We start from the raw sequence: 52,099 nt of genomic DNA on the forward strand, positions 1-52,099 counted from the left end.
GGCGCGCTCTGGCGCGGCCATCCGCGCCGCCGGGCGCGCGGCCTCGCGCGGCGACCACCGCGCCGTTGGGCGCGCGCCACCCCACCCGCGCGCGCGTGGTCGACGACGTCCTGGAGGCCGCGCCCGTTGTGGCGCGCGGGGGCCAGGCGCGCGGCGCGCTCCAGAAAAGAGCAGGTCAAAGGAGCGCGCCATGGCGCGCCTTCCTGAGCGCGCCTGAGCGCGGAGGTCTGGGCGCGGGCGCGCGGGCCGACCGATCCGGGCGCGCGCGCGATCTTGGGCAGGCGCGCGCGGTGTGGCGCGGGCATGGCGCGCGCCTGCCCGATCGGCGCGCCTGAGCGCGCGCGTGGTGGCGCGCCCGGTCGGCGCGCGGCGCGGTCGGGATCGGCGCGCGCAGTCTCGAGGCGCGCCTGGGCGCGCGCGACGAGGCGCGCGACGAGGACGGCGCGGGCGCGGATCGGCGCGGGGCGGTCGGCGCGCGATCACCCGGGCGCGCCTGCGGTGGGGCTGAGGCGCGCGGGCGCGCCGTGCTGAGGTGACGTGAGGTGATGAGATCGCAGAGGGCGCGGCGCGCCGGAGGAGCGCGCCCGAGGGGGTCGGGCGCGCATCACCTCACGTCACTTCACTGCCCTGCGGGCGCGCCCGCGAAGTACGGGGCGAACTTCTGCTGAATCTGCGGATCGACGGTCGGAGCGCTCCGGTAGTAGGCGGCGAGCTCCGTGTGCCCCTCCTTTTCGAGCTGGTCGATGATCGAGGGCCGGTGCTGCTGGAGGTAGTCCCGGAGCACGGTCATGGGCGGTTCCCCCTCCTCGGAGATCGGTCCGAGGTGCTCACCCACGGTCATCATCTTGATCCGGGCCTGGACGTCCGCCTCGGCGTTCAGTGCCTTGAGCGCGAGGCCCTCGTTCCGGCTCCGGCGAGGCGGCCGGGGTGCGGCCGCGGGCCGGGTGGGGGGCGTGTCCTGGGGCTCCTCGGCCGCGCTGGTGTCCTCGGGGGACTCGTCCAGGGGCGGCTCCTCGAACTCTGGGTCCGGCGGCGGGGGCGTCTCGTCCTCGGCCGGCGGCTCGGGCTCCTCGTGCGCCTGGTGCTCTCGAGCACCGTCCGACTGCCCGGTGCCCTGCCCCTCGCCCGGCGGGGGCGTGCTGGGGGCGGACTGTTCCTGGTGCCCGGCGGAGGTCTGCTGTCCCTGCTGCCCGGCGGGGGCCTGCTGCCGCTTCCATTCAGCCCGGCCCTTGGCGTACGCGAGGGAGCGCGTGATCAGGGCGTCCGCGCTCATCTCGCCCCACTGCTCCGTGCGCGTCTGGATCTGCTGCAGGGTGACGATGCCCCACTGCTCCCGGATGTTCTGCAGCGCGGACTCCGGGTCGTTCGCGTCGGAGAGCGCCTTTCGGATCAGCGCGACGGCCTGGTCGCCCGTCAGCTTCGGTCGCTGGTTCCCCTGCTGGACAGGCGCCTGTCCCTGTCGCGGTGCCTGGTCCTGGAGTTGCTGCGGGGGACGCTGCTGACGCTGCTGCTGCGGGCGCTGCTGGGGCTGCTGCCGCTGCTGTGCCTGCTGCTGCTCGTCCAGGTACGCCTCCGGCCGGGTCTCGGTGACCTGGCGCGCGGGGGCAGCCTCCTGGAAGCCGAGCCGGCGCAGAAGGGTGTCGATGCTGAAGTTCTCGAACCGCTCGGTCTGGCCGGGGGTGACGTCCCAGTGCAGGGTGCGGACGCCGGTGAGGTACGCCTCCCCCAGGGCGTGGAGCTCGACGATGGCGTCGACCGCGGACGGGAGGTTCTTCTCCGCCTTGGTCTTGCGGGTCTTGTCCCGGGTGGGCTTGTCGTTCTCGAACGCGGTGACGAGTTCCTGGCGGGCAAGCAGAAGTGTCGGGCCGGTGTGCCGTCGCAGGTGCCACAGGATCTCACCCCACCGGTCCTTCGCCCGGTTCCACAGGTCGGGGTCCACGGTGACAGGGAGGTCCGGGTTCGGGCCGCGGCGGCGCTGCTCCTGCGCCTTCCTCTCCGCGCGCCACCGGGCGAACAGGGCCTGCTCATCGCTGAGCATGTCCCACAGCACCGTGACGTTGTCGACCACGATCATGTTCCGCTTGCCCTCGACGGCGGGGGGCTGGTGCACGGCCCACCGGACGGCGTCGAGGATGTCCTGGTAGGTGCCATCGTGCGGGACGATCTCGTACCGGGCTCCGGGGATGCGGCCGTAGTAGTCGGCCGTGCCTTCCGACCCGCCGATCTCGATCCAGTACGTCATGCCGATCAGATCGGAGCTGGTGCCCTCGGCCGCGACACGGCTCTTGCCCGTCTTCTCCGGGCCCGCGAGGAGAATCATCGGCGGGTTGGGAAGACCGGTCGGCTTACGGGATCTGCGCTCGCGCTGAGGCGTGGTGATACCAGGCATCTGGGTGTTCCTTCACTTCGTTGGTTCCCCGGGTTGCTCGCCCGCGGAGGATGCAACGGCAGAGGCCTTAACCTCTCGCCGTTGCCATCGGCTTACTATTCTACCCGCTCGGATGGGTAGCTCAATGCCGGTTGAGCAGATCATCGACGGGAGTTGAGGCCTCGGGGTCCAGATCCTCCCGATGCCGGGCGTACCACTCGTCAATGGCCTCGTGCCCTGCGGCCCCGCGCTCCAGCTCCTCCTCCGACTTGCCGCCCCACTCGGCGATGTCGTCGGCGAACTCTCGCTTCACGGTGCCCGGGTCCTGCCGGCCGAGTGCGGCCGTGACGTCTTCCCACGGCGCACCACCGAAGGCTTCGGCGAGCACGGTCAGGTCGACGAGCTGGTTGACCAACTCGCGCAGCTCGCGGGCCTTGCGGATGCGCTCCGTCGGGTTGGTGGGCTGTGCGGTGGTCGCGACGAACTGCCGGGCGAGGTCGGACAGGTCGCGGGCGGCGCGGGCGGTGGCGATCCGGGCCAGGATCTCCGGTGTCATGAGTGGGTCCGATCATGCAGGCGGCGGGCACCCCAGGTCGGGGGCCCGCCGCTTCGGTACGGGTAGGTGCAGGATGCCTTACGAGCCGGTTGCCGTCAGCGCCTGGTCGAATGCGGCGAAGACGTCGTCGACGGTGGCGCGCGGCGGGATCTGGACACCCTTCTGTGCGGCGTACTCCTTGATGATGCGGCCCCGGACCTTGCGGCCGTTGCCCTCGCTCTGGTTGAGGACCTCCGCAATCGCGGCGCCGGTCAGGGGGCCGTCGAAGACGTCACGGTGACCGCCGTCGATGACCTGCACGAGGATCTTGCGCAGCTCCTCCTCGGTGCTCCAAGACGGGACGACGAACGGCTGGGGCTCGCCCTGGTCCTCCGCGGTCGGGGCGATCGGCTCCGGCATGGGCGCCGGCTCCAGGGCCGCGGGCGGCTGCGGGGGGACGGTGGCCGTGACCCGGCGCGGCTTCGGGGCGGCGGCCGCGGGCACTCCAGGCAGCGCCGCGGGCACGGTCGGCGCCGGAGCGGGGAGCGCCTGCACCTCGACGGTCTCGACGGGCCGGGCGAAGATGCCCGGCTCGAGTCCCGCCGCGAGCAGACCGTCCGCGGCCGTTTGCTGCAGCGGGATTCCGGTACGGGCGAGACGGAGCGGCATGAGGGCCTCGACGGGTGCCTTCCTGCGCCAGGCCCGACCGAACCGGGCGTGGAGCTTCGCCTGGTAGACGAGGCGTTCCTGCTCGAGCTCGAGGACCTTGTCGTACGAGGTGAGCTCCCACAGCTTCATGCGGCGCCAGAGCAGGAAGGTGGGGAGCGGCGCCAGGAACCAGCGGGACCACCGGACCTTGTCCATGCGGCGGCGGCGGCCGGTGGCCGCGCCGATCCGGACCGCGTAGGTGTGTGCGGCGACCTCGGAGACGGCGACCCAGAGAAGGGACATGGCGCCGTGCGCGACCTTGGACCACAGGGAGTCGCCGGCCGCGACGTTCAGGGCGCAGGTGATCAGGCTCAGCGCCCAGGGGACGAGCCGCGCCCACCACAGCCGCATGTCCATGCGGATGAGGAACAGGTACGCACCCGTGAAAACGGGGATGGCCGAGTCGATGGCGGTGGGAAGCACCCACGGCTCGTCAAAGCCCCACTCCAGGGCCTTGGCAGACACGGAGTCGAACGATGCGTAGAAACCGAGGCCTCCGACGCCGGCACCGCCAAGGGCGGTCAGTTTGACGCCGCGGAGCTCCCACTTGCTGAGCGGGGGGACGTCGGAGTCGGTGGGGGGCTGCGGCTCGGGGTCGATGGGGGCCTTCAACTCGTCGCCCTTGCGGGCACGGGTGAACAGCTTCAAGACGCCTTTCCTCTCGTTCGGGTCTCCCCGGTCGGCTTATGCTCATGGCCTTCCAGGTCGACCAAACGATATAGCGTCTTCCGACTCCTGTGCCTTTATCGACGCTCACTCCTCGTCAGTAACGCGCGCATACGGGGCGATTCGGTGCAGCGAAATCACCAGTCGAGGGGCTGCGCCGGCTTCCGCCGGTCCGGGCCCACGATCTTCGCCAAGTGCGCCGAGGACTCGAGGCGGGACAGCAGCCGCTCCCCCAGGATGTCGACCACGCCCATCGCCTGGCTTCCCGGCTGGCGACGGCTGCGCAGGTTCGTGGTGTACGCCGTGGGCCGCCCGGCCGAGATACGGGCGTCGATCAAGTCGATGGTCTCCCGTCGCGCGAACTCGGTCGCGGTGACGTCCATCTCGCCGCACAGCTCGTCGAGGATCAGCAGATCGCACTCGACGAACCGCTTGCGCACCTCCCAGGCCTTCATGTTGTGCGGCGCGGAGTCGGGGCGGCGCCACGTCAGGTACGTCGCGTGCTTCACGTACAGGGTCCACAGCCCGCGCTCCGCGGCCTCGTTGCCGAGCGCGCACGCCGCGGCACTCTTCCCGCTGCCGATGGGTCCCGGCATGAGCATGTTGAGGACGGTCGGTCGAGCGTCCAACTTCTTCGCCTCGACCAGGGAGTCGAGCCATCCCCGCAGAGTGTTCGGTTTCTGGTTGTCGTCGAGGTGGCTGAATCGGAACGCCAGGTACTCGTTCTGGGCGGCGTCTTCGATGCTGTTCCTCCACATGTTCAACCGTGCGCGGGCCTGGGGCACCGACACGTCCTCCCAGAGCCCGTCCGTAGGTTCGGGCTGGGGCGGAACGCCGAGTTTCGATATGTCCGCGCCGTTGTTCTGCAGCACCCTGACGATGTGCGCGCTCAGGTCGCCGAAGGCGTTCATGCCGCGCGCGGGGGCGGCGTGAGTGGTGTCCGTGGTGACCGACATCGGGGGCGCTCCTTAAGGCCGTGCGATGACGCCGAACGTGGCGTCGTCAGAGTCGTCAGCGGTCGAGCTGGGGGTGTTGCTGGGCGTGGACGTCGGGGCGTCGCTCTGCTCGCCCCATGTGGCCTTGTCGCTGTACGGGATCCGCCCGGTGGGCTGGCTCGGGATGATGTGGTTCGTGACGACGCCGAGGGCGGTCTGCCACTGCTGCGCGCTGGGCAGGTGCTTACGCGCGTGCCGGAGGGCATCGGCGCACTGTCGTTGGGTGTAGCCCGCCTCGAGGGCCTTCCTCACCATGCCGCGCATGGCCACGTAGCCGTTGGTCTTCCCGACGTACTTGCCGAGGTGCTTCTCGGCGTCCTCCCACCACCACTTCGCAACCGCCTCGACGGCCGTCTCCAGGGCGGCCTTCTCCTCGTCCTTCCGCTTCTTCTCGGCGGCCTTCTCCTCGTCGTCGGCGGCCTTCTGCGCCGGGGTGCGGCGGGTACGCCGCGGGCGGGCCGCGGGGTTCTCCGGCGCGGCCGGCGGCTCCTCCGCGGCGGCCGCGGCCTCCTCCTCGTCGTCCTCCGGCTCGGGGTCGGCGGGCGGCTCCTCCTCGTCGAACGGGTCCGGCGCGAACCCGTCGCTGCCGAAGGTGCCGTCGGGGTACTCCACGAGGAACGTGCCGTCCTCCTGTTCGACCACGGGAACGGCCGGGTCGGACACGGTGCTGAAAATGTCGTGGTCCTGGATCCACTGCTCGACGGGGTACTCCGAGACGGCCGTGCCCATCACGCACTTGCCGGTGCGCAGCCGACGGCGCTCGAGCCGGTAGTAGCCGTGCTCGGCGAGTTCGCGCAGCGCCGTACGGACAGCGCCGCGCCCCTCACGCCCCTCGCCCTTGGAGAGCTGGTCGGATCGGACCTGCCACCCTTCCTTCTGGTCCAGGAGGTACCCCAGCAGCCCCAGCGCGCGGTAGCTGATGGTGGTGTCCCGAACCGTCTTGGAGTCGATGGAGACGAACCGGGGGCGCCGGTTGACTCGAACCCCGGTGGGACTGGACAGGCGGCTCATGCGGAGGCCTCGCTCGGGGTTTCGTCGGTCAGACGGAAATAGGTTCGGTGCGTACGTCGGCAACCGGACTCGGAGGCCACCGGGCGCCGCTTCCTCTCGGCCATCTCCGCGGAGATCAGTTCGTTGAGGGCGCTGCGCACCTGGTGTGAGGTCAGCCCGAGGCGGGTGTAGACGTCGGTGACGTCGACCCACCTGCCGTCATGCAGAGCGAGTTCAAAAACGATGCGGTGCGCGCGGTCGGAGAGCTTCCGGGTGGCGGTCGCGGCGGCGGTCATGGTGCTGGTCCCCAGGGAGAGGGGCCCGGCCGCAGGGGGCCGGGCCCAAACGGTCGGTGTCACTCAGCGCTCGCGCCGGGCTGCGACTTGGGCAGCAACTCCGGCGTCTCCTTGAGGTCTTCGTAGAGGCGACCGCTTCGGAGCGCGGCCATGAGCACGTCCTTGCCGGTGTCCTGTCCCCGGAACGTCTTCCACGTCCAGCGGACGCTGCCGTTGGGCTTGCCGCCCGGCACGAACGTGACCCCCGGGATCTCCTCGCCGGTCTGCGAGTCAAAGATGGCGCCCGTCTCCGGGTTCCTGCGGGCGCGCGCGAGCATCGCTTTCACGAACGAGGGCTTCGGCGCGATGACGATGTCGAGCTCGCCGTTCTGCTCCGCGAACTTCTCGAACGCGGCCGGGTCGCCGATCTGAAACGTGTCCTTCGTGACGCCGACGGTGTACTTGCCGACCTCCTCGCCGTCGATGTCCACCACGAGCGTCGGCTGCTTCGAGGTCTCGAAGGCTTTGGTGAGGGCCTCGCGCGGGGCGTCCTCTCGAGGCTGGATCTTGGCCTTCTGGTGCTCCACCATGGCGCGCGCGACCGCGCCGATCACGGCCAGCTTGCGAAGGGACGGCGCGCTGGACTGCTGGCCCTCGGCGGGGTCTTCGGCGACGTCGTTCGACATCTGGGTGTTCCTCTCTTCCCCGGACGCCGTGGCCCAGGATTCGGGTTCTCCCGGGCGGGGTGTCTTCGGGGCGTCGCATGGAGGTACGTCACCGGCCGAAATTTGTTACACCTAGGCCCAGGTAGCTGGGTTGCTCTCCCAGCCGCTCCGAATAGTACACCTAGGGAAATGCCTTGTGGAGCACGCGACGTTAACGGCGCGCCGACCTACGTTCCTCGCGGCTCTGCAGCATTCGGCGACGTCACCGAAAGCGGCCGGGCCCCGGCTCCACCCCAACCGGAACGAGGGTGGAACCGGCCCGGCGGCGGGTGAGGGTCGGCCATGACGGCATCGCCCTGCTTGCGAGGCAGGGCGCCGCGGTTGAAGTCCGCGGGCTCGCAGCTCTCTCCCGCTGCCGGGACACCGACACCTGGGAGAGGACCGCACCAGCCGTGACCGAGACGATCGCCAGGCCGCCGCGCTTTATCGCCTACGTGCCGCTCACCGACCTGACACCGGCGGCCCGTAACCCGAAGCGGCACGAGCTCGAACTCATCATCGCGTCGATCGACATGCACGGCCTGGTGGAGATTCCGGTCGTCGACGAACGCACCCAGCAGACCCTCCACGGCCACGGTCGCCGGGAGTCCCTGATCGAGATGCAATCCCGCGGCATGCGCACACCGAGCGGCATCGTCACCGACGAGGACGGCGGCTGGCTCGTCCCCATCCTGCGCGGCTGGTCGTCGAGGAGCGACGCCGAGGCCGAGGCCCTGGCCATCAAGCTGAACCGCCTTCCAGGCGAGGGCGGATGGGACCCGCGCGAGCTCGCCGAGGTCCTCGAGGACCTGGCCACGAACGAGCAGGAGCTGTTCGACTCCCTGGCCATCCGCGCCGACGAGATGGACAAGCTGTTCGGCCAGGTCGACCCCGAGACCCTGCCCGGCGGCGGCCGCGAGGATGAGACGCCCCTGCTGCACCTGCCCGACGACGGCGAGCGCGGCGACGAACTCAGTCCCGACGACGAGGGCCGCGCACCGCATACGACCTGCCCGGCCTGTGGGCACATGTTCACGTCCAGCCGCTAATCCGCCCTTTCGAGGAACACCATGTCCACCCGACGCAAGGCACGCCGGCCACAGGCCCGCAGCGGTCGCCCACGCCTGCTCTCCGACGAGGTCGAGGCGCGCCTCGTCGGCGCGTCGCGCACGGGCGTGGCCGTCGAGTTGGCCGCCGAGATGGCCGGGGTATCCCGCTCGAGCTTCCTGGCGTGGATGGCCCGCGGCCGCGCCGAGCTCGAGGCCCGCGAGGCAGGCGAGAAACCGAACCCGGACGAGGAGGAGTACGCGGCCCTGTACGAGAAGGTCCGCACCGCCCGCGCCACCGCGGCCGCGCGCGCCATGATGAACATCCGACGGGTCGCCGACGGCGGCATCGTCACCAAGGTCACCACCCGCCGGTTCCGCGACTCAGTGACCGGCGACATCGTCGAGGAGACCGTGGAGGACCGCACGTCGCCCGACTGGCGCGCCGATGCCTGGTACCTCGAGCGGCAGCACCGCGAGCACTACGGCAAGGACGCGATCGTCGCGGTCGAGATCACCGGCCTGGGCGACATCGGCGCCGGCCCGGAGGACGGGCCCGTCGACCTGTCCGCGCTCGCCGAGCGCCTGGACCGAAGCCTGTTCTCGGTCGAGTACCCACCGGAGCTCGAGGACGGCAGCGTCGTCGACGCCGAGGTCGTCGACTGACCGCTACGATCGGCGCATCGCAGGACGTGCACGCGCGGCCGCTGAACGCGCGCAGCGGCCCCAGGCAGCAATACGGGCCCACGTAGACGGCTCTGGCACCTTCGCCGGGGCCGTCGCCATTTCCAGGACGCGACGTTAGCCACCAGCGCCCTGCACGGTGCCCCCTCCTGATCTCAGCACCGGAGGGCACAGCACCCATGACCACGATCATCTCTCGCGCCACCTGGGGCGCGAAGCCCTGGAACGGCACCCCGGCGTCCGTCTCGCTGTCCCAGCGAACCGAGTTCTTCGTCCACTACGACGGCGGCGCGCACATCACCCGCACCGGCTACGCGATCATGCGCGCGATCGAGGCGGAGCACCTGGGCAACGGCTGGAGCGGAGTCGGCTACCACTTCGTCGTCGACCAGGCCGGCAACATCTACGAGGGCCGCGGCTGGGGCCTGCAGGGCGCCCACTGCCCCAACCACAACGTCAGCGGTATCGGTGTCCAGATCGCCATCGGCGGCGACCAGGAGCCCAGCGCGAAGGCCCTGGCCGCGTGCCGCGCGCTGTACGAGGAGGCGTGCAAGAAGACCGGCCGCACCCTGGCCAAGCGCGGTCACCGGGACGGCTTCGCGACCGCCTGCCCCGGCACCAAGCTGTACGCCTGGGTGAAGGCGGGCATGCCGGCCGGCGACTACGCGCCCGCCCCGAACCCGGGCGGCTCCCTCCCCGGCGGCGGCTCGAGCTCCGAGGTATCCCGCGCGCAGGTCACCATCAACGGCCTGGTCTACGGCTACGGCGCCAAGGGCGACCACGTCACCAAGGTCGGCCAGGCCCTGGTGAAGAAGGGGTTCGGCAAGCACTACACCTCGGGCCCCGGCCCCACCTGGACCGACGCCGACACCAAGAACTACCAGGATTTCCAGGAGTCCCTCGGGTACAGCGGCGCGGCCGCGGACGGCGTCCCCGGCGAAACCTCCCTCAAGGAGCTGCTGGGCACCCTGCCCGGCAAGGTCACGGCGAAGCCCGCCCCGCCGTTCCCCGGCGCCGACAAGTTCGGCCCCGGCAAGAACAACGCGTCCATCACCCTGCTTGGGCAGCAGCTCGTCCGGAAGGGCTACGGCAAGCACTACACCTCGGGCCCGGGTCCCAAGTGGTCCGACGCCGACCGGCAGAACGTCCGCGACTTCCAGCTCGCGCACGCCTCCCTCAAGGGCGACGCCGACGGCATCCCCGGCCCGCAGACGTGGAAGCTCCTGTTCTCCTGACCTGACCCTTCCCGGCCGGCCCGCACCCCGCGGGCCGGCCCCGACCCTCGAAAGGCCCGTCCGTGGCAGGCGAGACCGTCATCACCGTCGTAGGCAACCTGGTCGACGACCCCGAACTCCGCTTCACCCCGTCCGGCGCCGCGGTGGCCAAGTTCCGCGTCGCCTCGACTCCGCGCACCTTCGACCGGCAGACCAACGAGTGGAAGGACGGCGAGAGCCTGTTCCTGACCTGCGCCGTGTGGCGCCAGGCGGCCGAGAACGCCGCCGAGTCCCTCCAGCGGGGCATGCGCGTCATCGTCCAAGGGCGCCTCAAGCAGCGGTCCTACGAGGACCGTGAGGGCGTCAAGCGCACGGTCTACGAGCTGGACGTCGAGGAAGTCGGGGCGAGCCTGCGCAACGCCACGGCCCGGGTCACCAAGACCACCGGAGGCGGGGCGCATCGTCCGGCCGCGGCGCAGGGCCCGGTCTCTGACGACCCGTGGGCGACGCAGGAACCGCCGTTCTGACCTTGGGCATGCAGAAGGGCCCCGGACCGACGTCCGGGGCCCTTCTGGCTGTTCAGGCGGCGGCCGCGACCGTCCAGGCCGAGTCCAGGATCAGCAGGTCGTCGCCGACCTGGCCCGTGGACTGTGCCGGCGGGGCCTGCTCCTGCTCCTCCACCGGAGCAGCGCCCTCGGCGGGCGTCTGTACCGGTGCCGGGGTCTCCTCGACCGGGGCCGGGTCTTCCTCCACGGGCGCGGGCGTCTCCTCGACGGGCGCCGGATCGTCGTCCGGTGCCGGGGTCTCGGCGGCCTGCGGCGTGGACGGCTCGGGATCGCTAGGCGCAGGGTCGGCGACCGGCGGCGTCGAGGGCTCGCTCGGCGTCTCGGGCGGAGGCGTCGTAGCGGGCGGAGTCGGTGCCGTGGGCGTGGTGGGAGTCGTCGGCGTGGACGGCTTCGTGTCCGTCGACGGCGTGGTCGTGGGCGTCGACCCCCCGCCCGTGGGCGTCGACGGGCTCGTGGTGGGCGCGCTCGGCTCCGAGACCGGCACCACCACGGGCGTACTGCCCTCCGTCGTGCCCGTCGTCGGAGGATGCGGCTCGATCCCGGCCGCGAGCGCCACGATGTCGTCGGCGCCCGACTCGAACCAAACGGGCGCGGTGACCAGGCCCAGCACCAGGCGGGCGGCGAGCATGGTGGGTGCGTCGCTCGTCACCGGGCGGGCGAGGATCTGGTTCACCTCGTGGTTGTTCAGGCCCAGCGTGCCCAACGTGAGCGCGGCCAGCCGCGGGGGCAGGGGGGTGGCTCCGCCCATCGCAGTCGGCGCCGCGGACTTGTGCTTGTCCGCGTCCACCAGGAGGTCCGCGTACTCCTTGATGCGTCCGGGGTCGGTGCCCCACAGGACGTACCGGTCGTGGACCTTCATGTGCGGGTACAGCTCCTTGGACCCGTCCTGTCGCGCCCAGGTGTCCGCATACTCGGCGTCGTAGAAGATCCGCAGGCCGATGCGCTCACTGCCGTACGAGAACGTGAAGATCGTCGAGTCCGGGCCGGTGGCGGCCTTGGTCGACATCACCATGCCGTCGGCGTCGGTGCACTCGGCCTCGAGCGTGTTTATCGGGTCGCAATCGATTTCGCTCGAGCCGGAAAACCACTCGAATTTCGGGTCGGTGAACGGGGCCTTCCCCGCCCCCGCTCCGAACTCGGCCGTGTTCGGTGTCGCGTCCGGCGCGCTGGCCTTGGTCGAGGGGCTGGTGTCAGCGACGTTCGTGTACCGGCCCAGGGCCCAGCTCGCCGCGAGCGCGGGCAGCAGCGCGGCGACGAGGACCACCTTCCGGCGGCGCTTGCTGCGCGGGAGCTGCGCCTTCGCGACGTCGACCGCCCAGGCGGTCGACGGGCCTTCCACGCTCGGCGGGACGGGGTCGGTCCGCCCGAGCAGCTCGTCGAGGTCCCGGAACTCCGGACACTGCTCCCGGATCATCCGCTCCGCGGCCTCGATCGTGATGCCGGGCAGCACGTTGCGCACGTTCTCCACAGCGTTGGTGAACGTCTGCGACTCACGCATGAACAGCGTGCGCACGCCCTTGATGTTGCAGAGCATGGCATCGGTGGGGAACTTCCCCACGACGATGTCGAGCTTCTCGGTGGGGCTGCTGCTCAACTGTGGTGGTCCTTCGCACGGCGCGCGAGTATCTCGGCCATCATCTGGGCGGCCTCTTCCAGGCGCTCAGGAGTGATCTCCTCGAGGTCGGACAGCACAAGCTGGCCACCGTTGGGGAGCGCGACCTCCGTGCGGTGGAGCTCCATCTGGTCCAGGCCGTCGTCGGTGCCGGCGTCGTCGCGGGACTCACGCGGGTTCAAGGTCCGCATGAAAGCCGACATCATCGCGTCGTGCGTCTGCTGAACCCGGGCAGGGTTCCGACCGTGGCCCGAGGTCAGGCCGCCGGCGGCCGCCAACGAGCGACGGGTCTCCGAGTCGTGGGGGACCGGGCCGCCCTCCAGAGCACGCTCGAGGCGCTCCGCTCCCCTGTCAGCGCGTCGCCACATGAGGCGCCCTCTCCTGTGAAGTCTGGACCCGAACACCGACAACGTTCCCTTTGCCCACTGCGAGCTTCAGTAGCTCCTCCACCAGTTCGGCGGAAGAGTCACCCTCCGGAAGTACCTGGGCCAGCCGGCGCAACGACCGTACCGTCAAGGTGCGTACCGCGCCTTCCGTCTTGCCCATGAGCTCAGCAGTATGCGCCGGGCTCAGTCCGTCGAAGAAACGCAGCCGCAGGCAGGTGCGCTGATCCGGCTTGAGTTCGTTCATTCGTACGGCCATGGCCTCGGCCAACTGCCGTCGCTCGGCCTGCTGGTGAACGGAAAGTCCCGGCCGCGGCCGGTCGAGCTGCAGGTGATCGGCGTGCAGAACTTCGGTGGGCCGGCGCTGCTCCTTGCGCAGGTGGTCGACCGCGGTGTTCCGCGTGATGGTCATCAGCCAGCCGAGAAGATTCGTTCCTGGACGATAACGGCCCACGTTTTGCGCCACTTTGATCCAGACCTCTTGCGCGAGGTCCTCGGCCTTGTGCGGGTCCCGGATGTACTGACGGACCCAGTTGTAGACGGTCCCGTTGAGACGCGCGTAGAACGCGCTCATGGCCTCCGGCGCGTCCGGCCCCCCGGCGGCTGCGCATGCGATGAGCTGGTCAATAGTTGCGGTGCTGTCCGTCACGGCGTGATGTCCCCCCATGTGCCGGCTTGGCGCCCGACTCGCGGTTCGGACTGCCAGAACACCCAACCGGGGTAAAGGAGGATCGTCTTCCGCGTGGCGCGAAGGAAGCATAACCGGCCATCTTGCGCCAGTCACCGGCCGGATGACCAATGGCCGATTTCCCTGGGCTTACTGTAATCTGCCCTTGCAGGCGAGCGTCGAGAGAGCAACTCGGCGGGCGCCCAACCCGAAGAGAAGGAGCACCCCCGCGATGTCCTCGCACGCCTCGCCCGCGCACGCCCCGATTTCGCCGGCGCAGATCGACGCGGCCCTGATGCGACTCCCCTACGACCAGTGGATCGTCATGCCGGCCGCGGCCGCGCATGTGCAGGAGCTGGGCCTACCCCGTGAAAGCCTGACCACAGTCATCCGTACGGGCCGGCGCCGTGGTGTCCTGCGTACGAAGAAGGAACCTGACCTGCATCTCTTCTACGTGATGCGAGTCGCCGAAACGCCCTATCGCGGGGCTGTCGCCTCGGCCTGACTGATCTTTTGGATAACGGGCGTGGGCGCCCCTCCCTCCTTGCCAGCCGCGCCGCGAGGCGCCCTGCCTGGCGCGCGAAAAGCACCTAGGAGAGGGGGGCGCCCACGCCCGTTATCCGAGACCATAGGGGCGGGTAGTAGCGTGGCACGCCCCGACCTTCCGACGTGGGTAGGAGCCACTCCGTGTCTGACTCGTTCGCCGCGACGTCCGGCCCCCTGATCGAGCAGATTCGCATAGCCCGCTCCAGAGGCGATGAACGCACCGCGGCCGCGGCCCTCGAGGAGTTGGTCGCCCTGTACGTGCGCCTGGGGAACCGGGAGCTCGGGACGGTCCAGGAGCAGAACGACTACATCGTCGCCCGGCACCTGGGCTACGTCCCCGACATCCTGCAGGAGCTGGACGTCAAGCCCAGCGATCTGCCGGAACCTCCCGGCCGCCGGCGCCCGACCCCCACTCCCCCGGCAGGCGTGGACACCTCCCTCATCGCCGAGCGTCTCGCCCACATCGGCGGCCCGGACGACGAACCCCCTGAGCGCTTCGGCGTCGAGTACCGGCCGCAGGACAACGTTGTACTCCACGGGCGCCTGCAGCCGTTCGCCGTCGTCGACACCGAGGAACGGCGCCTGCCGGTGTCCTGGTACGACAACCGCGGCGACGCCGAGGAGATCGCAGGAGTCGTCAACCGCATGCGCCGCCCCGACTGACCGCCCGCCCCGAACACTTCGGAGGCGGGCGTCGCCGTTCCCGGCGCCCCTCACCACGCCGGTTGCGGCTCGCGCGCGTGGGCCGGGCACTGGTCGCCCTCGGCCTCGACAGGCCGCCCGCACAGGCCGTGGTCCCCGTCGCACTCGTACCGGCGGCGGACCACCGGATCGGTGCCCCCGGTGAACTGCCGGGGCGTCGGCGTCTCCTGGTCCTCCCACGTCCGGCGCGGGCCGGGCAGCGGCGAGTCCAGGGCGTCCCGCAGCCGCTTGGCGATGATCGCGCTGACGTCCTTGCGCAGGGGCTGCGGGAGCGGCCGTGTCAGCAGCTCCCACAGGACTTCGTCCTTCCAGCCGCGGGAGAACAGCTCGTCGACGACCAGGCCCTGATCCTGCAGAGGCTTGCCGGTGATCCTCAGCTTCGGGTGCGTCTCGCCAAGCTGTGTCAGGAACCGCACGCCCTCAGTCAGGGGAATCTCTCGCTGGGGGGACTTCTGGCCGTCCGTCCATCCCTCCGTCAAGGGGTGCTCCGTGGAACCTACGGAGGGATGGACGGTTCCCTGATGGTTCTGTGGTGGATCACTGACGGTTAGGGGCTCAACCTGACCCGACCCCGGGCTCAACTTGGGGGGGAGGTCGGTCTCATCTTGACCCGAGGTCGGGCTCATCTTGAGCTCAGGGTCGGGCTCATCTTGATCCCTCAGCACGTCAGAGGGGGTGTCGGGGTTGTCCACAGGGTCGGGCTCATCTTGAGCCATCACCTGGTCAGCGCCCTGTCCGGCCCCCTTCTGGGCCTTCCGCTTCTTCTGCGGGAGCGGCGCGTCGGCGGCGAAGGTGATCCTCTCGATGACGTTGTCGTCGTAGTCCGTGGGCTTGCGCTTCATGGCGGCCAGGAGCTCGAGGTTCACGCGCGTGAGGTTGGTGATGGGCTCGCCCGTCTTCGGGTCGAGGCGCCGCTGCGAGGCGATCAGCTTCTTCTCGATCAGCTTCTTCTTGACGCGCTTGACCGTGGCCGGGGACGTCCCGCAGTCGTCGGCGAGGCGCTGCTGGCCGGGCCAGCAGTACCCGTGATCGTCGGTCCTGTTGCAGTAGGCGATCATGAGCAGCTTCTCGGGCCCGTCTAGCCCTTCGGCCTCAAGCACCATCGCGATGTGCTTGATGGTCACGCCAGGCCCTCCTCGGTGCCGTCGCCCGCCTGGACGTCGACGATCACGCGGTACGCCGTGGGCGCGGCCGCACCGCTGGCGGTGAAGGAGCCGGCACGCTCGAGCAGGCCGAGGGCCACCAGCCGGCGCAGCACGCGCGAGACGGTCGAGGTACTGATGTTCGCCGCCGTGGCGAGTCGGCCGACGGTCGGGAAGGCGACGCCGTCCGGGCCGGCGTCCCGGGCGAGCAGGACGAGCACCAGGCGCTCGGTGGGCGTGATGTCGGCGGGAACGTTGAGTACGGCGCCGATCTGGGTAGTGCTCATGTGGACTCTCTCTGTTGTTCAGAGAGCAGGAACTGCGCATCGCGAATATCACAGGCGGGCGCGGAAACGAGTGGTCCGCGCCGAGCAGCCTGTATGCTCGTTGCTAAGCAGTCCCTACCCCCTTTGGCGAGGACCGGGTAGGAAGTCGGGGCGTCGACCGGGCCAGGTTGACGCCCCTTCTGCATGTCTGCCGCTACCGTTTCCGGTGTTGGCGATCACACCTTACACCGGTGTATGTCGAGCGGTAGGATGGATCGTATGACGACACGGAACACGGCGGGTGGAGACACCCGAGAGCGCACCAGCATCACCCTGCCGAAGGATCTGATGCGCCGCGCCAGGGTCGCCGGCGGGAACAATCTGTCCGCGTACCTCGAGGAGGCGCTGCGGGAGAAGTTCCTGGTCGACGCCATGGTTGAGGTGACGCGGATCAAGTCCATCGACCCTGCGGACGATCTGTTCGAGGCCGCCGAAGCGGATGCTGAGGCCGCCGCGTGACCGAGGTTCTGAGGGGGGCGGTGTGGCGCGTGCCCACCGTGGGCCGGGATCGCACGGTCCTGGTTGTCCAGCACAACGCCGTGATCCGGCACCACGCGGGCGGCATCGCCTGCGTTCTCGTCCAGGAAGTCGAGGACGCCCTCGACACGCTGCTCACGGTCCCGATCGAGGCTCCGGTGCGCGGCGTGGTCATGGCATCTGACATCCACCAGTTCCGGCCCCTGCGGTTCGAACAGGGCAAGTGCCTCGGCTACCTGTCGGCCGAGGACATGGAGCGTGTGGCCCAGGCGCTCCGGGCAGCTCTCGACTTGTAGGTCGTCGTCGTCTTTCGTTTGCCCTCTGCCGGACTCCGGCCGGGGGCAACGTCATGCCGGGACCGAGGCCCATGTGACCCGGCCGCCGTGGTCGCCCACATACTGCCCTACGTCGGAGGCGACGCCGTGGACCAGGTATAGGCCCGGCTCCTCCTCCGGCGCAGGCAGCGCGCGGTCAATGTCCCCCACCGACACCGTGACGTGCGCCCCGTCATACGCGATTCGTGCGACCAGGCTGTCGCCTGCCTGGTGTCGGGCGGTGACGTCCACCAGTTCCGTAAGGACGGCCTGCACGTCAGCGCAGGTTCTGCCGGCGTCGGGCGCGCCCTCGAGTATTCGTGGCAACGCCAACGTAGCCAGCGCGCCGGCTCGCTCCAACGCCTCGGTGGCGTTGGTCTCGGGCCCGATGGCGAAGGTGATGCTGTTCTCCTCGGCGAAAGGCCACAGAGATGCGTTTGCCCGTTGGGTCAGCGGCTCACGTTCCGGCGGCGAGATTGTCACGTCTGTCCGTCCCGTTTGGTGATCGATCGGTGCACGGCGACAGCACGGGCCGTACTCACTCGCACCGGCTGGTCGAGTGTGTCATTGAGTTAACAGTGACGTAGAGTGTTTACGCAAGCCGGATTCGGATTCGAACTAGTCCAGCAACCGGAAGGTGAACGGGAAGCGACATCCCGCACTGTGGCCTGGGCTGTAGCGGCAAGAACCTGCCGACATGGAATCGAACAAACCGGGACGTAGGCAGGCTGCTGTGGGAGAGATGATGGGCGATGGCGATGACCTCAGAGATGAGCCACGCACCCTTCAAGAGAAGATCATTTACCTGCTAGAGCACGCCTTCCCTGATGGCACCCCAAGCGACCGCGAGTTCTGCAGGATGGTCGAAAGCCAGGGAGGCGCCCTCTCACACAGCTACTTCGGCAAGCTACGCAAGGGGCAGATCACCGAAGTTCGTGACGAGACACTGCAGGCGCTTGCGCTCGGCTTCGGCATCTCCAACTGGCGCTTCTTCAAGGACGAATCCGAAGTGGTCGAGGAGGTCATGGCGGGGCTCGCACTCCTCGCCGGGACCCGCACGGGCGACATCGCGGGCCTCGCAGGCCGCGGCGTCGGGGACGCCGGCCTGTCGCCCGATCTCCTCGAGTTCGTCCTCAACCAGGTCCGCGCATACCAACATGGAGACGTCGGCCCAGAGGGGGAAGCGTGACGAACGTATGTTCGTATTCGCTAGGTAGACTCAGCCACCCCGAGAACCAGCTCGAGCCCGCATCCAACGACCGAGGCGCGAATGTCCCTGCGGAAGCTGCGTGAAGCCTGCGAGGACGGGCTGGCTGACCTTCCCATTCCAGCGAAGTTCAGCATCCCGGCCCTCGTACGCAACATGGAGCAGGAGCGGGGGCGCCGCATCCTGCTCGTCCCCCTGCCTGACCAGGTGGTTAACCCGAACACCGCGTGCGGCCTACGCGTCAAGGCCCCGGACTTCAGCATGATCCTGTTCCGCAGGCGGCCAACGATCAACCAGACCGACCACGTCGTGCTGCACGAACTCACCCACGAGTGGCTCGATCATGGCGGCACGCTGGGGATGGACGACTTGCAGCAAATGCTGCCGGTCTTCAACCCGACTCTGCTCAAGCGCTTCGTGGCGGACCGCCCCATCCAGGCCCGCGCCAACTACGACAGCGACGACGAGAAAGTCGCCGAACTCGGCGCGCACCTGATCCCTCGCCTGGCGCGGGCCGTACCGAGTGACGACATGCTCGGCCGCCTCGGCGACACCCTCGCCCACCCAGTCGGCGGCCGCCGACTGCAGGGCCGGTTCCGCAACCCGTTCAATCGCCGTTCCTAGCTCCAAGGACCCCTGTGCTTGAGATAGCCGGCTACGCCGTAGCCGCCCTGATGACCGCTGTCGCCATCTGGCGCGCCCTCGGCGGGGCCGACGCCCGCCGCCGCTCCCTGTGGGGGTGCTTCCTCGGCTTCTCCATCGCCCTGTGGACCAAGACGGAGATCGTCCGCCGCGGGCTCAACAACAGCGCGATCACAGACGCGTCGATCCTCGTCAAGCACTATTCGGCCGGCATGGCGATCCTGGCGATCCTGTACTACATCGTCGCCGTCTACGGGCACTACCCGCCCGAGGGCGACATGGCGCGAGCCGTGCGGGTGTCCCGCTTCATCCAACGCGTTGCCTCGAAGACGGCCCTGTTCGCGTTCCTGCTCATGACGATCATGTTCTTCACGATCGTGGACCGCTCCCACCCCAGCGACCGGTTCCTGTCGGAGCACGCCGGGCAGTGGGGCGCCACCGCCTACATGACCGTCTTCTACACCTACCTCGGCTCCGCCTCCGCAATCTGCCTCTACCAGTGGGCTGGAGCGTTCCGCCACGAGAACCGCAAGCTGCTGCGCGTCGGCCTCGGCATGATGGCGTTCGCCATGGTTCTCGGCGTCGTCTACTCCTTCGGCCGGATGCTGTTCATGTGGTACTGGCTCGTCGAGCAGCCCAGCTACCACACCGCCTTCGACGTCGACGCCGGCACGGAGGCGATGCAACAGCTCCTCTTCGTGTTCTTCGCGCTCGGCGTCTCGGTCCCCGCAACGGAGAACGGACTGCGCCGTGCACGCGCCTGGAGGGCACTCGCCCGCATCTACCCGATGTGGCACGAGCTGATGACTGCCTTCCCCAACATGCCCATGGAGCCCCCGCGTTCCCGGTTCGAGGAACTCACCCGCCGCGACGTCGACGCCGACCTGCAGCTCAACCGTTGGGTCCACGACATGGCCGATGCGATCGAGAAGCTACGCCACCACGTCCCCGACAGCCTGATGGCCGCGGCCCAGGACCTGGCCGACCGAGGAGACGCCGCCGCAGCACAGGCGTACTGGATCAAGGCGGCACTCGCCGCCAAGCAGCAAGGAACCCCGGCCGGCCCGGTTGCGGCATTCGAACAGCAGCAGGCCGCCGACCAGGACGATGAAGCCGCATGGCTTCGCCGCGTCGCCAAGGCCTACAAGAAGACCACTCCCACCCAAGCGCAGAACTTGCTCGCCGACGCCGGAGCCCCCGCATGACCACGCCTGAGACCACCGCCCGCACGGTCACCGACGTATTCCAGCCCCGCAACATCCTCCTCGTCGGCATGACCGGGATCGGTGCTGCCGCCGGTGGCTGGAGCGGCATCCCGTGGGGACTGCTCGCCGCCCTGTGCGCGGGCATCATCCCCGCCACCTACATCGAGTGGGAGCGCAAGCGCGGCACCTGGGGCGACCGGCACGTCGTCGACCGCGCCAAGCGAACCCCGATCTTCTTCGTCATCCTCGCGTCCATCGGCATCGGATCGGCCGTCATGGTCGTGGGCCACGCCCCGACCGGCATCCTCATTGCGATGCTCGCCCTGTGGCTCATGACCATCGGCCTCCTGGCCGTCAACAACGCCGGGAAGTGGAAGATCAGTGTGGACAGTGCCGTCGCCTCCGCGGTGCCCGCGATCCTCTCGTGCGTGCACTCCCCGTGGTGGCTGCTCGCCTACGCCCTCACCGCCGCCGTGTGCTGGTCCCGCGTCGCGTTGAACTACCACACCATCGCTCAGACCGCGGCCGGAGCCGTCCTCGGCGCTGCAACCGCGGTGCCGTTCCTGCTGGCATAACCAAATCTGTGCCAGTCGCCCAGCACCGGCCACGCGACACAAGCCACTACCAGGCTCTACACCCCGGAGCCATGACCGCAGATGAACGCCTCGCCCTCCTCCCGCCCGTGGTGCTGGACACGCTGCCCCGGCACATCGCCTTCATCGCCGACGGGAACCGCCGATGGGCCACCCGACAGGGGCTGAGCGTCGAAACCGGATACGAGGCAGGAACCGCGGCCGTCCACCGCGCCCTGGCGCAGTGCCGCGCTCTCGGCGTCCAGGTGGCGTCCGTGTTCATCATCTCGGAACGCAACTTCGACCGCGCAGAGGAGCACCTGCAGCCCCTGGTGAAGGTCACATGCCAGCTTGTCCGGCAGGCCGCAGCCGATGCCGACGGACCCGTACGGATCATCGGCCGACTCGACCGAGCGCCCCACGCCCTCGTCGACACCATCCGCGTAGCCGAAGCCCAGACCCGGCGCCTGCCAGGCATGACCGTCAACCTGGGCATCGGCTACGACGGCCGTGGCGACATCGAACAGGCCGCCCGCGCCGCGGCACACCTCAACGCCGGCGACGACACGGCCGCCCTCGGCATCGGCCAGCACTTGGCCACCGCCCAACAGCCCGACCCCGACCTGGTGGTCCGAACCTCCGGTGAACGCCGCCTCTCCGGCTTCCTCCTGTGGCAGTCCGCCGACGCCACACTTCACTTCGACGACCGCCTGTGGCCCGAATGGAACGACGCCGCCCTCCTGGAGGCCCTCGCCGTCCACGCCGCGCAGACCCGAACCTTCGGCCGCTGACCAACCCGAGACGTACCAGAGCCCGGCCAGTCGTCCGACCGGCCGGGCTCTGCTCTTGCCAGACGTCAACGCCGGGGCAGGCGCACGTCCATCGTGTAGAGGCGCGTCGTCTGCGTCGCGCTTTCACCGTCGTCAGTGACCATCAAAACTCGCAGCCGGTCACCGCACTGCTCAGTGACGGCCAGGCCCTCGATGTTGTCGATCAGCGGGTTGGCCTGGTTCGACGCAGGCGCCACCGCGCTGCCGGCCGGGCAGTTGTCCAGATCCGCGAGCAGCTTTCGGCCCATGAAACGCACGCCTTGCTGCCCACTGGCGAGCGACGCGACGCTGGTCACGTCGCTTGCACCCCGAGGGTCGGCCAAGTAGAGCTTTGCCGTCCAGCCGACAGTCGCAGCGAACGACCGCTCGAGCACCAGATACCGGCCGTCGCCTGTCGCGGCGATCTCGGAGATGCCGTAACCGGTCTCGGCGACATAGGCGTACTGCGGTCCGACGGTGAACTCGCCGTTCCCGTGACGCTGCCAGGTCTGGAAGCGTCGGGTGTCAATGCCGTCGCTGCGCAGCCATCCCTCCATGGATGCGGTGAGCGTCCGGCCGGTGTGATCGAGCGTCAGGCCCTCGAAGGTGCGGTTGCGGATCCCGCCGGTCGGCGTGATGGCCAGGTTCGCCGGCACGGGCAGCCGTGCAAGCAATTTGCCGTTTGCGGAGTATCGGCGCACCGACGGCTCTGTCTCGGACGACACCAGACGTGTGCCGTCGCGGTCAATGACGAGTCCTTCCGAGTCAAGGAGCTGGCCGGCCTCGTCAGCCAGAGGCACCACCGACGTCGGCTTCAGTTCACGGTTCAGGCCAAACATGATCGAGCGGTCCGACAGGGCCGAGATGCGCCCGCGGTTGTCCACGGCCAGTGAGGACAGGTTGCCGACGTAGGCGCCTTGGAAATGCGTCTTGTCCAGCGCGTCGGAGAATCCTCGTACAGCCACCTGCGCCGAGCAGGAGGAGCCTCCCGGAGCGGCATGTGCCGGAGCACTCAGCCCTGTTATCGAGGCGGCTACAACTGCCGCGGCGAGGAAGGGTCCCCCCATAGTGCGTATCTGCATGGCTGGAACCTATCGGAGGGCTGAGGCCACGTTTCACCGGATACCCCCGCCAAGATCATTCTTGCCCAATTGGGCAGCCCCGCCCGGCCCCGTACGGGTGACGTGTGGGGCTCTATCACGCGCCGTGCCCGGTACCGATAGGGGCTCGCTGCCCGAAACGTGGCGACGGTCTGACTATCGTCCCTCCCATGACGACACCAACAGGCGACATCGAGAGGCTCCGGTACGGGCCCTTTACAGGCCCCGCCGATGAGATGCGAATCATCGCGATGTGCAACCAGAAGGGCGGCGTCGGCAAGACGACCACCACCATGAACCTCGCCGGCGCGCTCGCCTCCTTCGGGAAGCGCGTCTTGATCGTCGACGGCGACCCCTCGGGGAACCTCACCGACGGGTTCAGGCTCGAGGGACTCGACGAGGACGAGGGCGACACTCAGGTCGACTGCCTGCTCAAGGGCGCAGACCCGCACCCCCTGGTGGCCAAGCCGTTCGAGAACATCCACGTCCTTCCGGCCAGCCCGGACATGGTGTTCCTCCCCGCCCGCCTTCGCGAGCGCGGCAACGCGCTGCACGCCCACAAGAAGATGCTCGCCAAGTTCGAGGGGGAGTACGACTACGTCCTGCTCGACACCCGCCCGGCCATCGACACGGACACCAACTCGATGACCGCGGCCGCGCACGGCGCCCTCATGATGGCCAACACCCACAAGTGGGCCATGAAGGCCATCGGGTCTCAGCTCGACCAGCACGAATCCATCATGGAAGAACTCGGGCGTACCGACTTCCTTGAAATCGGCATGGTGATCAGCCTCGCTCTCTACGGACGCGGTGACTTCAACAAGCTGATCCTCAAGCAGCTTCGCCAGCACCCCGACCTGGCGCCCCTGGTGGAGATCCCGTTCCGTGGTGCCGACCTGGGCGAGGCGGAAGTCGAGGGCAAGCCCGTGCAGATGTACCGGCCGAAGTCCGACACGGCCGGGTACTTCCGTGACATCGCCGTCAAGGGCGGACTGGTGGAGGCCGCGTGAGCAAGAACTGGGAAGAAGCGACGAGCTGGGAGACCACCACCAAGCGCCGCGGCGGCGACAAGCTGGCCAAGAACAACCGCGTTGCCGAAGACGAACGACAGGCCGCCATCGCGGCCGCCGTCGAGGAGGCACGGCCTGGTCTGCACAAGATTCCGGATCCGGTCGAGCCCGCCGGGGAGGGCGAGCTCACCCCCGAGGAGGAGCGGCGGTTCCAGGAGTGCAACGAGGGCGTCGACCTGGGCAACGCGGCTTGGTTCATCCAGGGCAAGTCCCTCGACACCATCGCCGTCGGCCGTCTCTTTCGGAACACCCCGCACAAGCTCGAGCCGGAGCGCTGCTACGCGACGATCGAGGAGTGGGTGTTCCTTGAGAAAGGCATCTCGGTCGGCCAGTGCAGCAAGCTGCGCGCCGGCTGGGAGATCGGGGAGGTCCTCGCGGCCCGCGGCTACAACTCCAACCCGGGCCAGGTCCGCGAGATCGTGCCGGTCAGGAACGCCTTCAACCTGAACGCCGCCATCGCCGTGTACGTCCTGGTCGCCGACACCGTTGGGACGGACAAGGTCACGGCCGATCAGCTCCGCAAGACCGTCAAGATGCTGCCGGGCGACCTCGAGCTCGACCAGGACGAGGACGTCGACGTCCTGGCGAAGACCATCAAGGGTGTGCTCGTCGAGGAGCTGCAGCCAGCAGCCTCCCCCGCAATCCCGCCCGCGGTGACCCGGGCCGTCGACAAGACGGCCATCAAGATCGCCGACGCCCTCAACCGACCCCGGATCCCTCGCTCGGAGGTCCAGCTTCGCCTCATGGAGGCGTTCGCCGACCCGGAGGACACCACGGTCTTCGACGTCGTCCTTGACCGGATGAAGAAGGCGGAGCAGGAAGCCAAGAAGGCCGGCCGGAAGGCCCTCGAGTAGGCGCACCTCGCCCGAACGCACGGAGGCCCGGTCATAGGTGGTGACCGGGCCTCCGTGCGTGAACTTCCAGGGCAGGATACGGCAGTTACTGCGGCCGCCGTGAGCCGGTCACACAGCTCGCAGTCCGGCCCGCGGAGCTGCCAGGCTCACCCGCCACCGGGTCGGCTCAGCCGCCGGTTCCCAGCGCGGCCCGTCGCTGCCCTTCACCGGCTGGGCGCGCTCCGGCCGCTCGCCGGGCATGTCCCATCGGCTGATCACGACGTCCGGGTCGGCGACCGCCTCGACGACGGGCCACACCTGGAACGGGACGGTCTTCCCGAACTCGGCGAGCAGCTCCTCGGAGTCGCCGACGTCACCCAGGCCCGGGAAGCTCTGCAGCAGGGTGCCCATGGCCCCGTGCGCCAGTTCGCGGCTGGACGCGAGAAGCGTCGGGCGGTCGAGCAGTACGGGGTGCGGCTCGAGGCCTTCCCAGGTGCCGTCCGTGTCCACCACGATCCGCAGCTCCGGCCGCCCGTTGTTCGCGTCGTGCTCCAGGTGGATGAACACCCCCAACGGCCACCGCAGCGGGCCCGCCTTCATCGGCCGGTCCGCCTGGGGCAGGGCAACGTACACGCAGTGCTGCGGCAGGTTGTCGACGAACCGTTCGGCGCCCAGCGTCGGGTCGACGGGCACGTTCGGGGCCTGCCACGCCCGAGTGACGTGGACGTCCTGGGCGTCCGGCTCGAGCCAGTACACGCCCTTGGTCAGGCGCCATGCCGCCAGTGCCCCGAGTCGGCCCATGTCTGCCGTACGGGAGTCGGTGGCGGTGAGCCGGTTGGGGCCTCCCCCGGAGACCACCGCGTACGACGCGCCCAGCGGGAGCCAGCACCAGTCCGGCCAGTCCGGCATTCCGGGGGCGCCCTTCTGCCGCACCATGCGGTTGAGTTGGGCGAATCCCTCCGGGTACCGCTTGCGCACCTCGGAGAGGTACCGCGTGGTGCGTTTCTTGGCCAAGGTGAGCACCGTATCGGCGTCGTCACCGGCCTGGGGAATCAGGCCACGGCCCGACGTACCCATCCCGTTCCTCGTCTCTGTAGATACTGGTGCGGGGCGGAGCCGCTATCACCGGGTCCGCCCCGCTCACTCTTCCGCACCGCACTGACAGGCGCGGTGCCTTCACGTCACGCCAGGGCGGCCGCGACGTCTTCCACGGTCTGCTCGAGCTCGGACAGGTACTCGTCCACGTCGTCGTCGTCCGGGGCGTCGCCGATCGCGTCGACGACTTCGTGCCGATGGACGAGGACCCTCGCGTGGGAGACGTACGCGGACACCCACACGTCGACCTCCAGCGGCCCGCCCTCGTTGTCGGGGCCGGCCTTGAGGTACAGGACCGGGTCCTCTCCGGTGCTGGCCAGGAGCTGCTGGATGTCGGCGCGGGTGACGGTGGGTGCACTCATGGCAGGGGCCTTTCAGGCTGCGGAGGTTCAGGTGACGCCGCGGCGCGGCGCATCCCCGCACGCGCGGGGCGAAACGGGCCCTGGCCCGTCGAGAACCCCGCCAGAGCGGGGACGAGCGGCCGCGAAGGTGAACGCGCGCCGTGGTGCTCAAGATAGCCGGTCAGGCGCCCGGCCGATCGGTTACGCGATCTCCATCCCGGCGCTGCACGCCGAGTGGTCCCAGTCCTCGGCAACGGGGTAGCCGCAGAAGCACGTCCCCTCTTCCGCGGGCCACCCGCGCATGCGGCGCTGCAGGGCGGCCATCAGGTCGGTGCGGTGGATCCACCCGCGCTCGCCGACCATGTCTAGGAGCTGCGCCTGTCCGCGGTCGTACGCGTCCCATGCCACGTCTCCGCTGGGCTCCGGTCCGTGGGTCGCCTCCCACGCCAGGTGCGTACCGGTCTCCTCCTCGAGCCGGGCGATGAAGTCGTAGATCCGGCTGCACCGCATCCCATCGAGCTCGTCCAGGCGCCAGATGTTCCGCTCGGCGTCCTGCCACCAAGTCGGCTGAAACAGCAGGTCCGACCAGTGGCCAACGGGCTGCCGACGGCCGCGGAGGATCTCGAAGTCGCCGTCGAACCACTGCTCCTCGAGCCGGGCCCGGCGCTCGGCGAGGCCGCGGATCAGGCTGGAGCTACCCACGGCGGGCCCTCCTGCCGTACCGACAGGCTCGGGAGCTCGAGCGGCCATGGCCGGCGGCGGGCGTACTCGGTGCGGTCGGCCCTCCAGCGGCCGGAGTTCGGCTTGCGGCGGCGGGGCGTGACGTTCCAGCGCATGGCAGTGCCTCTCTGGGCGTGTGTTGGTCAAGCGGCTGCGGTGCCCGGACGTTGGTCCTGGGCCGGGGGCGGGACGAGCCGGAGACGTCGCGCGCTGCGGATCTGCTTGCCGTGCTGGCGCCCGTACTCGCGGCTGTACTCGCGCCTGCGGTCGGCGGCCTCGGTCTTGTCCTGCCAGCCCTCCAGGGCGGCGAGGAGGTCGGCGCGGTGCTGCGCCTGCTCCTCCGGCGTCCACGGGCGTATCGGGCGGCGCTCCGGCGGGCGTTCGGGCAGGGGCGGCAGAGGTCCGCGCCGTACGAGCTCAGCGCGGCCGAACTTGCCGGTCGGCCACAGCTCGGCCATGCGGGGGTCGTCCTGGATCATCTGACGTCTCCTGCCGGGGGTCTGATGGGTCGGGAGCGGGCAGGGCGCGCGGGGCGCCCGGCCGGGGCGGGCTACGGGGCGGGGATGCCGCCGGTGCCGCACTCGCACTTGTGGGCGCATTCGCCGCAGTCCTCGCAGACCTGATGCGGGCAGCAGCCGCACGGCAGGAAGCGGTTCGGCGGCAGCGTGCAGCGGTGCGCCTCCTCGTCGGCGGCCGCGGCGTCCTGCTTCCGGACGAGCGCCTTGATGCACGCCCCGCACGAGACGGCGGTGTCCGGGTCCTCGAGGCTGCTCTCGGTGTCCGTCCCGAAGAACAGGCCGCACGCGGCGGTGTCGCCGATCCCGTCCTCACACGCCTTGGTGGCGTGCACGCCGCGGCCGCGGGACACCTTCTTGCGGCCCGGGTAGCCGTCGGGGTCGGTCTCCTGGTCCAGGAGGGCCAGGGCCTTGCGCACCGCGGCGGCGTCGGCCTCGGTGTGGATCCCCACGGAGCGGAGCGTCTTGCACGGCCACGCCACGCCACCGAGGGGGTGTTCGCTGCTCCGGCACTCGGGCCGGTGGCCGCCGCAGAGCTTCGGCGCGGCGCAGCACCCGTGCCGGGGGTTGCCGGTGCGGGGGTGCAGGGCGAGCAACGCGCCCTTGAGTCGGAGCACGCCCTCCTCGGCGGCGCCGCGCACCGCGTCCTCGTGGGCGTCGAGCATCGCCTTCGCCTCGGCGTGGAAGACGGGGCCGCCGGCGGCCGGGGCGACGAGCTGGTTGAAGATCGGGCGGCGCGTCTCCTGCGTCTTGGGGACGGGCGCCGTGCCCAGCTTGTCGGCCTGGTCGTCGAGCCACAGGGCGGAGACGAGCACGCCCTCGTGGACCTTCTTGTGCGCGGCGGTCGGCAGGCCCGGCTCCATACGGCGCAGGAACCGCGCGGCCCGGCGCAGTGCGGGGATGTCCAGTCGGGTGAAGTCGACGGCGTCCATCGGTGTCCTTTCAGGGACGTGGGTTGCGGAAGTGCCGGGCGCATGGGGGAACGTCGCGCCGCGGCGGGCTGTGTCAGAACGGGGCCCGGGGCGCGCGCGAGGGGCGCCCCGGGGGCTGCCGGGATCAGGCGGCGAGCAGGAGCTGCGGGTCGTCCGGCAGGGAGTTGAGGAGCTGGTTACGCCAGGCCATGGCGTACTTCGGGCAGTTGCCGCAGTGGACGTGTGTGCCCTCGCACTCCGGCATCGGGGCCCGGTTCACGGCGTTGTACGACCAGGCCATGGAGTCGCTGCTGTAGAGCTGGTGGGCGACGCGTCGCAGGCCGGTCTTCTTGAAGCCGAACCCGTGCAGGCGGATCCCCATCCCCCAGATCGTTTCGATGATCCGGGCGGCCTCGTCGGTCTTCTGCAGGCGGCACACGGAGCCGATGCCGACGACGGGTTCGAGCGTGAGGTCGACGCCGACCTGGTCGTATAGGTCGATGCACCGCAGGTAGTCGTCGAGCGTGCGGCCCTGGATGATCGGCATCCACGGGAGCTCGGCGTCGAGGGTCATGAGGTTGAGGAACGACGCGACCGTCTTGATCTGGTGGTCGTCGATCGTGAGACGGGTCTTCGCGAGGATCTCGTCCTCACACATCCAGTCCTGAATCGCACATACGTCCATCAGGCCGATCTCGTCGTAGTACCGGCGCGCGGCGGCGGCGTACTCGTACGGGGACAGGGTCCAGACGCCGAACTTCTCCAGGTGCTTGTAGCCGCCGAAGTCGAGCATCCACGGGGTCACGGCGCGCGGCATGGTCTTGCGGCCGTCGAGCCGCTGGTGCGCGATGCAGAGCGGGACACAGTCGTTGGCGAACTCTTCGCGCTCGAGCCAAGCGGGCTGGTGCGTGCCCAGGTACGTCACCCGGTCGACGTCGGCGAACCACCGACGCTCGGCGTACACCGGAGCGGGACGCTTTTCCTTGGGCTTAGCGTTCGCCGCAGGGGCGGGGACGTCGAAGAGGACGGCAGCGGACATGGTGTTCCTCGCTTCGTTGGTTCGTCGGTGGTTGCTCTCCACCAACACCAGGAATAGTACACCAAGGGAAATCCGCCGGGGTAGGGAACGGCAGAAAGAAGCGGGGGCCGCCCACCAGGACGACCCCCGCGGTGCGGGCCGGCTCAGCCCTCCGGGGTCAGGAGCATCGGGGGCCGCCCGTCCGCGTAGCGCAGCCTCAGCGTCCGCCCGCCCGTGTGCCGGTCCAGTCGCATCCCGTCCTCGGCGAGCGCCTCGGCCACCTGGTGCGCCACCTCGTCCCCGGGCACGGCCTGGTCCTCGACGTCGTCCCCGACCGTGACCCGGTAGGCCGCGCCCTGGTCGACGATCAGGGCCGCGATACCGGCGCGCTGGCTCTCCGAGTACACCCGCGTGCCCGCGGCTGCCTGTACCCACTCCCTCGGCGGCAGGGCGGGCAGGCCCAGGATCTCCGTCCAGCCGTCCAGCAGCCACACGGTGGTCTTCTCGACGGGACCGCGCTTGCGGATGGCGGGCCGGCCGTCCATGCGGAGCCGGGCCCCCGTCACGTGCACCGTGTGGGACGCCGGGTCGGACGCCATCTCGGCCGCGGTCACGCGGAGCTGGTACGGGCGGGCGTTCGGGATCCCCGACAGGGCCTCCGTCACCGTGATGGTCCGGCCCACCAGGGCGCGTACCGCCTCCGGCTGCTCGTCGACGTCGTCGGGCTGTTCGGGCATCGTCGTCTCTCCATCGTCGATCGGTCCGGGAAGCCTGTCACCAGTCACTGACAGGCAGGCGCCGGGGCGCAGCGGGGCGCCCCGGCACCGTGCGGTGCACTCAGCCCTCGTCGACCAGGACGACGCGCACCGACGACGTCAGGACCGCGGTCGCCCCGGTGCGGTCGCACAGCACCGCCGTGTCCGGGCCGCTCGGCCACGGGACACGGTCCACCTGGACTCGCACGGTGTGCGCGGGCCCGTTGCCCGCCACGATCCCTTCGACGATGTCTCCCGGCTCGATCTCGGGCAGCTCCCGGACTCCCTGCACCTGGCGCACCAGGGCGGCCATCTGTGGCGGCGTCAGCCCCACGGCGGCCAACGACTGCACCCACGTCGTCCCGAGCGCCTCGGCCGTGCCCGGGTACTCCTCGAGCCAGGCCGGGACCATCTCGTGCGACACGTCCTGTCCGCGCCGCCATGCCCGGGGTGCGTCCCGGCCGGCCGTCGCCGCGGCGTCGAACTGGGCGAACCGCCCCGCGAACTCCTCGCCCGCGGCGGCGCGTGCCTCGAGGGCCTTCACCTGGTCCGACGTCGTGCCGGTCAGCTCGAGGGGGCCGCGCAGCGCGGCGGCGTCGTGCCGCAGCCACTCCAGCTCGTCGTCGAGGTCCCGCGGCTCCATCGGCGTGTTCTCGGACATGCTCGTCTCTCCATCACTGGTAGGGCAGTTGGTCAGTCTGCCCGCGCCGGGATCGGCCCGGCGCGGGGTTGTGCAGATCAGGCCGCCAGGCCGTACAACGCGACCTGACGGGCGCGGTACTTGGTGGCCTCGGCCCGTCCGACTTGTCCGGCCATCGCGGTACCGATCGGCGGCCGTGCGGCGGGGCCCTCGGCCGCCTCCAGGGCCTGGGCGCGCCGGATGATCTCCCGCATCGACAGGCCCTTCTTGAAGTCGGCCCCGACCTTGGCTTCGGTCCGGGCGAACGCCGCGGCAAGCTGCGGCACGCGCCGCGCGCCGTTCACGAGGTCGTTGTTGCACCCGAGGACACAGAAAACGCAGCTCAGGCGCCGGTTTCCCCAGTCGTACGCCGGGTGGTACGGGAGGCGGGAACGGGCGATCTCGCGCCACACCTTCCGGTCGCTCCACGCGTGGATGGGCCGCCAAGTGGTGACGTGGCGCTTGCCGTTGCTCGCCCCGCGGTCGATCTCCACCCCAGCGAGCTTCGCCCGCTGGTCGCTCTCGGCCGCGCGCTGCCCGATGCACGCCAGGATCCGCACGGGGCGCCCCAGGTGCGCGAGCTCGTCGGTGAGCCGCGTGTAGAGGGTCCGGATCGGGCCCCGCTTCATGTCCGACGTGCACCAGCGCGCTGAACTCGACGGCCAGGCCGGCGGGACTGTCACCGCGGACGGGTCCTCGCCCGCGTCCCGGGCCTCCTTCTCCGCCTTCGCCTTGAGCTTGCCGTACCGGATCTCGACGCGCTCGAGGAAGTCGGCGTTCGCCGCCTGGACCACCTCGAACCGGCGGACCCCGGCAAGGCGCGCCTGGAGCTCGGCGAGCTCGCGGGTGCCGTCCCACTCCGCCCGGCCCAGGTCCGCGTGGACGACGACGACCTTGTGCAGCATCCCCAGGGCCTTCGCGCGGCGGACGACGTACGAGAGCATCGCCTGCGAGTCCTTCCCGCCCGAGCTCGATATGACGATCCAGTCGGCGTCCCGGATCAGCTCGTCCGGCACGGTCGTCGGCGGCTCGAACGGCACCGACGCGTGCACGGTCCGCGCCTTCCGCTTCGGCTTCGCCGGCGCGGCGGCCGCGGGGGCTGCCTGGAGGGTCTGGATGTCGGGGAGGTCGAACAGGGTCGCGGTCTGCATGGCGGGGGTCCTCGAGGGCGCGGAGCGGGCGAAGAGGGGCAACGGGGCCGGGGCGCAGCGTGGGAGCCGCGCCCCGGGACCGAAGGGGCGGCTACTGGTCGGTGTCCGACAACTGCCAGGACGTGAGCCGCCGGTAGTAGAGCCCGCCGTCACGCTTCAGCGCCTGCTGGGCGGCCGGAACCTGCGCGGCGGCCGCTACCGCGCCGTCGAAGGTCTCGGCGTGGACCCTGACGATGAACTGGCCCTCCTTGTCGAGGACGCGCCACCAGTCGGTCGGCTCGCCCCGCAAGGGCTCCACCTCGGGGAGCGGCTGCAACTTGTCCAAGGGGACCCGGATGATCTTGCGGTGTCGGGCGCTGAGGGCTTCCACGGTGGCGCCCTCGGGGAGCGACTTGATGATGACCACGTCCCGGTAGTCCTCGGACGGGTCCGGCACGTACGCGGCGACTGCGTCCACGGGCCACTGCGCGGGGGGCGGCGTGAGGATGAGGCGGGCGAGCCGCTCGGTACCGGCCTGGTCGTTCTCCCGGTACTCGTTGACGCTCCACCCGGCGGTGCGGAACAGGTCCGCGTACTCCCTGGTGGTCAGCTCCCGTTCGTGCCGCTCGTGCTCGTCCGTGGTCTTGCCGTCCTCGCCGCAGTAGGCCAAGACGACTTCGCCAGTGGCTTGGCGCGGGTCGAGGTATGCGCCGCCGCTGACACACACTCCGCCAGGGGCGAACACTGCGAGCGGCTGTCCGTCATGGGTGAGCAGGCGCAGCGCCGCCTTCACCTGGGGGACGTCCGCGCTGGCGGGGAGGTAACCGGAAGTGCTGTCAGAGGCAGGGACGGTGTTGGTCATGACGGAGTTCTCCTCGGTGGAGTTGGCGAGCTGGGGGAGGGTGCCGGGGCGCGGCGCGTACGGTCGCGCCCCGGCGGGGCAGGGACCGATCAGGCGGCGTCGACGACGTCCGTGACGTCGTAGAAGCGGGCCAGGCCGCCCAGGCGGCGCTCCGGGGAGAGCGTCAGCGTGGGTTCGGCGAACTCGGCCCGCACGGCGTCCTCGTACGCGGCCTCGGCCACGGCACGGTGCACGTGGTCGGTGGCCCAGTAGCTGTTGATCGACCAGTAGTCGACGGCGTACCGGGTCCACCCGGATACCGGGTCGATGTACTCGACGAACCGGATGTTCAGGTCCGCGTGACCGTTGGCGTCCGTGATGAGCGACTCCCGCAGCTTCTGCCCGCCCAGGATGTTGAACGTGTAGGTGGGCTGCTGCTGCCGCGGAACGGCGGTCGGCGCCTCGCAGTGCAGCACGGTGCGCATCGGCCCGTACTGCTCGGTGAGCTCCTCCAGGGGCTTCACTGCCATCAGGGCAAGAGTCATGGGGGTGTTCCTCCTTCGTGGTTTCGGCGGGTTGCTCTCCCGCCAACACGAAGAATAGTACACCCAGGGCAATCAGGGGAAGTGGTAGCCCAGTAAATCCCACTGATCGGCACCCCGAAATTCCCCACGGCTTACTGTTCGGGAGAGTCTCGGGGTGCCGCTCGGCAGGGAGCTGTCAGGCTGCGGGCACGTACCGCCGGCGGTCGGCACTCACCGGAGCCTCGTGCGTCGGGTCCAACCAGAGACGTTCCACGGCCTCCCTGGGGATGACGCGGACCGCCCCGTTGAGCGCGGCCCGCGTCTCCGGCCGGAGGCGACCGCGACGCCGGGGGGCACGGCGCGGCTTCACCGGCATGGGCGGGGGCACCACCAGCGGCGGCCGGGCGTCCCCGACAGGGAACAGCGCCGCCTGCCCGTCCCGCGCGTACCGCTCGGCGTCCGCCTCGTCCTGCGCCCGGGTCACCCTCTCCTCGGCCCCACGGAACAGCTCCACCCGCTCCTCCTCCAGGCGCTGCGCCTCGAGCCGGGCCGCCTCGGCGGCAACCAGACGTTCCGCCTCGGCGACGGCCGCCGGAACCATGCGCGCCTCCTGGACGCGCACGGCCTCCTCGTCGGCCCGCTCGAGGTCGACACCGCCCGCGGCGGCCCGCACCTCCTCGGCAACGGCCCCGTACTGCTCCCACAGCGGCCGGGAGCTGTCCCGCTCCCCCACGGGCCGCGTACGGGCGTTCAGACCCTGCACCAGGGCCCGCAGGACGTCCGCCCGGAACTCCCGGGCCCGCACGCGCATGGTGGACGCGTCCTCGTACTCCAGGAACGGCTCAGCGGCCACGGAGCGCTTCCACGTACCGAACGCGCGGACCGCCCGGGTCGCCAGTGCCTCCACCTCGTCGAGGACCCGCTCGAGGGCGACCAGGTATCGGGCGACCGCTCGAGCTCCGCCCTGGACCGTCAGGCGCCGGTCGTCGAGCCCGCCGTACTTCTCATCGGTCCCGCACATCTCCTTGTAGTACGACCACCGGGGGTTCAGGGCGAACGGGGTGGACGCCTCGACGCCGTGGACGTCGGCCAGGGTCCACGCCACGTCGTGGTGCCGCTTCGCCCGGCGTTTCGACTGGGCGGGGAACACCAGGTCGACGGTGAACCGGCCGGGGGCCGACTCGTACGGGCGGGGGATCTCTACGTACGCGCTCACGCGCTGTTCCTCTCCTTCGGGTTACGGCGGTTGCTCTCCGCCGCAGGGGGACCGGCCCACGGGATGCGGGCCGGGAACACGGGGGCCGGCTCAGCGACCGCGCAGCACGCGGACGAGCCAGCACGGGCGGCGCTGCTCACGACGTCCTCGGCGCACGTACGCCCGGATCATCGCGGCCACCGTCTCCGGGTTTGGCGACTGGTGCCACTGGACGAGCACCCACATGCCATCGCGCAGCTCCCCGTAAGGGCGCTCGAGGAACAGGGACGCTCCGCCGTCCTTGTACCGCCACACCATCCAGACACGGGCCGTCTGGTACGTCCGCTGGTACACCTCCGACCGGGGAGCAGACGGCAGATCCAACAGGCGGGCCACCTCGTCCGTGAACGCCACGAACGAGGCGAACGGCTCGGGGGCGAGCTGAGACCGAAGCCAGGGGGGAAGCATGAAGCGTTGAGCCTTTCTGGGAGCGCCTCGCAGCGCCCCAACGCACACGGCGCCGGGGAGCTGCTGGCAGGGCGGGAGAAACGGGCCTGGGGGCGTCAGGAGACGGCCGGGGACTCCGTGGCGGCGAGCGGCGTTGCGAGGGCGCGCGCACGACTGGCCGTGAGTGGCCGACTGTGCGCCCCTTCCGGGATCAGCACGGCGCATGCCCGGTGGTAAAGGTCCTCGTTGACGCGAGACCAGGCGGCGGCCGCCTCACGGCCACTTTCGCGGAGGACGCGCACCCACACGGTGTCGACGCTGCCCCGCACCACCTCGACGGCTTGCCCGACCAGGTAATCGACCATGGAGACCGGTACGCCTGTCTGGGCCTGGACGTCCTGGGCCATGAGATCGACGGTGGTTCGAAGTACGACGCGCAACTCATCACGGGTCACGGGATGCTCCTCGTTTCGTGGTTCGGTCCGGCGTGCTCTCGCCGGGCAGTGGGCCGCGCTCACGCGGCTTGCGTCGCCCCAGGGAGACAGGGCAGGTGACGCGGCTTTCTGGACTTTCTGGACCGTCCACACGCGCGCGGGCGCGTATGGGGCCTCGAGGGCGCCGCCCGACCCGATCCGGCCGGGCGGCGCCGGGCGGGTCAGCGGCGGGCGTCGTCCTTGTACTTGACGGGCACGTCCACGCGGAGCATGGAGCCGATCACCTTGCGCGCGTTGTCAGCGGGGCTCTGGCGGCCGTCGACCCTGCGGAACTTGACGACGATGGGCGGGTGCGCGGGGAGGAACCAGCCGACGTCCCGGATGCCGGCGGTGACGCGGGCGGTGACCATCCACCCGGTCCCCGTGTCGGGGCGGCAGTCGACGCGTACCTCGGGGGTGCCGCTCTCGATGGCGTCGGTCTCGTCAGGGGTGGCCCCGACGTGCATGTAGGCGAGCGCGGCGGCGCGGATGCTGTCGGCGGTGTGCGGCATGTCGGTGCCGTGCATCCGGCTGGCGTGCGGCTGGACGGCCAGGATGGCGGCGCGTGCCCGCACGATGGCGTCCTTTGCGGCACTGCGGGCGGCGTTCTTGGCGGGCAGGCTGTGAGCGACCCGCAGGGACTCCCACGCGCCCTCGGCGGTGTCCCGGGCCGCGCGCAGCCTCTCGTGCAGCGCGGGGGGCGCGGCGAGCGGCATGGTCTCCATGTGGTTGATGAGCCGGTGAAGGCTGGACGGCGTCAGGTCGGCGGCCTCGTCGGCGGCCTCGCGGGCGGCGAGAGCGGCGAACAGGGGTGCGGCGGCCGCCGGGGGCGTGAGGGCGGTGATGGCCTCGCGAATGAGCGGGTACGCCTCACGCTTCGGCGGCTTCACCGTGTGGGCGAACACGGCGGCCAGGGCGGCGTCGGTGGGCTCCCCGGTGTGCTGCTCGGCCCACCACTTCGCGGCGAACCCCTCGGCCCAACGACGGGTCTTCTCGTCGACCGGAGCGGCAGGGGCGGCGTCCTCGGCGGGGGCGGGGCCGAATACGGCGTCCAGGGAGGCGCGGGTAACCATCAGGTGCATCTCCGGCGGGTAGGTGCTGCCGGTGGTGCTCTCGTCGTGGCTGCGGAACGTCCAGGTGGGGCGGACCCACGGCGCGCCGGGGCCGACGAACGCCGTGACGGCGGAGACGGTGCGGGCCTCGTCCAGGTGGGCCGCGATCACCTCCATGCCGGGCCGGATCATGTCGGCGCGAACGGGGAGCGCGGAACCGTCGGCGACGGCCGGGAAGGTCTCGGCGTAGTAGTCGGCGAGTCCGGCGTCGATATCGCCGGTCAGTTCGGCGTCCGTGGGGCGCTCCGGGGCCTGGAAGGTGTCGCCGGGGGTAGCGGGGCGCAGGTACACGGTCCGGCCGTCGCGGTAGACGATGTGGGCGGTCGACTGGCTCGCGGACATCCGCTTGACGGTGCGCTTCACCTCCGGCTGCATCATCGCGGCGTTGATCTCGTCCAGGGCCTGGCGGGTCGGGATGATCTCGGCGGGGCCGTCGTTGACGATCCGGACGTGCTGGCGCTCGTCGGCGGCCGGGGCGGGCGTCTCGTCGGCGGGGGCCGGCTGCAAGGGGACGTAGCGGCGATCGTCGGAGCAGATGGCTTTCTCGGCGTCCTGGTGGACGAGCCAGCCCCGGAAGCGTCGGTTGGCGACGATGGTGCGGACGTGCGCGGCCGGGATGCCTGCGTGGACCTGGCGGCCGTCGACGAACACGGCGTGCGGGGCGTCGACGACGTCTTCCGGGAGGGGCGCAGCGTCGCGGGCGTACTTGTTCGAGCTGTGGCCCAGGGTCTCGACTGCGGCGGTGACGTCCCGCAGGGTGCGCACCTTGCGTGAGTCGGTGGCGCTCCCCACGGTGGCGTCTTCGAGGCGGCCCCGGGCACCCTTCCGGTTCGCCTTGGTCCAGAGCAGCGTGAGGGTGTCGCCCGCGATGGCGCGGCCCAGCTCGGTATCGGCGTACGCGGCGGGAACGGGGATCGCGACGCGCACCACGTAACTGGTGAGGTTCTCGCGGTCCTTCTTCTCGACCGTCACGGTCAGGCCGTACGCGGTTGCGAGGGTGATGGGTTCGTCCGCGTTCTTGATGCCGGTCTTCTGGGGCTCAGCAGCCATCGGGTGCTCCTCGGTTTGTTGGTTCGGCCGGGGATGCTCGCCCCGACCCCGCCTTAGTGGCGTGCCCTGAACGTACAGCCGTCCCGAGGAATAGTCAACCAAGGGAAATCTAGAGAGGGGGGCCGCGCGACTTTCCAGCTCCTCACCTGCATTTCCTCGCGTTTCTTGTCGATGCGGTGGTGCGCTGGATTTCCCTTGGTGTACTGTTCTTCTCGTCGCCCCGGAGAGCAACCGGGGCCAACCAACGAAGCGAGGAACACACCATGCTGCTGACCCTGGACAAGACGCCCCGCAAGTTCACCGTCGTCTACACCGACCGCGAGACCGCCGGCTTCGAGATCCGCGACGTCCTCTCCGACGTCGTCCGTGTCGGCGACAGCTCCAACGCCCCGTGGGTGTCGCTGCGTGACTCCGGTCTCGACTGGTTCTCCGTCGTGGCCGTGAGCGTCGGCGACGCCCTGCTCAAGGGCCGTGCGGAACTCGCAAAGGACATCGCCGCCGACTGGGCCTTCCAGGGAATCGACATCGGCGACGCGCACACCCCCGACACGTACTTCGCGGCCGTCCTGGTGAGCGTCGCCCTGGTGTAACCCCGACCCGCACCGCCCGCCGCCACCCCCCCCCCGGCGGGCGGTGCGCCCCGCCCCTGGGCCGGCTGTCTGCCGGAACGGGCGCAGGGCGCACCGCCCACGGTCCCGGAGAGCAACCGGGGCCCGAACCAGCGAACGAAGGAACACCCCATGCAGCGCTTCCCGCGTCTCGGCCGCATCCTGGCCCGTCGCCCCCGCCCGGCATCCCTGCTCGCCGCCGGTACCGCCGTGCTCATCCTGGGCGGCCTGGGCACGATCACGGCGTCCGACGCGACCCCGGACGACTTCCGGCCCCACACGGACCGCAGCGCGGACGCGGTGACCGCGTACAACGCCGGATGGGTGGCAGGTGTGCGCGACCTCGGCGACGGGACCACGCCGACGCACCCGAACGTCACCGGCGACGCGAACGACCCGGGCACCGTCGCGTGGGCTGACGGCTGGATCGACGGGCAGGCCGACGCGCTCGGCGACGACAACCGAGACGGTCGGATCGAAGAGGACGAGTCCGGGTGGGACTGCCACCGCATGGGCAACCGCGTGTGCGGCGCGCAGCGCGACGCAAGCCACACCAGCCGCTGACCTACCCACCGCCCCCGCCGGGGCGCGCCCCCGCGCCCCGGCCCCTTCGTCCCGAAAGGCTCAACACGCCATGCCCAGCGCACCCCTCACTGCCGCCCAGGTCGAGCAGCTCGCCGACGCTGTCGGCCGGATCGCCGGGGTCACCGCCCGCGCGCTGCACGACGAGTTCCCGCATCTGGACCTCGAGCAGCTTGTCGAGACGTTCACCCGTCCCGTGGCCGCCGAGGGGATCGCCCGCCGCTACATGGCCGCGCTGGAGTCCGGCGCGACGCCGGGCGAAGCCGCTGGGAAGGCCAGTACCGCACTCGTCCACGCGTGGGCCGACGCCCGCCTTGCCGCGAAGGCCGCCGCCCAGGCCGCCCGCACCGCCTGACACACCCGCCCGTCCCCGCCGGGGCGCAGCACCGCGCCCCGGCCCCCGTACAGCACACGAGAGGACCCACCCCATGGCCCGGAAGATGAGCACCACCGAGCGAGCCGCCCGCGACGTCGTGAACAAGTACGTGCGCGAGGGCCTGATGGAGCGCGGGCAGGCCAACCGCGCGATCCGCGACGGGCTGCACATCGCCGAGACGACCGTGCGCACGGAGTACGTCAAGAACGGGTGGGGCTCCGCCCTGTACTACGGCCAGAAGGTCGCAGCGGCCCGCGAGGAGTTCGACGCCGCCCGGCCCGGCTCCGTCGCCCAGCGCGTGAAGGGAACGCGCCTCCTGGCCGCCGAGATATTCGCCGCCGTGTTCGCCGTCGTCGAGGCCGAGGAGGGCCCGCGCGAGGGGGCCGAGAGGCTCACCCCGGGCCAGGCCGAGGAGGTCATGGCCACGGTGCGCGACACCGCCCGCGAGATGCGCGAGGAGGCCGCCAACCCGCGCGCCCGCCTCACCATCGCCGCCTGACAGCTCCCCCGCCCGCCGGGGCGCACCCCGCGCCCCGGCCCGTCCCTGATCGGATGCTCATGTTCACGCTCGACCGCGCCTGTCACATCCTCGCCGTGCCCACCGACGAGTACAGCCGGCCGCCCGCCCCGAAGCCGGTACGGGCCTTGGACCAGTTCGTTGACGCGCACTTCCTACCCAACGGGTTCGACGCAGCCGCCATGCGGTTCGTGCGCGCCCGCGACGTGCAGACCGGGGACCTGATCGTCGGCGCTCTCCCGAACCCCTTCCTGGCCGTCGGTGAGGCCGTCCCGCACGCTCTGCCGTACCCGTTCACCGCCACCCCGGCGGCGCTCGCCGACCGGCCGTGCGGCTGCCCGCGCTGCTCCACCTTCGACGAGCGGGTGAGCGACTACCGGGGATGGCACGAGATCGTGCACATGGGCTACTTCACGGTGCCTTACGCCGACGGGTTCCGCCGTTGCTGCGCGGTCTGGCAGGGCCCGAGCTTCGTGTGCGTGATCCCTGCCCAGTGGCGCACCGACGCCGGGACGGGGGAGGCCCTGTGAGCGCCGCAGGCGTCGAGGGCGTCGACTGGTCCACCATGCGCCGCGCCGACTTCGACCCGGCTGCGCCGCTCGCCCTGGTGGACGCCCGTGCCGTCACCCGCCGCGTGGACGCCGTGGCGCACTCGAACGGCACCGACGCCCTGTTCGGGGAGGAGCCGCCCGCCCCGCGCGCCACCCGCACCCGTAGGCCGGCTGTCGCGTCCACCCCGCAGGACGACGCCCTGTTCTGAGCGCGCAAAACAGTAAGCCAGAGGCAACACACCCGACCCCAGGCGACGGGTCGGGTGTGGTCTCATCTGCGGAAACTCAGATCCGATCGGATCATGTGTTCCCCTCACGGTTTCCCTTGGTGTACTATTTCCTTGTTGGCGGAGAGCAACCGCCGACGAACCAACGAAGGAACCGAGGAACACACCACATGGCCAGTGCCCGCAGCCACCGCGCAGCTTCCGCCCTCCGGACCCGCATCCGCGCCCAGCGCGAGATCCGCAACGCCATCAAGGCAGTTGCCGCCGGTCCCGCCCCCGCCTCCGCCCACCTGATGGCCGGTGGCGTCGCCCCGCTCGTCGCCCACACCTACGCGGGCACCATCACGAAGAAGGCGAACGGCCTCGACCGCGAGGCGGGCAAGGGCACCACCACGAAGAAGCGCCCCGGCAAGAAGGGCCTGACCGTCTCCCGCTCCGGTGACCTCGCCCGGAAGAAGCGCCACCGCGTCATCGCGGTCGCCCTGTGGACCCGCGAGGACATCCGCGCCGTCGCCCTCTCCGGCTTCACCCCGAAGAACGAGCAGGTGGCCGACTTCCTCGCCGCGCTCCGCCTCGGCCGCCCGGCCGCCGCACGCGCCGCCGCCTGACCCCTCCCCCTGACCGCCGGGGCGCGGCCCTCCCCCGCCGCGCCCCGGCCCCCACTCGACACCCCGAAGACGGAGACACCCATGACCACCACCGCCGCCCCGTTCGTCGGCCAGTACGCCCAGGCCGCCCAGCGCGCCCGCGTCGTCGCCGAGATCGCCCGCGACCGCTTCACCACCGACCCCGCCATCCGCGCCGCCCTGCTGGGCATCGCTGAGCGCCTGGACGCCGCCGCCCGCGAGTTCGAGGCGGTCCCGCCCGGCGCGTACGAGGAGCTGCCGACGGAGGCCACGGAGGAACTGTTCATGGCCGAGCAGATCGCCGTGGACCACCCGGCCGCCCGGTTCCCCGCCGAACTCGGGGAGTACGTCCTGGTGCCGCTCGTCGACCGCGAGCTCCCGTTCCCTCGCCCCCTGAACTCGGCCCGCCCGAAGTTCGCGCAGTTCGCCCAGCGGGAGGCCGAGCAGGCGCACGCGCTGCACCTCCTGCACGCCGACGGCCCGCACCAGTGGGAGCGCACGGAGGACTGGCTGCGCCAGGTCTTCAAGGTCTGGGAGAAGCGCCTCCGCCTTGAGGACGAAGTCCGCGTCGACAACGGCCGCCCCGACAACCAGCGCTGACCTGCCAAGCCGGGCGGGCGCGACACAAGCCCCGCCCGCCCGGCCCAATCCCCGGCGAGAGCACGCCGGACACCACGAACTGGAGGAACACCCCATGCGCTTCGACGTCCGCATGCCCGCGACCGTCATGATCCAGACCGAAGCCGCCGACGTTGCGGAGGTCGTCACCAACCTCGGATGCGTCGTTGACGACGAGATCGACATCGAGTTCCGGGTAGAGCGCCACGGCCTCACCATCGGCACCATCGCACTCGACGGGTTGGGCCACCTCGACAAGGTCGACGGTGCGCTGCTCGAAGAACTGGAGGGCTACGGCGACGGCCGGCTCATCCCCCCGGACGTCGAGGACGACGAGGACGACGAGGACGACGAGCTGTGCCGTAACGAGGAGTGCCGGGAGCCCCTCGACGGCGACGGCTACGACGGAGAGTGCGGGAGCTGCGCTGACCGCACGTACGCCGCCGAGCAGGGCGACGACGACGAGACCGACGAGGCCGCACAGGACACCCCCGGGGCGCTCCCCATCGACGCGTACGTCCCGACGCTCACCCTCGCCCACATCGCCCACGCCGCCGTGATGCTCCTCGGTGAAGGCTGGTACGCCGAATCCACCGTGTGGGGCGACGGCTCCGCCATCTACCGGGGCGACGCCACGTTCCACGTCGACGTCGACATGGACGACGTCCTGTCCGTCCAGCGCAAGGGCGGCGACACCGTCGCCCTCGAGGGCGCGGAGCCGCTGAACGGCCTCCAGGCCCTGGCCGAACACCTCGCCCGCGTTCTGCGCGACCTCGACGCCCAGCGCTGACCTGCGCCGCCGGGCGGGGGCGTCACAGGATCCCCCCGCCCGGCGTACTACCCGGCGAGAGCACGCCGGGCCAACCACGAACCGGAGGAACACCCGCGATGAGCACCGCCCCCACCCCCGCCCCGTACGACCCCGCCCCCGGCACGGAGTACAGCTACCCCCTCTCCGACTACGCGCGCGCCACCGCCCGATCCCTCGGGGCGGGCTGGGACTCAGAGTCGAGCTACCTCGGCGGATGGGGCCTGATCTTCACCACCGATGACCGCGTTTCCCTGCGCCTGTACGTCGACGGCGACGGCCCCACCGGTGACCTGATGATCGGGGACCGCAAGACCGGCGACGAGCACCTCGTGTTCTTCGAACGCCTCCCCGAGAACGCCCCCCACACCCCGGAAGAGATGAGCGAGTGGGGCGACGCCCTCGCCCTGTTCGTGCTCTCCCTCGGCCTGTAGAGCCGCTGCGCCCCGGGGCCGGACGTACGAGTCGCCCCGGGGCGTGGCCCCACGCCCCGCCCCCCTCGAACTCACCGAAGGACGTACCGACATGACCACCGCGCCCGCCCTGCTCGCCCTGGACACCCTGGACACCGACGAGCTGAGCAGCCTCTACGCCGAGGCCGGACGCATCTTGCAGGAACGGAGCGAGGCCGAGCTGCCCGCCGTGATCCTGGAAGCCATCCGGGAAGTGCTCGCCGAGGACGGCGACACCCGCAAGCCCCTGCGCGCCGTGTTCTCCACCACCGAGTGGGAGAACGGTTACTTCTGGTACGCGGATGGTGCGCGGGTCACGTTCTTCGACGGCCGCACCGAGGAGATCGAAACCGTCGACCTCTCCAGCGCGGACGAGGCCCTCACCGACCACGTGTCCTACCTGGTGGACCCCCTCGACAGCACCGACACCCTGACCGTCGTGTTCGAGCCGCCCACCGTGCAGATGGGCTGACCACCCCGGCCCGGGGCCACGCGCCCCGGGCCCCGGGCGACGCAAGCACCCCCCGCGTGACCCCATACCCCGGCCGGAGAGCACCGCGCCGGACCAACCACGAAGCGAGGAACACCCCGTGATCTCTGCCATCGCCCAGGCGACCACCGCCGCCCCGCTCGCCGCCCTCCTGCCCGCCCGCCGGGGCAAGGCGTGGACGGTCGGCCCCGCCCCCTACGGCATGCGCAACCACGCTGCGACCGCCCGGATCACCGACGGCCGCCGCTCCCTGCTCGTCGTCGAGGAGGGGAACCGCGTGGAGCTGTACGCCGAGCGGCCCGGCCTGTTCCCGGTCACCCCGGACGCCGTCGTCGACTCCACCGACCTGGCCTCTGTCGCCGTGCTCGCCTCCCGTGCCGTGCGCTGGATCCTCGCCGACCTGGACGCCGAGACGATCCGGACGACCGAGGCCGAGAAGGGGTGGCGGAACGTCCTCCACTACAAGGGCACGGCCTTGACCGAGTTCGGGTTCCACCTCATCGACCAGGGCATGTACCCGCGCAGCGCGGAGCGGCCCGACGGCCCCGGCGTCGAGTGGACGTCCGCGAGCGGCGCAGAGTGGGCCGTGTGGTCGCACGGCGTTGGTGCGAACTACTCCCTGACCTACGAGGGCCCCGTGAGCGGCCTGTACGGCGCGCTGCCGGTCCTGCTGCCCCCGATGGACGGCCACGTCTCCACGGACGCCGGTAGCCCGTTCACGCGCCACCTGACGGACCGGTTCCCGCAGCTCCGCCCGGTCGACGCCGACGAGGTCGAGTTCGGCGGCTACCGGGACCTGCACGGGTGGATCGCGCTCCCCTCCCGCGCCGAGATCGGCGACCCCATCGACGACGGCACCCGGGTCTGCGCCCAGGTCGGCCCGGTCGGCATCGACTTCCTGCTCGCCGCCGCCGCGCACCTGGCCTGACCCTCACCCGTCCGGCCGCGCCCCTGCCCCTCGCGCTGGGGCGCGGCCCCCTCGAAAGGCCCCACGACATGAGCACCGTCACCGCCCCGGCCCGCACCACCTGCCCCGCCCGCACCCTCGCCGAGCACGTCGCGGCGCTGCTGCCCGCGCGGGCCGGCTCACCCTGGACCGTCGAGCCGTTCTCCCCGTGGTGGACCGCCCGGCACCCCGGCGTCCGCCTGGTTCAGGGCGCGCGCGCCCTGGTCCTGGTCGCCAACGCCACCAACTGGACCACCGAGATCGGGTGGATGCTCCCCGACCGCGAGCCGACCCGCCCGGACCTCACGCTCAAGACCACCCGCCCGGACGCCGTCGCTCGCGAGATCCTGCGCCTGGTGCTGCCCGTCGTCGACGACGAGGCGGCCCGCGCCCGCGAGGACGCATCCTGCGCCCGCCTGGAGCTGCTCTACGAGATCGGCACCGGGATGCGCGCCCAGGGCGCAGCGACGTACGAGCGGGGCGGCCTGCTGGTGAACACGTCCACCGTCACCTGGTCGTCGTCCGGCCTGCGCTACTCGGCCACCCTGCACGGCTCGAACCCCGCGTGCGACGTCCAGATCGAGGGCCCGGTGCGCGCCGTCGAGCGGGCCGTGGCCCGGTTCCTGCCCGGCAAGCCGCTCGAGCCGAAGACCTGGCCCATACGGGACGTCCGGGGACGTCTGCCGCGCCGCATGGCCGCGTTCCTCGCGCAGTACGTGGACGTCGAGCAGACCGACCAGGGCGGCATTGCGTTCGGGTCCCGGCCCGGCGTGTACGGGTACGCCGCGCCGGCCGCCGACTCCGCCGCCCGGATCCGCGACACCACCCTGGCCTCCGTCGAGCTCCACGGCGTCGGCGTCGACTTCCTCGTCTCCCTCGCCCCGCACCTCGCCCGCTGACCGCCGCGCCCGGGGCCCGACACAGCTCCGGGCGCACCCCTCCCTCGAATCGGAGACACCCCGTGTTGAAACCCGCCACGCCCGACCTGCTCGCCGAGCTGGACGGCATGCTGCGCCCTGGCCCCCCGTCGTCGTTCTCCCTCGCCCTGGACGTCGCCGAGGTGCACGCCGACACGGTCGCCGGGCGCCGCACGACCGAGGCACTGGGCAACTACTCCCGCACCGCGCTGCCGATGCTGCTGCGCCGGCTGTTGGCCGTCGAGACCGAACTCCTCACGCTACGTACGAAGGTCGCCGGGCACGTCGCCGCCGGCGACCAGGGCCACGACCCGACCACGGGGGAGCTGCTCGAGGAGCTCCGGCGCGCTGGGGTCGACCTGCGGGCCGACGTCGAGGCCGCCGCCCAGGTGCTCGAGGGGCAGGCGCGCGCCGCGACATTTGCCTGACCCGCCCCACCGGAACGCACAGCCCAGGGAAACGGGCTGTGCGTTTTCCCTGTTCGCATCCCTCTAAATTTCCCTTGGTGTACTATTCGGCGTGTTGGTGGAGAGCACCGCCGACGGGAACCAGCGAAGAAGAGGAACACCAGATGAGGACCCTGCCCCCTGCGGTCGCAACCGCCGTTCACGTCGCGACCCTGGCCCGCAAGAACGGTATGCCGATCCCGGCCAAGGTCCTCGCTGTCCTCGACGCCGCCGCCTCCCCGTTCCCCGGCCGCTGGCTTCTTGACCCGCTGCCCGGCGACCCCATCCGCGTGATCGAGCTGTTCGCAGGCCCCGGCGGCTGGTCCGAGGGCATCGCTGCCGTCCTCGGTGTCGCCGTGGACGCCGTCGGCATCGACATCTCCAAGGACGCATGCGCCACCGCCCGCGCTGCCGGGCACTTCCGCATCTGCGCCGACATCACCACCCTGGACCCCGAGCACTACGCCCTGCGCCATGTGCGCGGCCTCATCGTCTCCCCGCCCTGCCCCTCCTTCTCGCCCGCCGGGAAGCACTCCGGGCAGGATGAGGTGAACATCTTCACCCTGTGCCGAGTTCTCGCCCAGACCTCCGAGGCGGGCGGGTTCCTCCCCGGCAACGAGCTCGACGACTGGTGCGAGGGCTGCGACACCTGCGACGAACTCGGCTACCACGACGGGTTCGCTCCGCGCTCCGGCGTCACCTGGGGCGAGCTGCGCGCCCAGCTCGCCCCGCTCACCGACGCCCGTATCGGTCTCATGGCGGAGCTGCTGTTCTGGGCGTTCGGCATGCAGGCCGCTGGCGCGCCGCTCCAGTTCATCGCGATGGAGCAGTCCAGCCGACTGCCGCAGCAGATCCTCGACGACATCCGCCTGGAGCTGCGCGGCGGCCAGGAAGAGGGAGAGTGGTACTGGACCACCCACGGCACCCTCGAAGCCTCCCAGTTCGGGCTCGCCTCCCGCCGCGAGCGGGTGTTCTTCCTGGCCTCCCGCCGCCTGTCGTACCTGCCCACGCCCGCCGCGAACGTCCGCCAGACCACGATGGCGCAGGCCCTCGGCTGGAAGGAGGGCGAGCGGATCAACACGCGTGGCGTCCGCCCGATCGACCCGGCCACCGGCCGCCCCAAGGGCGGGAACGAGTTCTCCGCCGACAAGCCATCCAACTGCCTCACCGGCAAGGCCCGCACCTGGAAGCGGGTCTCTGACGGCCTGCGCCTCACCCAGAACGAGGCCGGTGTCCTCGTCGGCTTCCGCGCCTCCTACCCCTGGTACGGCTCCCGCACGAGCGCGTTCCAGCAGCCCGCCGACGTCGTCCCCCCGCTCATGGCCGGACTGGTGCTCGCCCAGTTCTTCGACGTCGACGGGGAGGCCCTGGCCGCCGACTACCTGTGCCAGCTCTACCGGATGGACGAGCTCCTCAGCAGCGCCGAGGAGTACGCCACGGTCGCCTGACCGGCCGCCCGGCCCCCGCCCACTCGGGCGGGGCCGCCGTCGTTCCCGGGCCCTGTCACAGCCCGGGGCCGCCCGACGTTCCCCCCGGCATGAGCAACCAGACGTTCCCCCCGCGCCTCGACATCGGCCGCCAACTCCGGGAGACCATCACCCCGTTCCAGCGCTTCCGCGCGTATCTCCCGGGCAGCCAGTTCCGCGAGGCCGCCGCCGCGTTCCGTCTCCTCGCCGCGCGGCTCGAGGAGAGCCAGCGCGCGCCGTACTGGGTGGCTGTCACAGGCCGCCGCCGCGCGCCGTTCCCAGGGCATGAGCGAACACACCCCGCCCTGCACCGCGCCGACCGCGATCGAGGCGGAGGACCCGTTCCCCGCGCCCGTCGTCCTCAGCGTCACAGCCACCGTGAACGGCGAGGAGGTTGGCTACCGGCAGATGGTGCCGCGCAACCACTGGAACGCCATGGTCGCCGACCCGCCCATGCGTGAGGGGTACGAGCGGGCGCTCCGGGCGCACCTGGGGCAGGTCATCGTGGAGTATCTGGCCCCGCCCGTCCGGGTGCACATGCCGACCCCGATGGATGAGGCCAGGGCCCGCGCCGAGGGCGAGTGCTGTCAGCGACTCGAACTAGGCTCCGAAGGATGAGCACCGCCACCCCTCCCCCCGAGCAGGCCCCCGCCGAGGAGACGCCGTTCGACCCGCACGACTTCCCCCAGAAACTCCGAGACGCGCAGCGCCGGGCCGCGGAGCTGTACGCCGAGCTCCACAGCCTCCAGGCGCGCCTCCCCTGGTCGCGTGAGCCTCACGAGGGGTGGCCCGAGGTGACCGACCGGGGCCGGGAGCGAGCCGGCCGCGCGGCCTCCCCCGGCTGGGACCCGGCCGACGCCGCGGCGTTCGACAAGCTGTGGGAGGAGCTCCTCGAGGCGACGGCCTACGTGCACACGCACGGCTGGTGGAAGACCTGCCGGGACCATGGCGTCGAGGGCGCGGACCTAGTCGCCGCCCGCCAGGCCCTCAAGTCCGCGAAGGGCGCCGTCCCCCTGGCCCGCGACGACGTCGGCACCGCCGCCTGACGGCCTCTCGGCACGGGACAGCCAGTAACGCTAAGCACCTGATCATGGTTGTGGGCAGCCGGGCGTCGGGGTTGCGTCAGCTTCCCCGAGCGCTGGGCGCTGGGCGTTCCTGTCGGCGGGGTGGGCCACCGGATCGCGTAGCCGTCACACGGCAATCTCCGCCGAACCTGCCCGCTCGCGCTTCCTCCAGGCCGCCGTCCGGCAGGCGCCAGAGCAAAACACCTGGTCAGAGCGGGTGAAGTATCCGGGAGCAAGACGGCGGCCACACGTCCGGCAGGCGGGTCCGGTTCCGATCGTGTGGTCGGCCATGAGGTCCAGGCCACGGCCGTAGCGGCGGAATCGCCGGAACCAAGCCGACTTGCACGCGACCGAGCAGTACCGCCGCCGCGGCGCCGAGCCCGAGGGCAGCGGCTCGCGGCACATCGCACAGGCCCGCTGCGTGCCAGCCATACCTCCGGTCTACGCCCATCGCCATCCGCGCGCCACTTCACCGCGGCGGCCAGGCGCCGCTGTTTCCGCGAACGGCCACCCGCCGCCCCGGGCCGCGGGATCGTTGACCCGGGCGCACCCGCCCCCCGCTCGAGATCGGAGACTGATGACCGCGGAGTCGTTCTACGACTGGATGTGCCGCCACGCCCGCGCCATGGGCTGGGAGTTGGACGAGGAGGCGCAGAAGAGGTTCCGCGTGTGGGCCGCCATCGCCGCGACGAACGGCCTCGACGACGCGCAGACCGCCCAGCTCGCCCGCGGGCTCGGCGTCACCGCGGACGAGGTGACCGCGGCCTACCAGCCGGAGATGCGGGAGGCCGCCATGAGCGAACTCCTCGAGCAGCCGGACCTTGCCGCCCTGGACGCCGACCTCGACCGGCTCGCCGACGAGGAGCCGCCGCGGTAGGACCGAACGCCCTGACGGCCCGTCTACGCCCGACGGGGCCGCGCCCGCGGCATTCCCCCCTGGCGCTGCCCGTCGCCCGTCCTGGACGGCGTGGAGCCGCTGTCGTAGCCCTTCCGCAACCCGGGTTGTGGCCACTGGTACGTGCGGATCACGACCGTCGTGTCTCCGCGGAGGTCCACATCGACCTGGTAGCGGACCGTGCCGTCCGCCCAGTTCTGCCGCGCCATGACCGGCGCGTACCGCCACCTACCGGCTGACCAAACCTCGAGCGCCGGGCGGTCGCCGCGCGGCCAGGTCTTCACCTCCGGGCGCGGCCCGTCCTCCGGCCGCCACGGGCGGGCCGGCTCTGGCTCCGGGATCTCACTCATGCCTCCGACTGTAGGCAGCACGCGACGCAAGACGCCCACGGCCTCCACGATCCGCGGCCTCATCACTCCGCGCCTGGAAGGCCACGCCATGACCAAGCTCCCCATGACCAAGCTCCGGGACGACCGCACGTCCCGCCTGATCGTCTCCGCCGCCGCCGGGGTCCTCGTGTTCGGCCTGGTCGTGCTGTTCGCGATCCTGGTCGCCGACGTCGACATCGACGACGACAGCGACGGCCGCTCCCGCCGCTGCCCCGGGTACGCCGTCGGCACGGTGGACCCCGTGACGTGCCTGCCGTACGGGTCCGGGGGCGCGGCGCACGCTGGTACCAACCATTCCGGGAGTGGCTCGAGCACCGCGCGGAAGCCCGCCGCCCCGCCGAAGGCGCCCGCCGCGAAGGCGCCGGCCGCGCCGCCCCGCGTCTCCCTGAGCAAGCGGTGACGGCCCCGGAGGGCAGCGCGCGACGTAAGGCGCCCGCGGCGGACACCGTCCGGTCCCCCAGTTCCCGTACCGGAGGGTCACCCGTGTCCGAGCCCGTCTGTCCCAAGCCCGCCCCCTGCTCCCGAGAGACCCCGTGCCCGCGGTGCGAGCGCCTGCTCCGCGTGATGGTCGTCTGCTTGGGCCTCGCCCTGGTCCTGGTCGTCGCGATGCTCGCGATCGTCGTCGTGCAGAACCGCGACTCCTCGAGCGACCCGAAGCCCGGCCCGACGAAGACCGCGCCCGCGGACCCGTCGCCCAGCGACCCGGCCACCAGCCGACCGTCGGAGCCGACTCCGTCGCCGACCGCGCCCATGCCGTCGGACCCGTCCGGCGGTGACTGCAACATCTTCGACCCCGAGTGCTCGCCCGGCACCAGCGGCGGCACCGAAGCCTGATTCACCCCACGCTGTGCCCCGGCCGGACGACTCCTCGGCCGGGGCACAGCCGCATCCCGTGCCTGGTGACGCGTGACCACCTCCCCGTGGACCCCGCGCGCGGGGTCCCTCGCCATGGGGTGCCCTTAACGAGCGACGAACCAAGTGCCAAGTAGCTCGCGAGGCGGCCTCGATTTCGGCGCGCATGCGCCTCTGCGAAGAGCATCAACTGGGATACTTCCGTCATGGCTGACACCCACGATCACTCGCCCGAGGTCTGGACGGCTGGCCGCCTCCGCGACGCGATCAAGGACCTCCCCGACGACGCGCCCGTCTACATCGGCATCGCGTCCGACCCGGGTAACTTCAACGGGTACCAGGAGCGCGTCCTGACCGCCTACGAGCCTGCCGAGTTGCACTGGGCTGCGACGAAGTGGACGCCGGAGCGGACTGAGGTGCAGCACACGCTGTTTGCTGACTGGCCGGCGGGGACATACGACGTGCTGGACTGACGAGCTCGGACCCGGGGCCCCGCTGGGGCGCGACGCAAGCACCCGTGCTCTCTACGGTGCGCGCCCATGACGTACATCCCGCTCACCCGCTGCGCCGCGCTCGCCTCCAAGGCCCGGACCTTCAACCGCCCGCACCGGATCGCGCAGCCGGCCGTGGAGTCTGCGGAGCTCGCCCACCGGTTGCTCAACCTGCCGGTCGACGAGCGGCTCACCCACGTTGCCGCCCTGGACGACTCGGTGCTCCTGGACGTGATGGTTGCCCTCGACCGGCACACCGGCAGTGCGTACGAGCTCTGGCGAGACACCCCCAGCGGGTTCGCCGAGGACGTCCTGGGCCTGGTCCTCGACGAGGAGCTGCGCGCCGCCCTCGACGTCGTCGCCGACCCCGACGCCCGCCGGATCGCTGCCCGCATCCCGGGCCTCGACAACCACACGGCGGCCGCGGTCCTCGTCGCGTGGACGGCCCTGGTGTCCTGCCCCCGCCCGTTCGGCGACGGCCCCCGGTTCGCTGTCTCCTTCGCCCCGTACCGGTCGACGTCGGCGAGCGTCTGGCGCATCCTCGCCCGGTTCATCGACAACGCCTGTCTGCCCGGCAGGCTCGATCTCCAGCGGGGCGCCTGGTGGGCCGACGACCTCGAGGGCCCGCAGCGCATCATGGCGTTCGCCGTGTGGAACACCACCCCCGACAGCATGGGCGGCCTCCTGCAGTACGTCGCAGTCGTCGCCGACGCGGACCGAATCGCCGACCCGGACATGCGCGCCACCATGACGTTCCTGGCCGATAGCGCGTACGGCGGGAGCCGCCTGGTCGCCCTGGGCGGCACAACCGATGAGCCGGAGGAGTGGTTCTCGCTGTACGAGTCGTGCGACCGCGTCACCTCCCCCGCGGGCCCCGCAGTGACCGCCCAGTAACCCGGCAGCGGACACAAAACCTCCACACCGTGCAGGGTGCGCCCCTTGCCCGTGGCGCGCCCCGCGGCCGCCGACCGGTGGCCCCGCGCCCCGGGCGGAAGGGAGCAGCGTGCGACCGCACGTTATGCAGGCACTCGACAACTGGCGGATGAACTGGAACGACCAGCAGCTCGCCGCGCAGGAAGCGTTCACCGCGGCGTTCCCCGCCCTGAGCACATCCGACCCACGGTGCCAGTGCTTCGGCCCGACCCTGCGCTGGGCGACGCCCGGCGAGGGATCTGGCAAGGCCTGCCTCGATGACCACGGGCGCGCCACGATCGAGTTCGAGGATGTCCCGAAGTCGGCCCTGGGCAAGGCCATGGAAGAGGTCTGGGGCGTCAACTGGTTCGACGAGGGGCCCGGCGGGTTCGCCCAGGCCGAGCCCGGCCAGTACAGCTACGAGGACGAGCTGACGTACGCCGAGTATTACGTCGATGTCCTCGCGAACGGTCTCACCTCGTTCTCGATCTCCTACGTGAAGATCGAGGACATCGTGACGATCCTCGACGAGCTCGAGCAGGCGCTCGCCGAGCACCGGAAGGCCTGACCCGGCAGAGGTGTGGTGACGTGGTGCCCCGGATCCGTATCGCGTCACCTCACCTGCCTGGAGTAACCCCCGCTCGAGGTCCTCGTTGCCGTAGCTATGGAGACCTCGGAACAGGACACGAACACCGACAGCCA

At 70.9% G+C, this 52,099-nt stretch carries 69 protein-coding genes and 1 pseudogene (1 of these 70 cut by a window edge); 40 read left to right on the forward strand and 30 right to left on the reverse strand.

All coding sequences use genetic code 11. The features are described from left to right. The coding region (locus ACFWBB_RS30775) for a hypothetical protein (RefSeq protein WP_385278828.1) at positions 1 to 335 on the forward strand (335 nt) is incomplete at its 5' end. Between the two features lie 284 nt (positions 336 to 619). Here the strand turns inward: ACFWBB_RS30775 and ACFWBB_RS30780 are convergent. The 7 genes from ACFWBB_RS30780 to ACFWBB_RS30810 form a co-directional block, all read right to left on the reverse strand. Next, complete coding sequence (locus tag ACFWBB_RS30780; protein ID WP_385278829.1) at positions 620 to 2,389, reverse strand: hypothetical protein; 1,770 nt, start codon at positions 2,387 to 2,389, stop codon at positions 620 to 622. A gap of 121 nt (positions 2,390 to 2,510) precedes the next feature. Next, the gene (locus tag ACFWBB_RS30785; protein WP_385278831.1) at positions 2,511 to 2,924 is read right to left on the reverse strand and encodes a hypothetical protein; all 414 of its coding nucleotides are present in this window, start codon (positions 2,922 to 2,924) and stop codon (positions 2,511 to 2,513) included. 78 nt (positions 2,925 to 3,002) lie between these two features. Beyond that, on the reverse strand, positions 3,003 to 4,259 hold the full coding sequence (locus ACFWBB_RS30790) for a DUF2637 domain-containing protein (RefSeq protein ID WP_385278833.1): 1,257 nt from the start codon (positions 4,257 to 4,259) through the stop codon (positions 3,003 to 3,005). Positions 4,260 to 4,414: 155 nt separating this feature from the next. Continuing rightward, complete coding sequence (locus ACFWBB_RS30795) at positions 4,415 to 5,233, reverse strand: ATP-binding protein (RefSeq protein WP_385278835.1); 819 nt, start codon at positions 5,231 to 5,233, stop codon at positions 4,415 to 4,417. A gap of 12 nt (positions 5,234 to 5,245) precedes the next feature. Continuing rightward, a complete protein-coding gene (locus tag ACFWBB_RS30800) occupies positions 5,246 to 6,283 on the reverse strand; it encodes a hypothetical protein (RefSeq protein ID WP_385278837.1) in 1,038 nt (345 codons plus the stop codon). Then, the gene (locus tag ACFWBB_RS30805; protein ID WP_385278839.1) at positions 6,280 to 6,558 is read right to left on the reverse strand and encodes a hypothetical protein; all 279 of its coding nucleotides are present in this window, start codon (positions 6,556 to 6,558) and stop codon (positions 6,280 to 6,282) included. The genes ACFWBB_RS30800 and ACFWBB_RS30805 overlap by 4 nt, the downstream gene beginning before the upstream one ends. A 59-nt stretch (positions 6,559 to 6,617) precedes the next feature. Next, entirely contained in the window at positions 6,618 to 7,223 is a 606-nt protein-coding gene (locus tag ACFWBB_RS30810; protein WP_385278841.1) for a hypothetical protein, read from the reverse strand. A 431-nt stretch (positions 7,224 to 7,654) separates the two neighbouring features. On the opposite strand from ACFWBB_RS30810, the gene ACFWBB_RS30815 reads away from it, so the two are divergent. The 4 genes and pseudogenes from ACFWBB_RS30815 to ACFWBB_RS30830 form a co-directional block, all read left to right on the forward strand. After that, positions 7,655 to 8,290 (forward strand): hypothetical protein, encoded by a 636-nt coding sequence (locus tag ACFWBB_RS30815; RefSeq protein ID WP_385278843.1) that lies wholly within the window; start codon positions 7,655 to 7,657, stop codon positions 8,288 to 8,290. A gap of 21 nt (positions 8,291 to 8,311) precedes the next feature. Then, positions 8,312 to 8,953, forward strand: coding sequence for a hypothetical protein (locus ACFWBB_RS30820; RefSeq protein ID WP_385278845.1), 642 nt, complete (start codon positions 8,312 to 8,314; stop codon positions 8,951 to 8,953). A 197-nt stretch (positions 8,954 to 9,150) separates the two neighbouring features. Then, complete coding sequence (locus ACFWBB_RS30825; protein WP_385278847.1) at positions 9,151 to 10,206, forward strand: peptidoglycan-binding protein; 1,056 nt, start codon at positions 9,151 to 9,153, stop codon at positions 10,204 to 10,206. 62 nt (positions 10,207 to 10,268) lie between these two features. Further along, positions 10,269 to 10,703 (forward strand): annotated as a pseudogene (locus ACFWBB_RS30830) (single-stranded DNA-binding protein); the annotation flags it as partial. A gap of 61 nt (positions 10,704 to 10,764) precedes the next feature. Here ACFWBB_RS30830 and ACFWBB_RS30835 read toward each other — a convergent pair. The 3 genes from ACFWBB_RS30835 to ACFWBB_RS30845 all read right to left on the reverse strand — a co-directional run bounded on the left by ACFWBB_RS30835 (position 10,765) and on the right by ACFWBB_RS30845 (position 13,395). After that, positions 10,765 to 12,345 carry a hypothetical protein gene (locus ACFWBB_RS30835; RefSeq protein WP_385278849.1) on the reverse strand — a complete coding sequence of 527 codons (1,581 nt, stop codon included), beginning with the start codon at positions 12,343 to 12,345 and terminating at the stop codon, positions 10,765 to 10,767. Beyond that, entirely contained in the window at positions 12,342 to 12,554 is a 213-nt protein-coding gene (locus tag ACFWBB_RS30840; protein WP_385278850.1) for a hypothetical protein, read from the reverse strand. Before ACFWBB_RS30840 ends, ACFWBB_RS30835 begins: the two co-directional genes overlap by 4 nt. 160 nt (positions 12,555 to 12,714) lie before the next feature. After that, complete coding sequence (locus tag ACFWBB_RS30845; RefSeq protein WP_385278851.1) at positions 12,715 to 13,395, reverse strand: RNA polymerase sigma factor; 681 nt, start codon at positions 13,393 to 13,395, stop codon at positions 12,715 to 12,717. A 250-nt stretch (positions 13,396 to 13,645) separates the two neighbouring features. Between ACFWBB_RS30845 and ACFWBB_RS30850 the strand changes: the two genes are divergently transcribed. Continuing rightward, on the forward strand, positions 13,646 to 13,918 hold the full coding sequence (locus ACFWBB_RS30850; RefSeq protein WP_385278853.1) for a hypothetical protein: 273 nt from the start codon (positions 13,646 to 13,648) through the stop codon (positions 13,916 to 13,918). A gap of 182 nt (positions 13,919 to 14,100) precedes the next feature. Further along, complete coding sequence (locus ACFWBB_RS30855; RefSeq protein WP_385278855.1) at positions 14,101 to 14,622, forward strand: hypothetical protein; 522 nt, start codon at positions 14,101 to 14,103, stop codon at positions 14,620 to 14,622. 50 nt (positions 14,623 to 14,672) lie between these two features. Here the strand turns inward: ACFWBB_RS30855 and ACFWBB_RS30860 are convergent, their stop codons facing one another. Together ACFWBB_RS30860 and ACFWBB_RS30865 are read right to left on the reverse strand one after the other, a co-directional pair. Next, positions 14,673 to 15,785, reverse strand: a complete 1,113-nt coding sequence (locus tag ACFWBB_RS30860) for a helix-turn-helix domain-containing protein (RefSeq protein WP_385278857.1) — start codon at positions 15,783 to 15,785, stop codon at positions 14,673 to 14,675. Further along, a complete protein-coding gene (locus tag ACFWBB_RS30865) occupies positions 15,782 to 16,090 on the reverse strand; it encodes a helix-turn-helix domain-containing protein (protein WP_385278859.1) in 309 nt (102 codons plus the stop codon). Before ACFWBB_RS30865 ends, ACFWBB_RS30860 begins: the two co-directional genes overlap by 4 nt. Before the next feature lie 258 nt (positions 16,091 to 16,348). Between ACFWBB_RS30865 and ACFWBB_RS30870 the strand changes: the two genes are divergently transcribed. Continuing rightward, positions 16,349 to 16,588, forward strand: coding sequence for a hypothetical protein (locus tag ACFWBB_RS30870; protein WP_385278861.1), 240 nt, complete (start codon positions 16,349 to 16,351; stop codon positions 16,586 to 16,588). Then, the gene (locus ACFWBB_RS30875) at positions 16,585 to 16,902 is read left to right on the forward strand and encodes a type II toxin-antitoxin system PemK/MazF family toxin (protein WP_385278863.1); all 318 of its coding nucleotides are present in this window, start codon (positions 16,585 to 16,587) and stop codon (positions 16,900 to 16,902) included. The genes ACFWBB_RS30870 and ACFWBB_RS30875 overlap by 4 nt, the downstream gene beginning before the upstream one ends. Before the next feature lie 51 nt (positions 16,903 to 16,953). Here the strand turns inward: ACFWBB_RS30875 and ACFWBB_RS30880 are convergent, their stop codons facing one another. Beyond that, a complete protein-coding gene (locus ACFWBB_RS30880; RefSeq protein WP_385278865.1) occupies positions 16,954 to 17,403 on the reverse strand; it encodes a hypothetical protein in 450 nt (149 codons plus the stop codon). A 214-nt stretch (positions 17,404 to 17,617) separates the two neighbouring features. Here ACFWBB_RS30880 and ACFWBB_RS30885 point away from each other — a divergent pair, with 214 nt between their 5' ends. From ACFWBB_RS30885 to uppS, 5 genes are all read left to right on the forward strand, one after another. Next, positions 17,618 to 18,109, forward strand: coding sequence for a hypothetical protein (locus tag ACFWBB_RS30885; protein ID WP_385278867.1), 492 nt, complete (start codon positions 17,618 to 17,620; stop codon positions 18,107 to 18,109). An 81-nt stretch (positions 18,110 to 18,190) separates the two neighbouring features. After that, a complete protein-coding gene (locus ACFWBB_RS30890) occupies positions 18,191 to 18,751 on the forward strand; it encodes a toxin (protein ID WP_385278869.1) in 561 nt (186 codons plus the stop codon). A gap of 50 nt (positions 18,752 to 18,801) precedes the next feature. After that, positions 18,802 to 19,974, forward strand: coding sequence for an MAB_1171c family putative transporter (locus ACFWBB_RS30895; protein WP_385278976.1), 1,173 nt, complete (start codon positions 18,802 to 18,804; stop codon positions 19,972 to 19,974). Beyond that, the gene (locus tag ACFWBB_RS30900; protein WP_385278871.1) at positions 19,971 to 20,549 is read left to right on the forward strand and encodes a hypothetical protein; all 579 of its coding nucleotides are present in this window, start codon (positions 19,971 to 19,973) and stop codon (positions 20,547 to 20,549) included. The genes ACFWBB_RS30895 and ACFWBB_RS30900 overlap by 4 nt, the downstream gene beginning before the upstream one ends. Positions 20,550 to 20,620: 71 nt before the next feature. Then, positions 20,621 to 21,337: a polyprenyl diphosphate synthase gene (gene uppS / locus ACFWBB_RS30905; RefSeq protein ID WP_385278873.1), complete on the forward strand. Its 717-nt coding sequence runs from the start codon at positions 20,621 to 20,623 to the stop codon at positions 21,335 to 21,337. Between the two features lie 65 nt (positions 21,338 to 21,402). On the opposite strand, the gene ACFWBB_RS30910 is transcribed toward uppS, so the two are convergent. Beyond that, a complete protein-coding gene (locus ACFWBB_RS30910) occupies positions 21,403 to 22,320 on the reverse strand; it encodes an esterase-like activity of phytase family protein (protein ID WP_385278875.1) in 918 nt (305 codons plus the stop codon). Between the two features lie 305 nt (positions 22,321 to 22,625). Between ACFWBB_RS30910 and ACFWBB_RS30915 the strand changes: the two genes are divergently transcribed. Next, positions 22,626 to 23,465 (forward strand): ParA family protein, encoded by an 840-nt coding sequence (locus ACFWBB_RS30915; RefSeq protein ID WP_385278877.1) that lies wholly within the window; start codon positions 22,626 to 22,628, stop codon positions 23,463 to 23,465. Further along, complete coding sequence (locus ACFWBB_RS30920) at positions 23,462 to 24,379, forward strand: hypothetical protein (RefSeq protein WP_385278879.1); 918 nt, start codon at positions 23,462 to 23,464, stop codon at positions 24,377 to 24,379. The genes ACFWBB_RS30915 and ACFWBB_RS30920 overlap by 4 nt, the downstream gene beginning before the upstream one ends. A 108-nt stretch (positions 24,380 to 24,487) precedes the next feature. On the opposite strand, the gene ACFWBB_RS30925 is transcribed toward ACFWBB_RS30920, so the two are convergent. From ACFWBB_RS30925 to ACFWBB_RS30995, 15 genes are all read right to left on the reverse strand, one after another. Continuing rightward, the gene (locus tag ACFWBB_RS30925) at positions 24,488 to 25,372 is read right to left on the reverse strand and encodes a hypothetical protein (RefSeq protein ID WP_385278881.1); all 885 of its coding nucleotides are present in this window, start codon (positions 25,370 to 25,372) and stop codon (positions 24,488 to 24,490) included. A 167-nt stretch (positions 25,373 to 25,539) separates the two neighbouring features. After that, positions 25,540 to 25,815, reverse strand: coding sequence for a hypothetical protein (locus tag ACFWBB_RS30930; RefSeq protein WP_385278883.1), 276 nt, complete (start codon positions 25,813 to 25,815; stop codon positions 25,540 to 25,542). Between the two features lie 180 nt (positions 25,816 to 25,995). Further along, entirely contained in the window at positions 25,996 to 26,496 is a 501-nt protein-coding gene (locus ACFWBB_RS30935) for a hypothetical protein (protein WP_385278885.1), read from the reverse strand. 161 nt (positions 26,497 to 26,657) lie between these two features. Then, positions 26,658 to 26,993, reverse strand: coding sequence for a hypothetical protein (locus tag ACFWBB_RS30940; RefSeq protein WP_385278887.1), 336 nt, complete (start codon positions 26,991 to 26,993; stop codon positions 26,658 to 26,660). A gap of 71 nt (positions 26,994 to 27,064) precedes the next feature. After that, on the reverse strand, positions 27,065 to 27,961 hold the full coding sequence (locus tag ACFWBB_RS30945; RefSeq protein WP_385278889.1) for a hypothetical protein: 897 nt from the start codon (positions 27,959 to 27,961) through the stop codon (positions 27,065 to 27,067). 124 nt (positions 27,962 to 28,085) lie between these two features. Then, positions 28,086 to 28,979: a hypothetical protein gene (locus ACFWBB_RS30950; protein ID WP_385278891.1), complete on the reverse strand. Its 894-nt coding sequence runs from the start codon at positions 28,977 to 28,979 to the stop codon at positions 28,086 to 28,088. A 143-nt stretch (positions 28,980 to 29,122) separates the two neighbouring features. Beyond that, the gene (locus ACFWBB_RS30955; protein WP_385278893.1) at positions 29,123 to 29,695 is read right to left on the reverse strand and encodes a hypothetical protein; all 573 of its coding nucleotides are present in this window, start codon (positions 29,693 to 29,695) and stop codon (positions 29,123 to 29,125) included. Between the two features lie 100 nt (positions 29,696 to 29,795). Continuing rightward, the gene (locus ACFWBB_RS30960) at positions 29,796 to 30,374 is read right to left on the reverse strand and encodes a hypothetical protein (protein ID WP_385278895.1); all 579 of its coding nucleotides are present in this window, start codon (positions 30,372 to 30,374) and stop codon (positions 29,796 to 29,798) included. Positions 30,375 to 30,451: 77 nt separating this feature from the next. Continuing rightward, positions 30,452 to 31,543, reverse strand: a complete 1,092-nt coding sequence (locus tag ACFWBB_RS30965) for a phosphoadenosine phosphosulfate reductase family protein (protein WP_385278897.1) — start codon at positions 31,541 to 31,543, stop codon at positions 30,452 to 30,454. A gap of 91 nt (positions 31,544 to 31,634) precedes the next feature. Further along, positions 31,635 to 32,384: a hypothetical protein gene (locus ACFWBB_RS30970; protein WP_385278899.1), complete on the reverse strand. Its 750-nt coding sequence runs from the start codon at positions 32,382 to 32,384 to the stop codon at positions 31,635 to 31,637. Positions 32,385 to 32,473: 89 nt separating this feature from the next. Continuing rightward, positions 32,474 to 32,908: a hypothetical protein gene (locus tag ACFWBB_RS30975; RefSeq protein WP_385278901.1), complete on the reverse strand. Its 435-nt coding sequence runs from the start codon at positions 32,906 to 32,908 to the stop codon at positions 32,474 to 32,476. Between the two features lie 175 nt (positions 32,909 to 33,083). Continuing rightward, positions 33,084 to 34,103, reverse strand: coding sequence for a hypothetical protein (locus ACFWBB_RS30980; protein WP_385278903.1), 1,020 nt, complete (start codon positions 34,101 to 34,103; stop codon positions 33,084 to 33,086). Between the two features lie 90 nt (positions 34,104 to 34,193). Beyond that, positions 34,194 to 34,550, reverse strand: coding sequence for a hypothetical protein (locus tag ACFWBB_RS30985; protein WP_385278905.1), 357 nt, complete (start codon positions 34,548 to 34,550; stop codon positions 34,194 to 34,196). A 95-nt stretch (positions 34,551 to 34,645) separates the two neighbouring features. Continuing rightward, positions 34,646 to 34,984: a hypothetical protein gene (locus ACFWBB_RS30990; protein WP_385278907.1), complete on the reverse strand. Its 339-nt coding sequence runs from the start codon at positions 34,982 to 34,984 to the stop codon at positions 34,646 to 34,648. 200 nt (positions 34,985 to 35,184) lie between these two features. Beyond that, positions 35,185 to 37,164, reverse strand: a complete 1,980-nt coding sequence (locus ACFWBB_RS30995; protein ID WP_385278909.1) for a hypothetical protein — start codon at positions 37,162 to 37,164, stop codon at positions 35,185 to 35,187. Between the two features lie 263 nt (positions 37,165 to 37,427). On the opposite strand from ACFWBB_RS30995, the gene ACFWBB_RS31000 reads away from it, so the two are divergent. The 18 genes from ACFWBB_RS31000 (at position 37,428) to ACFWBB_RS31085 (ending at position 48,735) form a co-directional block, all read left to right on the forward strand. Continuing rightward, positions 37,428 to 37,754 (forward strand): hypothetical protein, encoded by a 327-nt coding sequence (locus ACFWBB_RS31000; protein ID WP_385278911.1) that lies wholly within the window; start codon positions 37,428 to 37,430, stop codon positions 37,752 to 37,754. 150 nt (positions 37,755 to 37,904) lie between these two features. Continuing rightward, a complete protein-coding gene (locus ACFWBB_RS31005; protein ID WP_385278913.1) occupies positions 37,905 to 38,336 on the forward strand; it encodes a hypothetical protein in 432 nt (143 codons plus the stop codon). A gap of 70 nt (positions 38,337 to 38,406) precedes the next feature. Beyond that, entirely contained in the window at positions 38,407 to 38,709 is a 303-nt protein-coding gene (locus ACFWBB_RS31010) for a hypothetical protein (RefSeq protein WP_385278915.1), read from the forward strand. 73 nt (positions 38,710 to 38,782) lie between these two features. Then, the gene (locus ACFWBB_RS31015; RefSeq protein ID WP_385278917.1) at positions 38,783 to 39,229 is read left to right on the forward strand and encodes a hypothetical protein; all 447 of its coding nucleotides are present in this window, start codon (positions 38,783 to 38,785) and stop codon (positions 39,227 to 39,229) included. A gap of 53 nt (positions 39,230 to 39,282) precedes the next feature. Next, a complete protein-coding gene (locus ACFWBB_RS31020; RefSeq protein ID WP_385278919.1) occupies positions 39,283 to 39,777 on the forward strand; it encodes a hypothetical protein in 495 nt (164 codons plus the stop codon). Further along, positions 39,774 to 40,007 (forward strand): hypothetical protein, encoded by a 234-nt coding sequence (locus ACFWBB_RS31025; protein WP_385278921.1) that lies wholly within the window; start codon positions 39,774 to 39,776, stop codon positions 40,005 to 40,007. The genes ACFWBB_RS31020 and ACFWBB_RS31025 overlap by 4 nt, the downstream gene beginning before the upstream one ends. Before the next feature lie 188 nt (positions 40,008 to 40,195). After that, positions 40,196 to 40,633: a hypothetical protein gene (locus ACFWBB_RS31030; protein ID WP_385278923.1), complete on the forward strand. Its 438-nt coding sequence runs from the start codon at positions 40,196 to 40,198 to the stop codon at positions 40,631 to 40,633. A gap of 81 nt (positions 40,634 to 40,714) precedes the next feature. Beyond that, a complete protein-coding gene (locus ACFWBB_RS31035; RefSeq protein ID WP_385278925.1) occupies positions 40,715 to 41,251 on the forward strand; it encodes a hypothetical protein in 537 nt (178 codons plus the stop codon). A gap of 94 nt (positions 41,252 to 41,345) precedes the next feature. Next, on the forward strand, positions 41,346 to 42,059 hold the full coding sequence (locus ACFWBB_RS31040; RefSeq protein WP_385278927.1) for a hypothetical protein: 714 nt from the start codon (positions 41,346 to 41,348) through the stop codon (positions 42,057 to 42,059). A gap of 98 nt (positions 42,060 to 42,157) precedes the next feature. Next, a complete protein-coding gene (locus ACFWBB_RS31045; protein ID WP_385278929.1) occupies positions 42,158 to 42,511 on the forward strand; it encodes a hypothetical protein in 354 nt (117 codons plus the stop codon). Positions 42,512 to 42,602: 91 nt separating this feature from the next. Further along, entirely contained in the window at positions 42,603 to 43,001 is a 399-nt protein-coding gene (locus tag ACFWBB_RS31050; RefSeq protein WP_385278931.1) for a hypothetical protein, read from the forward strand. Between the two features lie 118 nt (positions 43,002 to 43,119). Then, positions 43,120 to 43,947 carry a hypothetical protein gene (locus ACFWBB_RS31055; protein WP_385278933.1) on the forward strand — a complete coding sequence of 276 codons (828 nt, stop codon included), beginning with the start codon at positions 43,120 to 43,122 and terminating at the stop codon, positions 43,945 to 43,947. A 68-nt stretch (positions 43,948 to 44,015) separates the two neighbouring features. Continuing rightward, positions 44,016 to 44,864 (forward strand): hypothetical protein, encoded by an 849-nt coding sequence (locus tag ACFWBB_RS31060; RefSeq protein WP_385278935.1) that lies wholly within the window; start codon positions 44,016 to 44,018, stop codon positions 44,862 to 44,864. A 62-nt stretch (positions 44,865 to 44,926) separates the two neighbouring features. Then, complete coding sequence (locus tag ACFWBB_RS31065) at positions 44,927 to 45,310, forward strand: hypothetical protein (RefSeq protein ID WP_385278937.1); 384 nt, start codon at positions 44,927 to 44,929, stop codon at positions 45,308 to 45,310. Positions 45,311 to 45,453: 143 nt separating this feature from the next. Continuing rightward, positions 45,454 to 46,776: a DNA cytosine methyltransferase gene (locus tag ACFWBB_RS31070; protein WP_385278939.1), complete on the forward strand. Its 1,323-nt coding sequence runs from the start codon at positions 45,454 to 45,456 to the stop codon at positions 46,774 to 46,776. A gap of 303 nt (positions 46,777 to 47,079) precedes the next feature. Further along, positions 47,080 to 47,412: a hypothetical protein gene (locus ACFWBB_RS31075; RefSeq protein WP_385278941.1), complete on the forward strand. Its 333-nt coding sequence runs from the start codon at positions 47,080 to 47,082 to the stop codon at positions 47,410 to 47,412. Beyond that, entirely contained in the window at positions 47,409 to 47,840 is a 432-nt protein-coding gene (locus ACFWBB_RS31080) for a hypothetical protein (protein WP_385278943.1), read from the forward strand. The genes ACFWBB_RS31075 and ACFWBB_RS31080 overlap by 4 nt, the downstream gene beginning before the upstream one ends. A gap of 595 nt (positions 47,841 to 48,435) precedes the next feature. Further along, positions 48,436 to 48,735, forward strand: a complete 300-nt coding sequence (locus ACFWBB_RS31085) for a hypothetical protein (protein ID WP_385278945.1) — start codon at positions 48,436 to 48,438, stop codon at positions 48,733 to 48,735. Positions 48,736 to 48,758: 23 nt separating this feature from the next. Here ACFWBB_RS31085 and ACFWBB_RS31090 read toward each other — a convergent pair whose 3' ends face one another. Further along, positions 48,759 to 49,103, reverse strand: a complete 345-nt coding sequence (locus tag ACFWBB_RS31090; protein ID WP_385278947.1) for a hypothetical protein — start codon at positions 49,101 to 49,103, stop codon at positions 48,759 to 48,761. Between ACFWBB_RS31090 and ACFWBB_RS31095 the strand changes: the two genes are divergently transcribed. The 6 genes from ACFWBB_RS31095 to ACFWBB_RS31120 all read left to right on the forward strand — a co-directional run. Next, positions 49,102 to 49,542 carry a hypothetical protein gene (locus tag ACFWBB_RS31095; protein ID WP_385278949.1) on the forward strand — a complete coding sequence of 147 codons (441 nt, stop codon included), beginning with the start codon at positions 49,102 to 49,104 and terminating at the stop codon, positions 49,540 to 49,542. The two genes, ACFWBB_RS31090 and ACFWBB_RS31095, sit on opposite strands and share 2 nt — an antisense overlap. Before the next feature lie 164 nt (positions 49,543 to 49,706). After that, positions 49,707 to 49,976, forward strand: coding sequence for a hypothetical protein (locus tag ACFWBB_RS31100; protein WP_385278951.1), 270 nt, complete (start codon positions 49,707 to 49,709; stop codon positions 49,974 to 49,976). A 224-nt stretch (positions 49,977 to 50,200) separates the two neighbouring features. After that, positions 50,201 to 50,467: a DUF6225 family protein gene (locus ACFWBB_RS31105; protein WP_385278953.1), complete on the forward strand. Its 267-nt coding sequence runs from the start codon at positions 50,201 to 50,203 to the stop codon at positions 50,465 to 50,467. 66 nt (positions 50,468 to 50,533) lie between these two features. Then, positions 50,534 to 51,379 carry a hypothetical protein gene (locus tag ACFWBB_RS31110; RefSeq protein WP_385278954.1) on the forward strand — a complete coding sequence of 282 codons (846 nt, stop codon included), beginning with the start codon at positions 50,534 to 50,536 and terminating at the stop codon, positions 51,377 to 51,379. Positions 51,380 to 51,488: 109 nt separating this feature from the next. Next, positions 51,489 to 51,965: a hypothetical protein gene (locus ACFWBB_RS31115; protein ID WP_385278956.1), complete on the forward strand. Its 477-nt coding sequence runs from the start codon at positions 51,489 to 51,491 to the stop codon at positions 51,963 to 51,965. Between the two features lie 96 nt (positions 51,966 to 52,061). Further along, positions 52,062 to 52,099, forward strand: partial view of a hypothetical protein gene (locus tag ACFWBB_RS31120; RefSeq protein WP_385278958.1) — the 5' portion only. Its footprint extends 265 nt past the window's final position; the window shows 38 of its 303 coding nt (coding positions 1-38); the start codon lies at positions 52,062 to 52,064; the stop codon falls past the right edge of the window.

The sequence above is a fragment of the Streptomyces sp. NPDC060000 genome (assembly GCF_042737375.1).
In the GTDB taxonomy this organism is placed as follows: Bacteria; Actinomycetota; Actinomycetes; order Streptomycetales; family Streptomycetaceae; genus Streptomyces.

Excerpts from the sequence above, each read along its gene's own strand:
- ACFWBB_RS30780 (WP_385278829.1), bottom strand. The coding sequence starts at position 2,389 with ATGCCTGGTATCACCACGCCTCAGCGCGAGCGCAGATCCCGTAAGCCG.
- ACFWBB_RS30785 (WP_385278831.1), bottom strand. The coding sequence starts at position 2,924 with ATGACACCGGAGATCCTGGCCCGGATCGCCACCGCCCGCGCCGCCCGC.
- ACFWBB_RS30795 (WP_385278835.1), bottom strand. The coding sequence starts at position 5,233 with ATGTCGGTCACCACGGACACCACTCACGCCGCCCCCGCGCGCGGCATG.
- ACFWBB_RS30800 (WP_385278837.1), bottom strand. The coding sequence starts at position 6,283 with ATGAGCCGCCTGTCCAGTCCCACCGGGGTTCGAGTCAACCGGCGCCCC.
- ACFWBB_RS30805 (WP_385278839.1), bottom strand. The coding sequence starts at position 6,558 with ATGACCGCCGCCGCGACCGCCACCCGGAAGCTCTCCGACCGCGCGCAC.
- ACFWBB_RS30810 (WP_385278841.1), bottom strand. The coding sequence starts at position 7,223 with ATGTCGAACGACGTCGCCGAAGACCCCGCCGAGGGCCAGCAGTCCAGC.
- ACFWBB_RS30820 (WP_385278845.1), top strand. The coding sequence starts at position 8,312 with ATGTCCACCCGACGCAAGGCACGCCGGCCACAGGCCCGCAGCGGTCGC.
- ACFWBB_RS30825 (WP_385278847.1), top strand. The coding sequence starts at position 9,151 with ATGACCACGATCATCTCTCGCGCCACCTGGGGCGCGAAGCCCTGGAAC.
- ACFWBB_RS30840 (WP_385278850.1), bottom strand. The coding sequence starts at position 12,554 with ATGCGGACCTTGAACCCGCGTGAGTCCCGCGACGACGCCGGCACCGAC.
- ACFWBB_RS30850 (WP_385278853.1), top strand. The coding sequence starts at position 13,646 with ATGTCCTCGCACGCCTCGCCCGCGCACGCCCCGATTTCGCCGGCGCAG.
- ACFWBB_RS30865 (WP_385278859.1), bottom strand. The coding sequence starts at position 16,090 with ATGAGCACTACCCAGATCGGCGCCGTACTCAACGTTCCCGCCGACATC.
- ACFWBB_RS30870 (WP_385278861.1), top strand. The coding sequence starts at position 16,349 with ATGACGACACGGAACACGGCGGGTGGAGACACCCGAGAGCGCACCAGC.
- ACFWBB_RS30885 (WP_385278867.1), top strand. The coding sequence starts at position 17,618 with ATGGAATCGAACAAACCGGGACGTAGGCAGGCTGCTGTGGGAGAGATG.
- ACFWBB_RS30890 (WP_385278869.1), top strand. The coding sequence starts at position 18,191 with ATGTCCCTGCGGAAGCTGCGTGAAGCCTGCGAGGACGGGCTGGCTGAC.
- ACFWBB_RS30895 (WP_385278976.1), top strand. The coding sequence starts at position 18,802 with ATGACCGCTGTCGCCATCTGGCGCGCCCTCGGCGGGGCCGACGCCCGC.
- ACFWBB_RS30900 (WP_385278871.1), top strand. The coding sequence starts at position 19,971 with ATGACCACGCCTGAGACCACCGCCCGCACGGTCACCGACGTATTCCAG.
- uppS (WP_385278873.1), top strand. The coding sequence starts at position 20,621 with ATGACCGCAGATGAACGCCTCGCCCTCCTCCCGCCCGTGGTGCTGGAC.
- ACFWBB_RS30915 (WP_385278877.1), top strand. The coding sequence starts at position 22,626 with ATGACGACACCAACAGGCGACATCGAGAGGCTCCGGTACGGGCCCTTT.
- ACFWBB_RS30930 (WP_385278883.1), bottom strand. The coding sequence starts at position 25,815 with ATGAGTGCACCCACCGTCACCCGCGCCGACATCCAGCAGCTCCTGGCC.
- ACFWBB_RS30940 (WP_385278887.1), bottom strand. The coding sequence starts at position 26,993 with ATGATCCAGGACGACCCCCGCATGGCCGAGCTGTGGCCGACCGGCAAG.
- ACFWBB_RS30945 (WP_385278889.1), bottom strand. The coding sequence starts at position 27,961 with ATGGACGCCGTCGACTTCACCCGACTGGACATCCCCGCACTGCGCCGG.
- ACFWBB_RS30950 (WP_385278891.1), bottom strand. The coding sequence starts at position 28,979 with ATGTCCGCTGCCGTCCTCTTCGACGTCCCCGCCCCTGCGGCGAACGCT.
- ACFWBB_RS30955 (WP_385278893.1), bottom strand. The coding sequence starts at position 29,695 with ATGCCCGAACAGCCCGACGACGTCGACGAGCAGCCGGAGGCGGTACGC.
- ACFWBB_RS30960 (WP_385278895.1), bottom strand. The coding sequence starts at position 30,374 with ATGTCCGAGAACACGCCGATGGAGCCGCGGGACCTCGACGACGAGCTG.
- ACFWBB_RS30965 (WP_385278897.1), bottom strand. The coding sequence starts at position 31,543 with ATGCAGACCGCGACCCTGTTCGACCTCCCCGACATCCAGACCCTCCAG.
- ACFWBB_RS30970 (WP_385278899.1), bottom strand. The coding sequence starts at position 32,384 with ATGACCAACACCGTCCCTGCCTCTGACAGCACTTCCGGTTACCTCCCC.
- ACFWBB_RS30975 (WP_385278901.1), bottom strand. The coding sequence starts at position 32,908 with ATGACTCTTGCCCTGATGGCAGTGAAGCCCCTGGAGGAGCTCACCGAG.
- ACFWBB_RS30985 (WP_385278905.1), bottom strand. The coding sequence starts at position 34,550 with ATGCTTCCCCCCTGGCTTCGGTCTCAGCTCGCCCCCGAGCCGTTCGCC.
- ACFWBB_RS30995 (WP_385278909.1), bottom strand. The coding sequence starts at position 37,164 with ATGGCTGCTGAGCCCCAGAAGACCGGCATCAAGAACGCGGACGAACCC.
- ACFWBB_RS31000 (WP_385278911.1), top strand. The coding sequence starts at position 37,428 with ATGCTGCTGACCCTGGACAAGACGCCCCGCAAGTTCACCGTCGTCTAC.
- ACFWBB_RS31005 (WP_385278913.1), top strand. The coding sequence starts at position 37,905 with ATGCAGCGCTTCCCGCGTCTCGGCCGCATCCTGGCCCGTCGCCCCCGC.
- ACFWBB_RS31010 (WP_385278915.1), top strand. The coding sequence starts at position 38,407 with ATGCCCAGCGCACCCCTCACTGCCGCCCAGGTCGAGCAGCTCGCCGAC.
- ACFWBB_RS31015 (WP_385278917.1), top strand. The coding sequence starts at position 38,783 with ATGGCCCGGAAGATGAGCACCACCGAGCGAGCCGCCCGCGACGTCGTG.
- ACFWBB_RS31020 (WP_385278919.1), top strand. The coding sequence starts at position 39,283 with ATGCTCATGTTCACGCTCGACCGCGCCTGTCACATCCTCGCCGTGCCC.
- ACFWBB_RS31030 (WP_385278923.1), top strand. The coding sequence starts at position 40,196 with ATGGCCAGTGCCCGCAGCCACCGCGCAGCTTCCGCCCTCCGGACCCGC.
- ACFWBB_RS31035 (WP_385278925.1), top strand. The coding sequence starts at position 40,715 with ATGACCACCACCGCCGCCCCGTTCGTCGGCCAGTACGCCCAGGCCGCC.
- ACFWBB_RS31040 (WP_385278927.1), top strand. The coding sequence starts at position 41,346 with ATGCGCTTCGACGTCCGCATGCCCGCGACCGTCATGATCCAGACCGAA.
- ACFWBB_RS31045 (WP_385278929.1), top strand. The coding sequence starts at position 42,158 with ATGAGCACCGCCCCCACCCCCGCCCCGTACGACCCCGCCCCCGGCACG.
- ACFWBB_RS31050 (WP_385278931.1), top strand. The coding sequence starts at position 42,603 with ATGACCACCGCGCCCGCCCTGCTCGCCCTGGACACCCTGGACACCGAC.
- ACFWBB_RS31060 (WP_385278935.1), top strand. The coding sequence starts at position 44,016 with ATGAGCACCGTCACCGCCCCGGCCCGCACCACCTGCCCCGCCCGCACC.
- ACFWBB_RS31070 (WP_385278939.1), top strand. The coding sequence starts at position 45,454 with ATGAGGACCCTGCCCCCTGCGGTCGCAACCGCCGTTCACGTCGCGACC.
- ACFWBB_RS31075 (WP_385278941.1), top strand. The coding sequence starts at position 47,080 with ATGAGCGAACACACCCCGCCCTGCACCGCGCCGACCGCGATCGAGGCG.
- ACFWBB_RS31080 (WP_385278943.1), top strand. The coding sequence starts at position 47,409 with ATGAGCACCGCCACCCCTCCCCCCGAGCAGGCCCCCGCCGAGGAGACG.
- ACFWBB_RS31085 (WP_385278945.1), top strand. The coding sequence starts at position 48,436 with ATGACCGCGGAGTCGTTCTACGACTGGATGTGCCGCCACGCCCGCGCC.
- ACFWBB_RS31095 (WP_385278949.1), top strand. The coding sequence starts at position 49,102 with ATGCCTCCGACTGTAGGCAGCACGCGACGCAAGACGCCCACGGCCTCC.
- ACFWBB_RS31090 (WP_385278947.1), bottom strand. The coding sequence starts at position 49,103 with ATGAGTGAGATCCCGGAGCCAGAGCCGGCCCGCCCGTGGCGGCCGGAG.
- ACFWBB_RS31100 (WP_385278951.1), top strand. The coding sequence starts at position 49,707 with ATGGTCGTCTGCTTGGGCCTCGCCCTGGTCCTGGTCGTCGCGATGCTC.
- ACFWBB_RS31105 (WP_385278953.1), top strand. The coding sequence starts at position 50,201 with ATGGCTGACACCCACGATCACTCGCCCGAGGTCTGGACGGCTGGCCGC.
- ACFWBB_RS31110 (WP_385278954.1), top strand. The coding sequence starts at position 50,534 with ATGACGTACATCCCGCTCACCCGCTGCGCCGCGCTCGCCTCCAAGGCC.